The following is a 57,207-nucleotide window of genomic DNA, read 5'->3' as shown; positions in this document are numbered from 1 at the left end:
GCGCAGGCGAGTTCGACGACCTTGACCAGGCCGAGCTCGGTGTCCACCTCCACCACCGCGCGGTGCGCGGCGAAGGAGTACTGGACGTGGCCGTCGCCCTGGCCGGTGCGCGGGTCGAACGCCTCGGTGGGGCGGTGCCGCCACTCGGCCTCGACCTCCACCGTCTCGCCCTCCAGCACCTCCGCCAGGTCGGCGAGGACCTCGCCGCCGTCGGTGACGACCCTGCCGCCCTCCAGCAGCAGCTCCGCGGTGGCCCAGGCGGGGTGGTACGAACCGAACCTGCGGCGGCCGATCTCCAGTACCCGCTCGCGGACCAGCTCGCAGGAGTTCTTCACCGCGCCGCCGGTGACGTACGTCTGGCGGGAGGCGGAGGTGGATCCGGCGGAGCCGACCCGGGTGTCGGCCGGGTGGATGGTCACCTGGTTGACGCCCAGCTCGGTGCGGGCGATCTGGGCGTGCACGGTGATGCCGCCCTGGCCCACCTCGGCCATCGCGGTGTGCACGGTGGCGACCGCCTCACCGCCCACGACCTCCATCCGCACCTTGGCGGTGGAGTAGTCGTCGAAGCCCTCGGAGAAGCCGACGTTCTTGATGCCGACCGCGTAGCCGACCCCGCGGACCACGCCCTCGCCGTGCGTGGTGTTGGACAGGCCGCCGGGCAGCTCACGGAGGTCCGCGGCGCCGTCGGCGGTCTCCCACTGGCGCTCCGGCGGCATCGGGCGCGCCTTGACGCGGCGCAGCAGCTCGGCGACCGGGGCGGGCGAGTCGACCGGCTGGCCGGTCGGCATGATCGTGCCCTGCTCCATGGCGTTGATCCGGCGGAACTCCACCGGGTCCAGGCCGAGCTTCGCGGCGAGCTTGTCCATCTGCGCCTCGTAGGCGAAGCACGCCTGGACCGCGCCGAACCCGCGCATGGCGCCGCAGGGCGGGTTGTTGGTGTAGAGCGCGATCGCCTCGATGTCGACGTCGTCGACCGCGTACGGGCCGACGGACAGCGACGAGGCGTTGCCGACGACGGCCGGGGAGGCGGAGGCGTAGGCGCCGCCGTCCAGCACGATCCGGCACTTCAGGTGCGTCAGCTTGCCGTCCCTGGTGGCCCCGTGCTCGTAGTGGAGCCTGGCCGGGTGCCGGTGGACGTGGCCGAAGAACGACTCGAACCGGTTGTAGACGATCTTGACCGGCTTGCCGGTGCGCAGCGCCAGCAGGCAGGCGTGGATCTGCATCGACAGGTCCTCGCGGCCGCCGAAGGCACCGCCGACGCCGGAGAGCGTCATCCGGACCTTCTCCTCGGGCAGGCCGAGGACCGGGGCGATCTGGCGCAGGTCGGAGTGGAGCCACTGGGTGGCGACGTACAGGTCGACGCCGCCGTCCTCGGCGGGCACCGCGAGGCCGGACTCGGGGCCGAGGAATGCCTGGTCCTGCATGCCGAAGGTGTACTCGCCGGTGACGATCGCATCGGCGCGCTTCGCGGCCTCGGCCGCGTCGCCGCGGACGATCGGCTGGCGGTGCACGATGTTCGGGTGCGGTACGTGCCCGGCGTGGTGGTCGTCGCGGCCGGGGTGGAGGACCGGTGCGTCCGCGGCGGTCGCGGAGGCCTCGTCGGTGACGACCGGCAGTTCCCGGTAGTCCACCCTGATCTTGGCGGCGGCGCGGCGTGCCGTCTCCGGATGGTCGGCGGCGACCAGGGCGACCGGCTCACCGTGGTGGCGTACCACGCCGTCGGCGAGGACCGGGGTGTCCTTGATCTCCAGGCCGTAGTTCTTCACGTCGGTCGGCAGGTCGTCGTGGGTGAGCACGGCGTACACACCGGGCGTCGCGACCGCCTCGGAGATGTCGATGCCCTCGATCGCGGCGTGGGCGACGGTGGAGCGCAGGATCTGGCCCCACAGCATGTCCTCGTGCCACAGGTCCGAGGAGTAGGCGAACTCGCCGGTGACCTTCAGGGTGCCGTCGGGGCGCAGCGTGGACTCGCCGACGCCGCCCCTGGTCAGGCTGGTCTGGGAGATGCCGGTGGGGGTGCGGGTGACTCCGCCCATGGTCAGACCGCCTCTCCGGCGCGGGCGGCCGCCAGGCGGACCGCGTCCAGGATCTTCTCGTAGCCGGTACATCGGCACAGGTTGCCCGAGAGCGCCTCGCGGATGTCGGCGTCGGACGGCTCGCTGTCGCGCTCCAGCAGTTCGTCGGCGGCGACCAGCAGGCCGGGGGTGCAGAAGCCGCACTGGACGGCGCCGGCGTCGATGAACGCCTGCTGGATGGGGGCGAGCGGCGGCCGGCCCCGGGACGGGCGCGCCTGCCGTTCCCGGGCTCCGTCCGGGAGGACCCCCGGCTCGGCCGGGTCCGGCGGGGTGCCGCCGCGGGCCCCGTCCGCGCACGCTTCGGCGCGGCCCCGGGCGAGGTCGGCGAGCCCTTCGACGGTGATCACCTCACGGCCCTCGACCTGTCCGGCGGCCACCAGGCAGGAGCAGACCGGCACACCGTCCAGGCGGACCGTGCAGGATCCGCACTCGCCCTGTTCACAGGCGTTCTTGGAGCCGGGCAGGCCGAGCCGCTCGCGCAGCACGTACAGCAGGCTCTCGCCTTCCCAGACGTCGTCCGCGGTCTGCGGCCGTCCGTTGACGGTGAAGTTCACGCGCACTGTGCTTCTCCCTTACTGCTGCCGCCGGCACGGTAGGCCTCCCAGACCCAGCCGAGGGTGCGGCGGGCCATGATGCCGACCGCGTGGCGGCGGTACCCGGCGCTGCCGCGGACGTCGTCGATCGGGTTGCAGGCGCCGGAGCACAGCTCGGCGAACCGCTTGGCGACGGACGGGGTGATGATCTGGCCGTTGTCCCAGAACCCGCCGTCGGCGAGCGCGGCGTTCAGGAAGTCCTCCGCCTCGCGTGCGCGTACCGGGGTGGGCGCGGCCGAACCGATGCCGGTGCGGACCGTCCGGGTCTCCGGGTGCAGGGCGATGCCGAAGGCGCACACCGCGATCACCATGGCGTTGCGGGTGCCGACCTTGGAGAACTGCTGGGGCCCGTCGGCGGTCCTGATGTGCACGGACCTGATCAGCTCGTCCGGCGCCATCGCGTTGCGCTTCACACCGGTGTAGAAGTCGTCGATCGGGATGAGCCGGCTCCCCCGGACGGACTCCACCTCGACCCGGGCCCCGGCGGACAGCAGCGCCGGATGCGCGTCACCGGCCGGGGAGGCGGTGCCGAGGTTGCCGCCGACGCCACCGCGGTTACGGATCTGCGGGGAGGCGACCGTGTGGGAGGCGAGCGCCAACCCCGGCAGTTCGGTGCGCAGATCCCGCATGATCCGCGTGTACGGGACGGACGGTCCCAGGCGGACGGTACCGCCGTCCGCGCTGACCTCCCACTCGCTCAGCTCGCCGATGCGGTTCAGATCCAGCAGGTGGTCCGGGCGCCGGTGATCGAAGTTGATCTCGACCATGACGTCCGTCCCACCCGCGATGGGCACAGCGGTGGGGTACTCGGCCTTCGCGGCGAGCGCCTCTTCCCAGCTGGCGGGGCGCAGGAAGTCCATGGGCGTTCTCTTCTCGGAATTCGTTCGTGGGGGTGAGGGGTGTTTCGGCGTGGTGTTCCTGTCTGTTTCCCGCCCTGGGAGGTGCCCTCCCGGGTTCGCGGCGATGTTCCCCGGTCGGCACCGCGCACGCGGCCTGGCAGTCAGTACACCGGTGGCCGCCCGGTCGGGTGCAGTGACGGAACGCATGAAGCGGTTGGCAGGCCAGGGGGCCGGTCTTGTAGATTCGAACGAAAGGCGGGGGCCGACAACCTCGCGGTATTCGACCGGTAACACCACGACAGATCGGCTGGCAACGACATGCGGCTGCGCGCACTGCTGGAGACCGAGGCCCTGGGCCTGCGACTGCTCGGCGGTGAGGAGGAGCTGGACCGCACGGTACGGGGCGTGATGACGACCGATCTGCGCGACCCCAGCCGCTACCTCACCGGAGGCGAGCTGGTCCTCACCGGCCTGGCCTGGCGGCGGGACCCCGCCGACTCGGAACGGTTCGTACGGATCCTGGCCGGCGCCGGGGTCGCCGGGCTCGCCGCCGGCGAGGCGGAACTCGGCGACGTCCCGGAGGACCTGGTGACGGCCTGCGTCCGGCACCGGCTGCCGCTGTTCTCGGTGGTCGAGGACGTGTCGTTCGCGTCGATCACCGAACACGTGGTGCGCCAGGTGTCCGGGGAGCGGGCCGGGGACCTCGCCGCGGTCGTCGACCGGCACCGGCGGCTGATGACCTCGGGGCCCGCGGGCGGCGGCCCGGACGTCATCCTCGACCTGCTCGGCTCCGACCTGGACCTGAACGCCTGGGTGCTGTCGCCCACCGGCCGGCAGATCGCCGGGGCCAGCCCGGGAGGCCCGGGCGCGCGGCTGCCCGCCGCGGTGTGCGCCCGGCTGGCCGGCGAGCACCTGGCCGCGGTACGGGCCGGACGGCGCCCCCCGCACCGGGTCGCGGTCCCCGGCAGCGGCACCTACTCGCTCTTCCCGGTGCGGGGCGGCAGCCGTCCGGCGGGCGCGGACGTCCGGGAGACGGTGCTGTCGGAGTGGCTGCTGGCGGTGGAGGCCGACGCCGGGGACTGGCCGGCCGAGCGGCTGGACCTGCTGCACGGCGTCACCCAGCTGATCGCGGTGGAGCGGGACCGGCGGGACGCGGCGCGCACGGTGCGGCGGCGGCTGGCCCAGGAGGTGCTGGAGCTGGTCACGGCGGCGGCCCCGCCGACCGAGATCGCCGCCCGGCTGCGGGTCGCCGCGCCGGTGCTGCTGCCCGGGCTCGGCGGCGCCCCGCACTGGCAGGTGGTGGTGGCCCGGGTGGAGTGGGGGCTGACCGGCGAGGGCTGGGCGCCGGAGGGCGCGGAGCCCGGCCGGGACGCGCAGCTCCCGGCCGGCCCGGTGTCCCAGGCGCTGCTGGAGGAGCTGCTGGTCGACCCGGAGGGCGCCGGACCCGATCCCTCGGACCGGATCGCGGTGGCGCACACCGGTGACGAGGCGGTCGCCCTGGTGGCGCTGCCCGCCGCCACCGACGACGAGCGGGCGGACGCCGCGCTCCACGCCGACCGGCTGCTCGCCGCGGTGCGCGAGCCGCTCGCCCGCGGGCTCGACGGGGACGGCCGGCTGACGCTGGGGGTCAGTGCCACGGTGCACTCCGCGGAGGGGTTGCGCGGCGCCCTGGAGGAGGCCCGGCACGCCCGCCGGGTGGCCGCGGCGCGGCCCGGCCGGGTGTGCGCCGCGGGCCACCAGGAGCTCGCCTCGCACGTGCTGCTGCTGCCGTTCGTGCCGGACGACGTCCGCCGCGCGTTCACCGCCCGGCTGCTGGACCCGCTGCGCGACTACGACCGCCGGCACCGGGCGGAGCTGATCCCCACCCTGGAGGCGTTCCTGGCCTGCGACGGGTCCTGGACCCGGTGCGCCACCCAGCTCCATCTGCACGTCAACACGCTGCGCTACCGGGTGGGCCGGATCGAGCAGCTGACCGGCCGCGACCTAGCCCGGCTGGAGGACAAGCTGGACTTCTTCCTGGCCCTGCGGATGAGCTGACCGGCTCCCCCGGGGCCCGTCCCCGGGTGCCGCCGAGGCCCACGGCCCGCCCCTTGGGTGCCACCGGGCCCGCCGGCACCGGTGGCGTCCCGGGCCCCGGCGCCGTCCGGTGCCGGGGCGGTGCCGGCCGGGGCCCGTCTCTTGCGCCGCCCGTTCGCACACCTGCCGCACGACATCCGACGGGCGTTCGCGCGAGCGGCCACGCCGGGTACCCCCGGAGAAAAGTTTGTGAATTCATTCACACCAACCCCTTGGCCGCCCCCGCGGGTTCGTGCTGAGATGCGGGCACGACTTCCGGCTCGACGGCGCGCTTGGGGAGGGCAATGTGGCGGACACCGCCATGTCACGGTCTGGATCGTCGGACTCATCGGAATCGCGACCGGGCCGAGGGGAGGACCCTCTCGATACGGCGGTGTGGCGGCTCCGGTCCCGCGGCTGCTGGCACGACGCCGCCGAACTGCTCGCCCCGCGTGCCGCCGGGGACCCGGCCATGGCACTGCGGCGCACCGCGCTCCTGACCGAGCAGTGCATGTTCACCGCGAACGGCTGGGAGGCGGCCGAGGACGCGCTGCGCGCCGCTGAGGCGCTGGCCCTGAGCGACGAGCACCGCGGGGCCGCCGCCTGCGAACGCGGCCACCTCGCCTACGCCTCGACCCTGTTCCAGGTCCGCGACCGGGCCGACGAGGCGCGGGCGGCGCTCGGCCGGGCGGTCGCCCTGCTCGCCCCGGACTCCCCGGCCCGTCCCCTGCTGGACTTCCGGCGCGGGCTGTTCGCGCAGCACCTGGCGCAGAACCCGGTGGGTGCCCTGGCCGCGTTCCGGCGGGCGCACGCCGGCGCGGCGACGCACGGCGACGAACTGCTCCGCTCCTTCACCTGGCGGCACCTGGCCGCGCTGGCGGAGGAGAGCGGGGATCTTCCCGAGGCACGCCGGGGCTTCGCCGAATCGCTGCGGATCCGGGAGGAGTTGGGCTACCTGATCGGCATCGCCCCGGCGCTGGCCGCCCTCGCCGAGGTGGCGGACGAGCCGGAGGCGGGGCGGATGCGCGCCGAGGCGGGGCGGCTGGTGCGGCTGCTGGGCGGGGTCCCGGCCTGGCTGGCCGCGCAGCTCGGCCGCGCACCCGGCCCCGCCGGCCCCCCGGACTGACCCGGTGGCGGCCGGCCCGGCGGACCGACCCGCTGGCGGACTGACCCGGTGGCGGCCGGCCCGGCGGACGGTGGCCGGCCGGCTCCGCGGTGCCCGGCGGGCTCAGGCCGCGCCGGCGAAGTGCTCGCGCACCAGCGACTCCACGACCGGGAGGTCGCGGGCGGCCAGCGCGTCGAGCAGCGCCACGTGCTCGGCGGCGTCCGCGACCAGGCCGGCGGTGCGGACCACCTGGCCCTGGGCCAGCGGCCACTGCGCCCGCCGGTGCAGGTCGTCGGCGACGATCACCAGCTGCTCGTTCCCGGCGAGGCTGAGCACCGCCTGGTGGAAGGCGCGGTCCGACTCCAGGTAGGCGGCCCGGTCGCCGCTCGCCGCGGCCAGCGCGGTGGCCTCGGCGAACGGCCGCAGGGCCGCCCACCGCTCGGGGGCCACGGTCTCGGCCAGCATCAGCATCACCGGGACCTCCAGCAGGGCCCGGACCTCGGCCAGCTCGGCCAGCTCGCGGGCGCTGCGCCGGGCCACCCGGAAGCCTCGGTTGGGGACGACCTCGACGGCGCCCTCGCCGGCGAGTTGCTGCATCGCCTCGCGGACCGGGGTGGCGGACACCCCGAAGCGCTCGGCGAGGGCGGGCGCGGAGTAGACCTCGCCGGGGGTGAGTTCGCCACCGACCAGCGCGCCGCGCAGGGCTTCCAGGATCTGGCGGCGCACGGAGTGCCGTTGCAGCGGCACGCGCGGCGGCGCCATCTCGGCGATGGGCTGCTCCACTCGGATCCTCCTGACGTCGCCTTGAACCATAAGCGGGCGTCGCGCGAGGTCAAACCCCGATCTTGTGAGCTAAGGTAAGGCTAACCTCACGTACTCGCGATTCGGTGGTTCCACCATGGCCGTGCCCGCCCGCCCGCTGCCCGACACCCCGGCGCCCTCGCGCGGTCCGGCGGCGGTCACCGCGTCCCCGCTGTCCGAGGCGTACACCCGCCTCTCCGGGGTCTACCCCGGGCTGACGGTGCTGGAGGGGGAACCGCGGTCCGGCGGGGGCTGGGTGACCTCGGCCGAACTCGCGGCCGGCGGCGCGGCGCTGGACGCCTTCCTCGGCTGGGACGAGGACCAGGTGCTGCGGGACTACGGGGAGCCGGGCCGGCCCGACGTGGTGGCCGGATTCGGTCTGCACCGCTATGTGTGGCCGGCCTGTCTGCTGGTGACCGTGCCGTGGTTCCTGCTCCGGCGGGTGCCCCGGCTGCCCGTCGGGCAGGTCTCCCTGGACCGGGCCCGGGGCCGGATGACCGTCCGGGTGACGGAGTTCCGGTGCCTGCCGGACGACCCCGCCGCCGCCCTGCCCGGCGCCCGTGTGGTGCCGGACGAGGAGGGGCTGCGCGACGCGGTGCGGGAGGCGGTCGCCGAACACGTGGGCCCGGTGCTGGACGCGTTCCGCCGCCGGACGCGGCGCGGCACCCGGGCGCTGTGGGGGATGGTGGCCGACGACATCACCGAGGGGCTGTGGCGCATCGGCGCGCTGCTCGGCGAGGAGGACCGGGCGCTGACCGAGCTGGCCGGGCTGCTGCCGTCGGCGGTGACCCCGTATCCGGTCGGTGCCGGGTTCCGCGAGCTGACCGGCCCGGACGGCGACCGGCTGGTCACCCGGGACCGCGCCGCCTGCTGCCTGTTCTACACCCTGCGGCCGCGGGAGACCTGCGCGACCTGCCCCCGCACCTGCGACACAGAGCGCATCCGGCGGCAGATCGCAAGCTGATCGCTTCGATTCCACCGAAACGGATTCCATGAATAGAATGCAAGTCGCTTGCACCAGGCGAGCGTTCGAACCGTAGCGCACCTATCCGCGTGTCCCCACCGTCCGTTGGCGTCCTCTTGCCGGGAAACCCCTTGAGGCAAGGCCCGACTCCGCCAAGATGTCGCGCGAGTAGGCCGTTCCGCGGCCAGAACACCACACGGAAGCGAGGCTAGGGGCCGGATGAGACTGACCGACATATCGCTGGGCTGGGCGCTGCCCCTCACCGTGGCGCTCGTCGGAGTCGGGGTGGCCGGGACGGTGCTCGCTCGCGGTCGTGCCGGAAAGCACAAGAAGGAGGCGGTGGTCACGGACTCCTGGGAGCGCAGCGAGGAGCGACGGCGGCGCAAGGAGGCGATCTACGGCATCGCCTCGTACGTCCTGCTGTTCTGCTGTGCCGCGGTCGCCGCGGCGCTCTCCTTCCACGGGCTGGTCGGCTTCGGCCGGCAGAACCTCAACCTCTCCGGCGGCTGGGAGTACCTGGTCCCGTTCGGCCTGGACGGCGCGGCCATGTTCTGCTCGGTGCTGGCCGTGCGGGAGGCGAGCCACGGTGACGCCGCGCTCGGATCGCGGCTCCTGGTATGGCTGTTCGCCGGTGCCGCCGCCTGGTTCAACTGGGTGCACGCGCCGCGCGGCATGGGCCACGCGGGCGCCCCGCAGTTCTTCGCCGGCATGTCGCTCTCCGCGGCCATCCTCTTCGACCGCGCGCTGAAGCAGACCCGCCGCGCGGCGCTCCGCGAGCAGGGCCTGGTGCCGCGCCCGCTGCCGCAGATCCGCATGGTCCGCTGGCTGCGCGCGCCGCGGGAGACCTTCGCCGCCTGGTCGCTGATGCTGCTGGAGGGTGTGCGGACGCTGGACGAGGCGGTCGAGGAGGTCCGCGAGGACCGGCGGCAGAAGGAGCAGACCCGGACCCGCCGGCGGGACCAGGAGAAGCTGGAGCGCGCCCGGATCAAGGCGTACAACCGCCAGCACCGGATGTGGGGCCGCCGGGGCGGCCGCCAGGTGGACGTCGCGCTGCCCTCGGGGCAGCCGCCGCAGCTCGGCTCGGACCCTGCCATAGCGGAGCCCGGACAGCTGCCCGCGCGCTCCTCCCTGCCGGCCCTGCGGTCCGCGGAGCCGGAGACCGACAGCATCGCCGAGCGGACCTCGGACGTGCTCAGCCCTTTCGACAAGGCTCGGCCGCGAACCGTTGACCTCACGGCCGAGGACGACACCCTGACCATCCCGCGCCTGGACTCCCTGGAGGAGAAACTGGCGCAGATCGAGCGGCAGTTCGGCTGACCGGGCCGCCGCACGGCACCCGCCGGGCGGCACCGGAGCCGGTACCCGCTCAGGCGGCCACGCCGTCGAGTTCGAACCACACCACCTTGCCGACGTCCTGGGCCCGCACCCCCCAGGCGTCGGCAAGTGCGTTGACCAGCAGCAACCCCCGGCCCGACGTACCCTCTTCGGCACCTTCCGGATGGCGCCGGGGGGTCGGCCGCCGGTCGACGAAGTCCCGTACCTCCACCCGTAATCGGCCTCGCCTGCGCTCGGTGGGGTGGCCGCCGTCCAGGGTGACGGTGACCACCGCGCCGTCGTCGGTGTGCACCAGGGCGTTGGTCACCAGTTCGCTGGTGAGGAGTTCCGCGGCGTCGGCCCGGCCGGGGCCGCCCCACTGGCGCAGCAGGGAGCGCAGCTCGCGCCGGACCTCCGCCACCCCCGTCAGTTCGGCGTGACGCAATCGGATCTCCAGGACCTGCCCCCGCTCCCCTTCGGTCGCCGCCGTGCTCTCCGGCCATCTGGTGTCCATGCCGCCTCGCTGTGCAGGCTGACGCTTCATTCCTTCCCCGCCCCGCCGTTCGTCGACTCTCCGGCACCCCATGTCCTCGAACGCGCTCACGGGAATGCATGCCCCGCGGGTCGGTCCCCGTACACCTCGGAAGGTGATCTCCCGGAAGCACGACCGGGCGCACGGATCCTGGCCGGAGCGCCGGCGGGGCATCAGGGGCGCGGGACGTTGCGCAGGTTGGAGCGGGCCATCTGGAGCATCTTGCCGACGCCCCCGTCGAGCACGATCTTGCTGGCGGAGAGCGCGAAACCGGTGACCATCTCCGCCTTGATCCTGGGCGGGATGGACAGCGCGTGGGGGTCGGTGACCACGTCGACCAGGGCCGGGCCCTTGTGCCGGAAGGCGTCGCGCAGCGCCGGGCGCAGCTGCTTGGGCTTCTCCACCCGCACCCCGTAGGCCCCGGCCGCCTCGGCGAGCGCCGCGAAGTCCGGGTTGCGGTTGCCGGTGCCGTACGAGGGCAGGCCGGCCACCAGCATCTCCAGCTCCACCATGCCCAGCGAGGAGTTGTCGAACAGCACGATCTTCACCGGCAGGTCGTACTGCACCAGGGTGAGGAAGTCGCCCATCAGCATGGCGAACCCGCCGTCGCCGGACATCGCCACCACCTGGCGGCGGCGGTCCAGGAACTGCGCCCCGATCGCCTGCGGCAGGGCGTTGGCCATGGACCCGTGGGTGAACGAACCGATCACCCGGCGGCGGCCGTTGGGGGTGAGGTAGCGGGCCGCCCACACGTTGTTCATGCCGGTGTCGACCGTGAAGACCGCGTCCGGGGCGGCCTCCTCGTCCAGCACCGAGGCGACGAACTCCGGGTGGATGGGCACGTGCTTGTCCACCTTGCGGGTGTACGCCTTGACCACCCCCTCCAAGGCGTCCGCGTGCTTCTTCAGCATCCGGTCCAGGAACCGTCGGTCGTTCTTCACCCGCACCCGGGGCGTCAGGCAGCGCAGCGTCTCCCGTACGTCGCCCCACACCGCCAGGTCGAGCTTGGACCGGCGGCCCAGGTGCTCGGGCCGGACGTCGACCTGCACGGTCCGCACGTCGTCCGGGAGGAACGCGTTGTACGGGAAGTCCGTGCCCAGCAGGATCAGCAGGTCGCACTCGTGGGTGGCCTCGTAGGCCGCGCCGTAGCCGAGCAGCCCGCTCATCCCGACGTCGAACGGGTTGTCGTACTGGATGTGCTCCTTGCCCCGCAGCGCGTGCCCGACCGGGGACTTCACCCGCTCGGCGAACGCCATCACCTCCGCGTGCGCCCCGGCGGTCCCGCTGCCGCAGAACAGCGTCACCTTCCGGGCCTCGTCCACCATCCGGGCGAGCGCGTCGATCTCCTCGTCACCGGGGCGCACCGTCGGGCGGGAGGTGACCAGGGCGTGCTCCACGGCCCGCTCCGGGGCCGGGCGGGCGGCGATGTCGCCGGGCAGCGACACCACGCTGACGCCGCCGCGCCCCACCGCGTGCTGGATCGCGGTCTGCAGCACCCGGGGCATCTGCTGCGGGCTGGAGATCAGCTCGCTGTAGTGGCTGCACTCCCGGAACAGCTGGTCGGGGTGGGTCTCCTGGAAGTACCCGGTGCCGATCTCACTGCTCGGGATGTGGGACGCCAGGGCCAGCACCGGAGCCATCGAGCGGTGCGCGTCGTACAGCCCGTTGATCAGGTGCAGGTTGCCGGGGCCGCAGGAGCCCGCGCAGGCGGCGAGGTTGCCGGTGAGCTGCGCCTCGGCGCCGGCCGCGAACGCCGCGGCCTCCTCGTGCCGCACCTGGATCCAGTCCATGCCGCGGTTGCGGCGGATGGCGTCCACGACGGGGTTGAGGCTGTCCCCGACGACTCCGTACAGCCGGCGCACCCCGGCCCGCGCCAGGATGTCCACGAACTGCTCCGCCACCGTCTGCTTGCCCATCGCGCTCGTCCCTTCGGGTGACCTGGGCTGCCCCGTCCCGGGCCTTCCGGTGCCGTCCGGGCCCACCGGGTCCGGCCCGCGCGGGCAGCCGGACGCGCGCCGGGCGGCACCGGGCGCGCCCGCGGCCGCACCGGCCCACGGGACCATCAACCCACGGACCCGGCGCTCACGCCTCCCAGACGGCGGCCGCCGTACGGTCGTCGGCGTAGCCCTTCACCCGGGTCTGCGCGTCGGCGAGGAAACCGGCCAGTCCCGGTGGCTCCGCGCCGGCCCACCGTTCGCCGAGCGCCCTGGCCAGCGCGGGCTCGCCGCGCAGCGGTTCGGCCAGGCCGGGACTGCACAGCAGGAGGGTGTCACCGGGCCGGGCGACCGAGGCCCGGAAGCGGAAGGGGTCGAGGTCCGGCGGTCCGTCACCGGCCGGGCCGCCGGCCGGGTGACCGGCGCCGTCCGGGTCCGCGGGGCGGCCGTCCGCCGCTCCGGCCGCGGGGCCGCCGGAGGTCGCGGCCGCGGCGGCGTCCGGCTCCGCCCGGTCCGCCGTCCCCGGCGTCTTCGGCTCCCAGGTGCCCCGTGGCTCGCCGGGCTCCCGGGGCTCCCGCACCGGGGGTTCCAGGTCCTGCCACGCCCCGTCCCGCAGCCGGAACAGTCCCCCCGCCCCGGCCCCGAAGAACACCCGGGTCCGGCAGGCGGGGTCGGCGGGCAGCAGCAGGCAGCGCAGTGAGGCGGTGTAGGTGTCCGGGTCCAGGCCCAGTTCCGCGGCGCGGGTCCGCAGTCTGCCCAGGCTGCGGGCGGTGAGCCGGTGCAGCCCTGACCTGAGCGCGGCCCGGCTGCCCGCCCGGAGGTCGGCGGCGAGCCGGGCCTGGCTCCGGCCGACCGCGCCGCCGATCCACTCGCACACCTCGTGCGCCGCCCGGTGCGCCCCTTCGGCCGCGCGGAGTCCGGTCGCCACGGCCACCAGCAGCAGTGCGGACTCGCCCGCCCCGAACCGCGCGGTCAGCAGCGCGTCGCGGCGCGGCTCGCCGCGGAAGCGCGCCGAGTCGCCGCGTAACGAGGCGGCGCGCAGGGTCAGCGGGCCGTACCGGGCGCCGTCCAGCACGGTGTCCGGGACCAGGGTCCGAAGGCCCGCCGGGTCGGCGAGGGGCAGCGCGGTCGGTTCGGGCTCGTAGGTGGGGGGCCGGTCCCCCACGTATCCGACCCGCGCCGGGTCGGATACCCGGGACGTCCGGGCTCCCGCCGCCCCGGCCGCTCCGACCGCTCCGGCCGGAGCCGGCGCGCCGGCCGCCGGCCCGTCGTCCGCCCCGCCCGCGCGGCCGTCCCGCGGCGGCGGGACGTCGCGGCGCGGCGGCCGGGCGGCGGGCCCCGGCCCGTCGTCGTGCGTGCGCGGAGGGCCGGAGTCCGGCGGTCCGCCCCGGGATGCCCCGGCCTCCGGCGGTCCGTCCTGCGGCGCTCGGGCATCGGGCGGTCCGTCCTGCGGTGCTCCGGCGTCGCCGCCCGGACCCGCTCCGGGAGCGGACGGGGCGCCGGGGCCCGGCGGGCCGGGCGGTGGCGGACCGCCGGACCGGGCCGAGGGGCCGGGACCGGGCGGCGGAGCACCCGCCGCGCGGAAAGCGGAAGCGACGCGGTCGTCCAGGGAGTCCCCGCCCGGGGCCGGCCCGGCGTCGTCCGAACCCTCTTCGTACAGCTCGCGCCACCAGTCGTGCTGGGTGCCGCGCCTCTCCCCCTGCTGGCTCATGCCCCATATTGTCCACACCGCGGACCGATCCGGAACAGAACTCGGCCGATGCCACCTGGCCGCGTGCCCGCCCACCGGTGCGAGGATGTGGCCCGACCGTGGGAGGGGTGTCACGTGCTGGGTGCCATTGGTCTGGACGACATACAGGAGTCGGCCTACCGCGCGCTGGTCGCGCTCGGTTCCGCCGACGTGACCGATCTCGCGGACCGGCTGACGCTGCCCGCGGAGGACGCCGTGCGCACCCTGCGCGACCTGGAGCGCGAGGGGCTGGCCGCGCGCTCCCCGGTGCGGCCGGGGCACTGGGTCGCGGCTCCGCCCGGGGTGGCGCTGGGCGCCCTGCTGAGCCGGCACCGCCGGCGGCTGGAGCGGGCCGAGCGGGCGGCCGTGCTGCTCGACAAGGAGTACCGCGCGGAGGGGGCCGCCGCGCCCGGGGCGCTGGAGGTGGTCACCGGCGCCGGCCCGGTGGCCCACCGGTTCGCGCAGCTCCGCTGGGGTGCCGTGGACGAGGTGTGCGCCCTGGTCGCGGGGCGCGCGGCGGATCCCTGGCCCGCGGTGGGCGGGGGCGCCGTGCAGCGGGTGGTGATCGAGCGGGACGCGCTGCTCTCCGGCCCGTCCGGCCCCGGTGGCCACGGCCCCGGGCCGGGGCCCGGGCCCCGGCTGCGCGTGGCGGAGCGGGTCCCCGCGGACCTGGTGATAGCCGACCGGACGCTCGCGATCGTGCCGCTGACCGCGCGGGCCGCCGAGCCGGCCGCCCTGGTGGTGCACGCCAGCGGCCTGCTGGAGGTGCTGCTGGCGCTGTTCGAGGCGGTGTGGGCGGAAGCGGTGCCGCTGCGGCTCGGCGGGGACTCCCGCGACTGCCCCGGGGAGGACGTGCCGGACTGTCCGGACTCCCCGCTCGGGCCGGACGGCACGGATCTGGCGATCCTGTCGCTGCTGCTCGCGGGGCTGACCGACGCCAGCACCGCCCGGCAGCTGGACCTGGGGCTGCGGACCGTGCAGCGGCGGGTGAAGCGGCTGATGGAACTGGTCGGGGTGACCACCCGGCTGCAGCTGGGCTGGCACGCCTACGAGCGCGGCTGGGTGTCCCGCCCCGACCGGGCCGGGACCGGGCCGGTGGGCGACGGCCCGCCTACCTCGGACGGACCGGACCGCGGCCCCCGCCGGGACCCGGCGCCGGCCCCGCCGGCGGAGCGCACCCCCGGGGCCGACGACGGTGCCCCCGGGCACCCCGACGACGATCGCGGGCACCGGCAGGACGGGGCTCGGCCCGATGGCGGGCCGGAGGGAGAGCCGGACCACGGGCCGGGACCCGGGCGGGCCTGGCCCGGGGAGCCGGGCCGACCCGCCGCGCCGCAGGAGCACGGCACCGCCGCGCCCGCGGAGCGCATCAGCACCCGGGCCGCCGGTCCGGGGACGGCGCCCGGGTAGCGTCCGGCCCGGCCCGGGCGGACGCTGCCGGGACCGGGGCGGGGCCCGCGGCGGGCGGCGGGCGGCCGCTGTCGGGGACGGGGGCGGGGGCCGGGGCCTCGGCGGGCGGCGGGCGGCGGGCGGCGGGCGGCGGGCGGCGGGCGGCGGGCGGCGGGCGGTCGTACCGCCTACGGCCCGGCCGCGGGCGGGGCGCGAGGAGGTCCGGAGGCGTTCCCGGGCGGCTTCCGTCAGGCTGGGGCCATGGGGACGTGGCAGTTGGTCCTGTGCGGCCTGGTCATGCTGTTCGGGCTGATCGGCGTCGTGGTACCGGGCCTGCCGGGGCCGCCCGTCGTCTGGGCGGGGGTCCTGTGGTGGTCGATGACCGAGAAGACCGTCCTCGCCTGGGGCGTGCTGGCCGGCGCCACCGCCGTGCTGCTGCTGAACCAGGCGGTGAAGTGGCTGCTGCCGGCGCGGCGGATGGGCGGTGCCGCGATCAGCCGGCGCACGTTCCTGCTGGCCGGGGCGGCCGGGATCACGGGCTTCTTCGTGATCCCGGTGCTGGGGGCGCCGCTCGGCTTCGTCGCCGCGATCTACGGCGCGGAACGCCGGCGGCTGGGCGGGCACGGGGAGGCCCGGGCCTCGACCCGGCAGGTGATGCGGACCATCGGGACGAGTGTGCTGGTCGAGTTGTGCGCCTGCCTGCTGGTGGCCGGGGCCTGGCTGGGCGCGGTGGTCGCGGCCTGACCGCGCCGCCCCGCGCCTGCGCCGCCCGGCGCACCCCGGGCGACGCCCGCCCCGACGCACCCCGGACGACTCCCCGTCGGGCCCCGGCGACTCGCGCGCCCGGCGGACCCCGGACGCCCCGCCCGCCCCGGACGCCCCGCCCGCCCGGCGGGCCTCAGGAGTCCGCGCCGTCCCGGTACTTCTCCAGCAGGCGGAGCCACACCTCGCTGATCGTGGGGTAGGCGGGAACTGCGTGCCAGAGCCGCTCCACCGGGATCTCCCCGGCGACCGCCATCGACGCGGAGTGCAGGAGTTCGCCGACCGCCGGCCCCACGAAGGTGGCGCCGAGCAGGTGCCCGCGGTCCTCGTCGACCACGATCCGGGCCTGGCCGCGGTACCCGTCGGCGTACAGTCCGGCCCCGGCCACCTGCGCCAGGTCCTGGTCCACCACCCGGATCCGGTGGCCCTGGTCCCGGGCCTGGGCGGCGGTCAGTCCGACCGAGGCGGCCTCCGGGTCGGTGAACACCACCTGGGGCACGGCGGCGTGGTCGGCGGTCGCCGAGTGCGCGCCCCACCGCCCGGTGTCCGGCGCGGGCGTGCCGCGCACCCGGGCCCCGATCGCCGCGCCCGCGATACGTGCCTGGTACTTGCCCTGGTGGGTGAGGAGCGCCCGGTGGTTGACATCCCCCGCCGCGTACAGCCAGCCGTCCGGCACCTCGGTGACCCGGCAGCTGTCGTCCACCTCCAGCCACTGCCCGGGGGTCAGGCCGACCGTCTCCAAGCCGATGTCGTCGGTGCGCGGCGCACGGCCGGTGGCGAACAGCACCTCGTCCGCCTCCAGCTCGCCGCCGCCGTCCAGGGTGAGGGTGACCGGGCCGCCGTCGGCGCCGGCGCGCCGGACGCCGGTCACCGAGGTCCCGGTACGCACCGCCACCCCGGCCTCGGTCAGGCTCCGGGCGACCAGTTCCCCGGCGAACGGCTCCATCCGGTCGAGCAGGCCCGTGCCCCGGACCAGCAGCGTCACGGCCGAGCCGAGCGCCTGCCAGACGGTGGCCATCTCGACCGCGACCACCCCGCCGCCGATGACGGCCAGCCGCCCCGGCACGGTCGGCGAGCTGGTCGCCTCCCGGCTGGTCCACGGCCGCACGGTGTCCAGGCCGGGCAGTTTCGGCAGGGCGGCCCGGCTGCCGGTGCAGACCGCGACGGCGTGCCGGGCGGTGAGCAGCCGCCGGCCGCCGTCCGGCAGGTCGACGCGGACCCGGCGCGGCCCGTCGAGCCGGCCCCGGCCGCGGACCAGTTCGATCCCGGCCGACTCCAGCCAGCTCACCTGGCCGTCGTCGTTCCAGTGGGACGCGTACGCGTCGCGGTGCGCCAGCACGTCCGGAACGTCCAGCGGGCCGTCCGCCCGTTGCCGCAGTCCGGGGACCCGGCGGGCGTCGGCCCGCGTGATGACCGGGCGGAGCAGCGCCTTGCTGGGCATGCAGGCCCAGTAGGAGCATTCACCGCCGACCAGTTCGTGCTCGACGATGACGGTGGACAGGCCGGCGGCGCGGGTGCGGTCGGCGAGGTTCTCCCCGACCGGTCCGGCGCCCAGGACGATGACGTCGCAGTCGACAGCGCTCATGCGGGCCATCCTTTCGTGGACCGGCGGACCCGGCCACAGCAGGGCGCTCCGGGTACCGCGGCCGCCGGCGGGCTCCCGTTCCCCGGTGCGGCCGCCCGTCCGCGGCGCTCAGTCGAACCGGATGTGGCGGACGCTCACCCACTGGCGGCGCAGGAACTGGGTGAGCCGCCCGTCCGAGGCGGGGACCGGGCGCAGTCCCGCGCGGCGCGCGACGTCGTCGGCGATGTCCGGCACGGTACGTCCGTCGGTCGGCACCTGGACACCGAACTCCGGTTGCCGCAGCGCCTCCAGACAGCGGTCGACCTGGGCGACGGCCCAGCTGTCACCGCCGCGCAGCAGCGGCACCACCCGGCCGCGCAGCCGCCGCAGCACCGTCTCGCGGGAGGCCAGCAGCGCGAAGTGGTGCACCGGATGCCCGGCCTCGCGCAGTGCGCCGACGGTCTCCCGGTGGTACACCGGGTCGACCACCGTCATCGGCACGATGACCGGTCCGCGCGCCTCGCGCAGCACCAGATCGATCATCTCGAAGGCACCCCGCCGCCACAGCGGCAGGTCCTGGAAGTCGCCGCGCAGCCGTCCCGGCAGCATCCGGTGGAGACCGAAGCCCAGGTGCTCGGGGTCGCACACGAAGCTGCCCGGCAGCCGCCGGTGCAGTTCGTGGGCGACCTGGGTCTTGCCCACTCCGAAGGGGCCGTTGAGCCATATCAGCATGGCCCCAGCCTAGGACCGGCGGCAGGCGTCGGCTCCGCGGTCCGGAACATCCGGAGGGCCCCGCGGATGCGGCCGGCCGCGGCGGACGCGTCCGGCGCGGCGGATGCGGCCGGCGCGGCGGATGCGGCCGGCGCGGCGGATGCGGCCGGCGCGGCGGATGCGGCCGCCGGGTGCGCGAGGGCGGGCGGCCGCCGGACCAGCGTCCGGCGGCCGTCCCCGGGCGGGGTGCTCACGGCCGCCGCACGGTCCGCCCCTTGCGCTCCATCATGTGCCGGCCCAGGGCCTGCCGTTGCTTCCACTCGCGGCGCATCTCGGCCCGGAGCCGGGCGTCGGTACGGGCGGCGAGCCGCTCGTTCTCGCGCGCCAGTTTGCGGTAACTGTCCAGCCGGCGCTCGGGCAGGGTGCCGTCGTCGACGGCGGCGAGGACCGCGCAGCCGGGCTCCTGGAGGTGGGCGCAGTCCTGGAAGCGGCACTCCCCGGCCAGCGTCTCGATCTCGGCGAACGCCTGGGCGAGCCCGCTGCCGGCGTCCCAGAGCCCGACCCCGCGCAGCCCGGGCGTGTCGATAAGGACCCCGCCCGACGGCAGGCGCAGCAGGTTCCGGGTGGTGGTGGTGTGCCGCCCCTTGCCGTCCACGTCGCGGGCTGCCTGCACGGTCTGCGCCTCCTCCCCCAGGAGCACGTTGGCCAGGGTGGACTTGCCCGCGCCCGACTGGCCGAGGAGGACCGCGGTACCGGCGGCGAGGAGGGCGGCGAGCACGTCGACGCCCTCACCGGTCGCCGCGCTGACCGCCAGCACCTCGACCCCGGGGGCCGCCGTCCGGGTGTCCGCCACCAAGTGGGCGAGGGTGACCGGGTCGGTGACCAGGTCGGACTTGGTGAGCACCACCAGCGGCTGGGCCCCGCTCTCCCAGGCCAGGGCGAGGAACCGCTCCACGCGCCCGAGGTCGAGCTCGACGGCGAGGGACAGGGCGATGACGGCGTGGTCGACGTTGGCGGCGAGGATCTGCCCCTCGGACCGCTTGGACGAGGTGGAGCGGACGAACGCGGTACGGCGCGGCAGCAGGGCCCGCACGTACCCCTGGTCGAGGTCGACGGCGGCCCAGTCGCCGGTGCACATGATGTTCAGCGGGTCACCGGTGGTGACCAGCGCGGTGTCCGCCTGTACGGTGCGCACCCCGGCGCCGGGGTGGTCGGCGCCGTCGGCGGGCCGGGGGCCCGGGCGGGCGTCGGCGACGACGAGGTCGCAGCGTCCGCGGTCGACCCGGACGATCCGGCCGGGCGCCAGCCCCGCTTCGGCGTACGGGGCGAAGGCCGCGGCGAAACCGGCGTCCCAGCCGTAACCGGAGAGCGGGTGGTGCGGAAGTGACGTGGTGGAGAGAGACAAGGGGGACCCTTCTCAGGGTGGGCCCCGGGTGCCGCGCGCGGGCGCGGCGATATGACGGAGTGTCAGCCGGGGGCCACAGGGGTGGGGTGGACGAGCTGTCGGGTCCGGGCGGTGCCCGGCGCGGTAACGGCCGTCATCGTCCTCACCTCCTGTTTCCTGTATCGGGCCCGTGCGGTGCCGCACGGTTCGGCGTGTCCGTCGGTCCGGCCGCGGGCGGCCGGTCGCGGTCCGCGGGGCGCGGACCGGAACGCGGCTCAACCTAGCCCGGTAGGCAGGGCCGCGCCACCGGTTTTGGGAGCGGGCCGGGCGCCGGCCCGCCGGGCCCGGCCCCGGGGCCGGCGGTTCCGCGCGGGCCCTGCTCCAGCCGGGCCGCCGCGGCGTGCAGCAGCACGACGGCCATTCCCCGGACGACCGGGTGCGCCGCGGCCCGCCGGACCGCTTGCCAGGTGCGGTTCACTCCGCCCTCCTTCGCCTCGTCCATCTCATCTGTCTCGGCTGTCTCGGCTGTCTCGCCCGCCTCGTCCGTCTGTCCATCTCATCCGTCTCGGCTGTCTCGCCTCTGTCACGTCTGTCTTGTCTGCCTCATCCGCCTCGGCCGTCCTGCCCGTCTCGGTCGCCTCGGGTGCCCGCGCCGCCCGCCGCCCGCCGGGGCCGGCGGCGCGCGGGGTCAGTGCCGGTGACCGCCGTCGGAGTGCTCCGGGGCCGCCGGCTTCCCGCCGGTCGCGGGCTTGGCGTCGTCCGCCGATCCGCCCACCCGCACCGTGAAGGCGGCGGTGCGCACCGTGCCCTCGTGCTGGAAGTCGAGGAACAGCCGGTAGGTGCCGGCGCTGGGGGCGGTGGCGGTGAAGGAGATGTCCGGCCCGGGGCGGGTCGAGCCGTCGCCGGGCTCGCCGTGCGGGTGCACGTGCAGGTACCCGAGGTCGCCGCCGCGCAGCGCCACCAGGTGGCCGTACGCCTCCAGGTACGGGTCGAGGTCGGTGACCGGGCGGCCGTCCTTGGCCACCTTCAGGGTCAGCTCGGATTCGGCTCCGGGGCGCAGGATGCCGTCGAGGGTGACGGTGTAGCCGTCGACGGTGGCGGTCCGGCCGGGCGCGGGCAGTTCCGCGGGCCGGTAGGCGCCGCCGACCGCCAGGTCGGCACCGAGGGTGAGGTTCTCGCCGCCCTTGACGTCGGGGGTGAAGTCGGCGAAGAGCCGGTAGTCACCCGCCCTGGGCAGTTTCACCCCGGTGCGCCAGGTGCCGTCGGCGGCGCGCGTGGGGTGCAGGTGGCGGTAGGTGGTCAGGTCCCGCGAGGAGAGGATGAGGTGCAGTTCCTTGCCGTGCTCCGTCCGGAAGGCGGTCACCGGCCGGCCCTTGCGGTCCAGGACGGTGAAGCGCAGGTCGGTGTCCTCGCCCGCGTCGATCCGGGGGGTCCGCAAGGCGAGCCGGTAGCCGTTCTCGGCGATCTGGAGGCCGCCCGGCGCGTGGGCGGCCTCGGCGGCCGCGCCGCTCCGGGAATCGGCGCCGCCCTGGTGGCCCTCGGCGCCGCCGGCCCGGTGGGCGGTGTGCGCGGCGGGCTCGCCCGAGGTCACCGGGTCGATGGCGTATCCCACGCCGTACGCGGCTCCGAACGAGACGGCGAGTCCGGCGGCGAAGGCGGTGATCTTCCCTGCGGTGTTCATGGTGCTCCCCTCCTGCAACGGCCGCCCGATGCGGCGACACCCCTTGAGTGAATACCCCCCATGGGTATCAGTCAAGTCCGGATCACCCCTTGCTTCGGATACCCGAGGGGGGTATACATGGAGAGGCAGCGGAGATACCCCCGCCAGGTATAGAATCGCTCACGAGCGGACCCCATCACGAGGAGAGGCAATGACCACCACGGTTACCGGGACGGCAGAGGTCGAGCTCGCCATCGGCGGGATGACCTGCGCCTCGTGCGCCGCTCGTATCGAGAAGAAGCTCAACCGGATGGACGGGGTCGAGGCCACCGTCAACTACGCCACCGAGAAGGCGAAGGTCACCTACCGGGACGACATCGCGGTGGACGAGCTGATCGCCACCGTGGAAGCCACCGGCTACACCGCGGCCCCGCCCGCCCCGGCGCGCTCCGCATCCTCCACCGACGGCCAGGAGCCCCCACCGGAAGCCGACGAGCTGCGGCCGCTGCGGCAACGGCTGATCACCGCGGTGGTCCTGTCCGTCCCCGTGATCGTCCTGGCGATGGTCCCGGCCTGGCAGTTCGACTACTGGCAGTGGCTCTCCCTCACCCTGGCCGCACCCGTGGTCACCTACGCCGCCTGGCCCTTCCACCGCGCCGCCTTCACCAACGCCCGGCACGGCGCGGCCACCATGGACACCCTGATCTCCGTCGGCACCGGCGCGGCGTTCCTGTGGTCGCTGTGGGCGCTGTTCTTCGGCACCGCGGGCACCCCCGGCATGACCCACGGTTTCGACCTCACGATCACCCGCACCGACGGCTCCGGCAACATCTACCTGGAAGCCGCCGCCGGCGTCACCGCCTTCATCCTCGCCGGCCGCTACTTCGAGGCCCGCTCCAAGCGACGGGCCGGAGCCGCGCTGAAGGCCCTGCTGGAACTGGGCGCCAAGGAGGTCACCGTACTGCGGGCAGGCCACGAGGTCCGTATCCCCACCGAGGAGCTGGCGGTCGGTGACCGGTTCGTGGTCCGCCCCGGCGAGAAGATCGCCACCGACGGCACGGTGGTGGAGGGCAGCTCCGCCGTCGACGCCTCCATGCTCACCGGCGAGTCCGTGCCCGTGGAGGTCACCGCCGGGGACACCGTCACCGGCGCCACCCTGAACGCCGGCGGCCGCCTGGTCGTCCAGGCCACCCGGGTCGGAGCCGACACCCAGCTCGCCCGCATGGCCAAACTGGTGGAAGACGCCCAGAACGGCAAGGCCGCCGCCCAGCGCCTGGCCGACAGGATCTCCGCCGTCTTCGTCCCCGTGGTGATCACCCTCGCCCTGGCCACCCTGGGCTTCTGGCTCGGCAACGGCGCCGGAATCGCCGCCGCCTTCACCGCCGCGGTCGCCGTCCTGATCATCGCCTGCCCGTGCGCCCTGGGCCTGGCCACCCCCACCGCCCTGATGGTCGGCACCGGCCGCGGCGCCCAGCTCGGCATCCTGATCAAGGGCCCGGAGGTCCTGGAGACCACCCGCACCGTCGACACCATCGTGCTGGACAAGACCGGCACCGTCACCACCGGCAAGATGACCCTGCTCGCCGTCCACACCGCCGAAGGCGAGGACGAGGACGAGGTACTGCGCCTGGCCGGAGCCCTGGAACACGCCTCCGAGCACCCCATCGCCCAGGCCGTCGCCACCGGCGCCGCCGCCCGGACCGGCACCCTGCCCACCCCCGAGGACTTCACCAACGTCCCCGGCCTCGGCGTCCAGGGCGTGGTGGACGGGCACGCGGTCCTCGTCGGCCGGGAGAAGCTGCTCGCCGAATGGGTGATCGAACTGCCCCCGGCACTGCGCCGCGCCGAGGAGGACGCGGAAGCCCAGGGCCGTACCGCCATCGCGGTCGCCTGGGACGGACAGGCCCGCGCCGTGCTGGAGGTCGCCGACGCCGTCAAGGACACCAGCGCCGAGGCCATCACCCGGCTGCGCGCCCTGGGCCTGACCCCCATCCTGCTCACCGGCGACAACCGGGCGGTGGCCGAAGCCGTGGCCCGCGAGGTCGGCATCGACCAGGTCATCGCCGAGGTCATGCCCCAGGACAAGGTCGACGTGGTCAAGCGGCTCCAGGCCGAGGGACGCTCGGTCGCCATGGTCGGCGACGGGGTCAACGACGCCGCCGCCCTCGCCCAGGCCGACCTCGGACTCGCCATGGGCACCGGCACCGACGCCGCCATCGAGGCCGGCGACCTCACCCTGGTCCGCGGCGACCTCCGCGCCGCCGCCGACGCCATCCGGCTGGCCCGCCGCACCCTGGCCACCATCAAGTCCAACCTCTTCTGGGCCTTCGCCTACAACGTCGCCGCCCTCCCCCTGGCCGCCAGTGGCCTGCTCAACCCCATGATCGCCGGAGCCGCGATGGCCTTCTCCTCGGTCTTCGTCGTCGGCAACAGCCTCCGGCTCCGCACCTTCCAGCCGGCGAGCTGACCGGCCGGCCGCCACGACACGAGCGGGCGGGCGGGACGGGAGTGATCCCGTCCCGCCCGCTCGTGTCGTCCGCGCTCCCCTTCTTCCGGTGCCCCGGTTCTCCCGGTGCCCCGGGGTCCCGGGCCCCGCATCCGGTACACCCGGCACCCACCGGCATCCCGGTACCCCCCGGCATATCGGTAGGTCGGTACACCGGGTAACCGGGTCCGCCGGGCGGGGCCGGGTCAGCCGCCGTCCGGGCCCTGGTCCGGGGCGCGCCGGGCGTGCAGGCGCGAGCGGACGTCCTCCGGTGGCAGGAACTGGGCCCAGCGCTCGGGGTACTCCGACGGCGGCGGGTCCGCGTCCGACCCGGCCAGGGCCCCGTCCGGGTCGTCCGGGTCCGGGAAGTCGTCCGGATCGTCGACGTAGCCGCCCCGCTCCGCCTCGCGCGCCCACGCGGCGGCCTCCGCGGCCCGGGCCTCGGCCTTCAGCCGGGCCGCGAGCTCGGCCCGGGCGGCGGCGATCGCCACCGACGGCCAGACCCGGTCGATGGCGGCGTTGACGGCGGCGCCGACCAGCACCGCGAAGGCGGAGATGCCGATCCACAGCAGCACCGCGACCGGGGCGGCCAGCGAACCGTAGATGGTGGGCCCCTCCACGGTGTGCACCAGGTAGATGCGGAGCAGGAAGCTGCCGAGCACCCACATCGTCAGGGCGATCAGCGCGCCCGGGATGTCGTCCAGCCAGGCGGAGCGCACCGGGACCGAGACGTGGTACAGGGTGGTGAGGAAGGCGATGGACAGCAGCATCACGACCGGCCAGTACAGGACCCGTACCAGCGTCCCGCTCCACGGGATGATGTCCACCATCGTCTCCGGGCCGACCACCATCAGCGGCAGCGCCATCGCCCCGATGACCAGCGCGACCAGGTAGAGCAGGAAGGCCAGCAGCCGGGTCCGGACGATGCCCCGCTGCCCTTCCAGCCCGTACATCACGGTGATGGTGTCGACGAAGACGTTGACGGCGCGTGATCCGGACCACAGGGCGATGGCGAAGCCCAGCGAGATCACATCGGGCCGGCCGCCCTCCATCACGTCGTTCAGCAGCGGCCGGGCGATCTCGTTGACGCCCCGCTCGGACAGCACGGTGCCGGACGCGTCGAGGATGTTGTCCCGGATGGTGAGCACCGTGTGGGTGTCGGTCCAGGCGTCGACGTAGCCCAGCAGCCCGATCAGGCCGAGCAGCAGCGGCGGCAGCGACAGCAGGGTGAAGAAGGCCGCCTCCGCGGCCAGCCCGGTGACCCGGTACTCCATGCAGGAGTTGACGGTGTCCTTCAGGAGCAGCCAGGCGGTCTTGCGCTTGGACGTCTTGCGGGAGAGCGCACGGGCCTTGCGGAGCCGGCCGGAGGGCCGCTCCGCTGGTTCCGCCGGAGTTTCTGCAGGCTGCACGGGATTACGTTAGCCCGGCTGCCGTAGCGGACCGGCGGCTGCTCCCGCCGCGCCGGGCCCCGGACGCCGCTTCGCCCCCGGTGCCGGGCCCGCGCGGGGTACCGCCCGGCGCCCCGCCCTCGCGCGGGTCCGGACGCGGAAGGAGCCGGCCCGCACGTCGCAGCAAGGACGCGTGGAGACCGGCTCGCATCGCGTGGCGAAGGGTGGTGCCGCGCCGACTCGGCGCCACCCCCCGCTCGCGGCCTCCACTGTCCGGCGCGGGCCGGTCTTGCCGCAAACGTTGCGCCGCGTTGCAACCGATGTCGCGGATGGCGCGCCGGAAGCGTCCGGGCGGCGGCACCATGTGTGCGTGAACCTCAGATCCAAGGAGCGGGCCATACCGCCCGTCCCGCCGGCGCGGCCGGTCATCGCCGAGTCCTGGCTGCGTGCGCTGGAGAACGGCGTCGACCCCGAGAGGGGACGGCCGGCCCGTCCGCTGACCGCGGAACAGATCGCCCGCCGGCGGCTCGGCTCGCCGCTCACCGAGCTCGTGCCCCGGCTCCGTGACGGGCTGCGGCCGGTCATCGAGGACGAGCGGCACGTCCTGGTGGTCACCGACGCCGAGGGCTGGGTGCTGTGGCAGGACGGCAGCCGGGCGGTGCGGCGCAGCGCGGAGCGGCTGGACCTGTTCGAGGGGGCGTACTGGGGTGAGGAGGCGGTGGGCACCAACGGGATCGGCACCGCGCTGGTGACCCGCCGGCCGGTGCAGGTGCACGCCGAGGAGCACTACGCGCACTCGCTGCGGGCCCTGGTGTGTGCGGCGGCGCCGCTGCACGACCCGCGGGACGGCCGGCTGCTGGGCGCGGTGAACCTGACCGGCCCGGTGGCCAGCACGCACCCCTCGACGCTGCCGCTGGTGACCGCCGTGGCGCAGGTCGCGGAGGGCGAGCTGCGGGCCCGGCACTGGTCGGCGCTGGAGCGGCTGCGCGCGGTCGCGGCGCCGGTGCTCGCCCGGCTGACCGGCACCGCGCTGGCGGTGGACGAGTCCGGCTGGCCGGTGGCCGCGACCGGGACGGCGCCGCCGGGCCGGGTGGCGCTGCCCAGGTCGCCGCGGCCCGGGCCGGTGTGGCTGCCGTCGCTCGGCCGGTGCACGCTGGAGCCGCTGCCGGGCGGCTGGCTGGTGCGGGTGGGGCCCCGGGAGCCGGCCGAGCCGAGTCGGGTGGTGCTGGACGTGAGCGGGTCCCGGTCGTGGAGCGTGAGCGTGGCGGGGCCGGCGGGCAGCTGGACCCGGGAGCTCAGCCCGCGCCACACCGAGCTGCTGCTGGTGCTGGCGCTGCACCGGGAGGGGCTGGGCGCGGCGCAGCTGGCCGGGGGGCTGTTCGGTGATCCGGCGCGCGCCGTGACGGTGCGGGCGGAGATGTCCCGGCTGCGGCGGACGCTCGGCGGGGTGCTCGCCCACCGGCCGTACCGCTATGCGGACGGTGTCGTGGTCGAGGTGGTGCGGCCGGAGCGGGCGGGCGACCTGCTGCCGTTCTCCACGGCGCCCGCCGTCCTGGCGGCGCGGCGGGCGTGATTGGCTGGGGCCCATGAGCACCACCGTGACCACCTGGTACCTGGAACAGACCGCCCCCGATGATCTCCGGCCGGCGGCGGTGCCGCCGCTGTCGGCGCGGGTGCGGATCGACCGGGCGGAGGTGCCGAGCCCGGAGTTCAGCCGTTATCTGTACGGCTCGGTCGGGGCGGACATCGCCTGGACCGACCGGCTCTCGTGGCCGGCCGAGCGCTGGCGGGAGACGGTGGAGCGGCCGGGCACCGAGACCTGGGTGGCGTACGAGCGGGGCACTCCGGCCGGCTACCTCGAACTGCAGGGGCAGCAGGACGGCGTCGTGGAGATCACCTACTTCGGGCTGCTGCCGGACTTCCGGGGCCGCCGGATCGGCGGGCACCTGCTGACCGTCGGCACGGCACGGGCCTGGGACCTGGCCGAGCGCTGGCCGGAGCGGAAGCCGACCCGCCGGGTGTGGCTGCACACGTGCAGCCTGGACGGTCCGCACGCGATGGCCAACTACGAGCGCCGCGGGTTCCGGCGGTACGACACCCGGACCGAGCCGGCGGCGACGGCGGGCTAGCTGTTCTGTCCGGGGACGCCCGGCGCTCGTCCCGCGGATGCGGTGCGGCGGCGGCCGGCGCTCGGCCCGCGGATACGGTGCGGCGGCGGCCGGCCCGCGAGCAGCGCAGGACGAAAGCCGCACGGGTGGCGGAAGCGGTCCCCGGCGCGGCGGTCGGTGACGGCCCGCCCGACCGGATCCGCCCGGTGGGCAAGACCCGTGCGGCAGTCGTGAGCAACGCCACATCATCTCGCGATGCGATACATAGGCGTCCATATTCTGGAAGACGGTGGACTGTCCCGAGACGGCCGTGCCACGCTTCCGTCATGTCCAGAGCTGGAATCTCCTTGGTGAGTCGACGTCACGTCGACCTCGGCCGTATGTCCAGCGCCATGTGTCCGGCCGGCTGATCCGTTCCAGCCACCGCACAGCCCGCCGTCCCCGCCGCCGTGGACGAGCACCCCTCCCGCTGTTCACCCCCGCTGCCCGCGACCCCCGCCACCACCCCCTGCCCGGCTACGTCTGCGCAGGTCATCAGGGATGTCGCCGGTCTCGACCTGCCGCACCGCAAGCCGCACCCGAAGGACACACACCGCCATGGCCGCCACTCCGGAACTCCCCCAGTCCTCGGCCTCGGGCGCCCGCGCCGCCGCAGCCGCGCCCCGCCGCAAGACGGGACGCCACCGCGGTGAAGGCCAGTGGGCCGTGGGCCACTTCACGCCGCTCAACGGGAACGAGCAGTTCAAGAAGGACGACGACGGTCTCAATGTGCGGACACGCATTGAGACGATCTACGCGCACCGGGGCTTCGGCTCCATCGACCCGGCCGACCTGCGGGGCCGGATGCGCTGGTGGGGCCTGTACACCCAGCGCAAGCCCGGGATCGACGGCGGCAAGACCGCGATCCTGGAGCCGGAGGAGCTGGACGACGAGTTCTTCATGCTCCGGGTCCGCGTCGACGGCGGCCGGCTGACCACCGAACAGCTGCGGGTGATCGGTGAGATCTCCCAGGAGTTCGCGCGCGGCACCGCCGACATCACCGACCGGCAGAACATCCAGTACCACTGGATCCGGATCGAGGACGTGCCGGAGATCTGGCGCCGCCTGGAGGCGGTGGGCCTGTCCACCACCGAGGCGTGCGGTGACACCCCGCGCGTCATCCTGGGCTCCCCGGTCGCCGGGATCGCCGAGGACGAGATCGTCGACGGCACCCCGGCCATCGACGAGATCCAGCGCCGGATCGTGGGCAATCCCGCCTTCTCCAACCTGCCGCGCAAGTTCAAGTCGGCGGTCTCCGGGTCCCCGCTGCTGGACGTGGCGCACGAGATCAACGACGTCGCGTTCGTCGGTGTCGAACACCCCGAGCTGGGGCCGGGCTTCGACGTGTGGGTCGGCGGCGGGCTCTCCACCAACCCCAAGATCGGTGTCCGGCTGGGCGCCTGGGTGCCGCTGGCGGACGTGCCCGACGTCTTCGAGGGCGTCATCTCCATCTTCCGCGACTACGGGTACCGGCGGCTGCGCAACCGCGCCCGGCTGAAGTTCCTGGTCGCCGACTGGGGTCCGGAGAAGTTCCGCCGGGTCCTCCAGGACGAGTACCTGAAGCGCGACCTGGCCGACGGCCCGGCCCCCGCGCAGCCGGTGGAGCGCTGGCGGGACCACGTCGGCGTGCACCGCCAGCGCGACGGCCGGTTCTACGTCGGCTTCGCCCCGCGGGTCGGCCGGGTGGACGGCGCGACCCTCACCAAGATCGCCGAGCTGGCCGAGGAGCACGGCTCGGGCCGGCTGCGCACCACGGCCGAGCAGAAGATGATCGTGCTCGACGTGGCCGAGGACCGGGTCGAATCGCTGGTCTCCGCGCTGGAGGCGATGGACCTGCGGGTCACCCCCTCGCCGTTCCGGCGCGGCACCATGGCCTGCACCGGCATCGAGTTCTGCAAGCTGGCGATCGTGGAGACCAAGGGGCGCGGCTCCTCGCTCATCGACGAACTGGAGCGCCGCCTGCCCGACTTCGACGAGCCGGTCACCATCAACATCAACGGCTGCCCCAACGCCTGCGCCCGCATCCAGGTCGCGGACATCGGCCTCAAGGGCCAGCTGGTGCTGGACGACGACGGCAACCAGGTCGAGGGCTACCAGGTGCACCTGGGCGGCGCGCTGGGCCTGGAGGCCGGGTTCGGCCGCAAGGTCCGCGGTCTGAAGGTGACCGCCGACGAACTGCCGGACTACGTCGAGCGGGTGCTCACCCGCTTCCGGGAGCAGCGCGCCGAGGGCGAGCGCTTCGCCGCCTGGGCGACCCGCGCCCCCGAGGAGGCGCTGTCATGACCGCCCACGGCGCCGGCCGCGCCCGGCGGAGCCGGACGGAGGCCGCCTCATGAGTGAGCGAGCCGCCCCCTTCTTCTGCCCGTACTGCGGCGACGAGGACCTGCGCCCGAGCGAGCAGGGCCACGGCGCCTGGGAGTGCGCGGCGTGCAATCGAGCCTTCCAGCTGAAGTTCCTGGGCCTGCTGGCCCGGGGGCTGCGGCGCGACGACGAAGCGGGAGACAGCAGATGACGACCGTTCGGGAACGCACCGGAGACGAGCTGAAGTCCCTGGCGGAGCAGGCCGGCCGGGACCTCGAGGACGCCCCGGCGCTGGAGATCGTGCGCTGGGCCGCCGACACCTTCGGCGACCGCTTCTGCGTGACCTCCTCGATGGAGGACGCCGTCGTCGCCCACCTGGCCTCGCGCGCCAGGCCCGGGGTGGACGTCGTCTTCCTCGACACCGGCTACCACTTCCCGGAGACCATCGGCACCCGGGACGCGGTCGCGGCCGTGATGGACGTCAACGTGATCACCCTCATGCCGCGGCTGACCGTCGCGGAGCAGGACGCCGAGTTCGGGCCGCGGCTGCACGACCGGGACCCGGACCGGTGCTGCGCGATGCGGAAGGTCGAGCCGCTGCGGGAGGGGCTGGCCGGGTACGACGCCTGGGCCACCGGACTGCGCCGCGACGAGTCCGCCACCCGCGCCGGCACCCCGGTGGTCGGCTGGGACGCCCGCCGCGGCAAGGTGAAGGTCTCCCCCATCGCCCGCTGGACGCAGGCCGACGTGGACGCCTACGTCGCCGAGCACGGCGTGCTGACCAACCCGCTGCTGACGGACGGCTACGCCTCGGTGGGGTGCGCCCCGTGCACCCGCCGGGTGCTGGCGGGCGAGGACGCGCGGGCCGGCCGCTGGGCGGGCCGGGCGAAGACGGAGTGCGGGCTGCACGGATGACCACGGACACACGACCGCGGACCGGCGGCGAAGGAAACGACCGGGCCACCGGCACGGCGAGGACGGGAAGCGACAGATGACAGGCGCCACGGTATGGCTCACCGGTCTGCCGAGTGCGGGCAAGACCACCATCGCCCGCGCGCTGGCGGAGCGGCTGCGCGGCGAGGGGCACCGGGTGGAGGTGCTGGACGGTGACGAGATCCGCACCTTCCTCTCCGCCGGGCTCGGTTTCAGCCGCGAGGACCGGCACACCAACGTGCAGCGGATCGGCTTCGTCGCCGAACTGCTGTCCCGCAACGGGGTGGTGACCCTGGTCCCGGTGATCGCGCCGTACGCGGACAGCCGCGAGGCGGTGCGCACGCGCCACCAGGCCGCGGGCACCGGGTACCTGGAGGTGCACGTGGCCACCCCGGTGGAGGTGTGCTCGGTCCGCGACGTGAAGGGCCTGTACGCCAAGCAGGCGGCCGGTGAGATCTCCGGACTGACCGGGGTCGACGACCCCTACGAGGCGCCCCAGGCGCCCGACCTGCGCATCGAGTCGCACCAGCAGACCGTGCAGGAGTCCGCGGCGGCGCTGCACGCGCTGCTCGCCGAGCGGGGCCTGGCCGCCGCCGGCCCGCGGGCGACCGCCGTGCCGCCGAGCCGCGCGGCCGAGGACGCAACCGAAGGGGACGCAGCATGAGGACCGCGGTCACCGTCGACGGCGACGTCGACAACCCGTACGCGCTGTCGCACCTGGACGCCCTGGAGTCGGAGGCGGTCCACATCTTCCGCGAGGTCGCGGGGGAGTTCGAGCGGCCGGTGCTGCTGTTCTCCGGCGGCAAGGACTCCATCGTCATGCTGCACCTGGCGCTGAAGGCGTTCGCCCCGGCGGCGGTGCCGTTCGCCCTGCTGCACGTGGACACCGGGCACAACTTCCCCGAGGTCATCGAGTACCGCGACCGCACCGTGGCCCGGCACGGGCTGCGGCTGCACGTGGCCTCGGTGCAGGAGTACATCGACGCGGGCACGCTGCGGGAGCGGCCGGACGGCACCCGCAACCCGCTGCAGACCGTGCCGCTGACCGAGGCCATCCAGCGGCACCGGTTCGACGCGGTCTTCGGCGGCGGCCGCCGCGACGAGGAGAAGGCGCGGGCCAAGGAGCGGGTGTTCTCGCTGCGTGACGAGTTCTCCCAGTGGGACCCGCGCCGGCAGCGCCCGGAGCTGTGGCAGCTGTACAACGGCCGGCACGCGCCCGGCGAGCACGTCCGGGTCTTCCCGCTGTCCAACTGGACCGAGCTGGACGTGTGGCAGTACATCGAGCGGGAGAAAATCGAACTGCCCGAGATCTACTTCGCTCACGAGCGCGAGGTGTTCCGGCGCAACGGCATGTGGCTGACCGCGGGCGACTGGGGCGGTCCCAAGGACGGCGAGACGGTCGAGAAGCGGCTCATCCGCTACCGCACGGTCGGCGACATGTCCTGCACCGGTGCCGTCGACTCCGACGCCACCACGCTGCCGGACGTGATCGCCGAGATCGCCGCCTCCCGGCTCACCGAGCGCGGGGCGACCCGCGCCGACGACAAGCTCTCCGAGGCAGCGATGGAAGACCGCAAGCGCGAGGGGTACTTCTAGACATGACCAGCACCACCGAGCAGCTCGCCGGGCAGCTGTCCGCCACCACCCTGCTGCGCTTCGCCACCGCCGGGTCCGTCGACGACGGCAAGTCCACCCTGGTGGGCCGGCTGCTGCACGACTCCAAGTCGGTCCTCGCCGACCAGCTGGAGGCCGTGGAGCACGCCTCCCGCAACCGGGGTCAGGAGGCGCCGGACCTGGCGCTGCTGACCGACGGGCTGCGCGCCGAGCGCGAGCAGGGCATCACCATCGACGTCGCCTACCGCTACTTCGCCACGCCCCGCCGACGGTTCATCCTCGCCGACACCCCGGGGCACGTGCAGTACACCCGCAACATGGTCACCGGCGCCTCGACGGCCGAACTGGCCGTGGTCCTGGTGGACGCGCGCAACGGCGTCGTGGAGCAGACCCGCCGGCACGCCGCGGTGGCCGCGCTGCTGCGGGTGCCGCACGTGGTGCTGGCCGTGAACAAGATGGACCTGGTGGAGTACGCCGAGCCGGTCTTCGCCGCCATCGCCGAGGAGTTCACCCGGTACGCCTCCGCGCTCGGAGTCCCGGAGATCACCGCGATCCCGATATCGGCGCTCGCCGGGGACAACGTGGTGGAGCCCAGCGCCCACATGGACTGGTACGGCGGGCCGACCGTGCTGGAGCACCTGGAGACCGTCCCGGTCAGCCATGACCTGGCCGGCTGCCCGGCCCGGTTCCCGGTGCAGTACGTGATCCGCCCGCAGACCGCCGAGCACCCCGACTACCGGGGCTACGCCGGACAGATCGCCTCCGGGGTGCTGCGCGTCGGCGAGGCCGTGACCGTGCTGCCGTCCGGGCGCACCAGCGTCATCGAGGGCATCGACGCGCTCGGCTCCAGCGTGGACATCGCCTGGGCGCCGCAGTCGGTGACCCTCCGGCTCGCCGACGACCTGGACATCTCACGCGGCGACCTGATCGCCCCGACCGCCGCCGCGCCGGCCACCACGCAGGACGTGGAGGCGACCGTCTGCCATGTGGCGGACCAGCCGCTGGAGGTGGGGCAGCGGGTGCTGCTGAAGCACACCACGCGCACCGTCAAGGCCATCGTCAAGGAGATCCCGTCCCGGTTGACGCTGGACGACCTCTCCCAGCACCCGGCGCCGGGCCGGCTGGTGGCCAACGACATCGGCCGGGTGCGGGTCCGCACCGCCGAGCCGCTGGCACTGGACGCGTACGCGGACTCCCGCCGTACCGGGTCCTTCCTGCTGATCGACCCGTCGGACGGCACCACGCTGGCGGCCGGCATGGCGGGCGACTCGTTCGCCGCCCCCGCCGCCGCGCCGGCGGAGGACGACGAGGGATGGGACTTCTGATGCACCGGGACGTGTACTCGACCTTCGCGAAGGAGGGCGGCCGGGTCGGCAGCGGCGCCCTCGGCAGCGGACACGGAGGGGTCGCGCGATGTGCGTGCTGACGCCGTGCTCCCTCCGTGTGCCGTACCGCTCGAGAGAACCTGACCGACCGCCGGGCGTTCCCTGAACCCGCCCGGCCCCCTGAGAGGAACCCCTCCGTGTCTGCCGATCGCACCCCGTCCGCCCGCCCGTCCTCCCTCCGCAGACTGGTGGCGGCCGCCGCCGCGCTGCCCCTGCTGATCGGCGCGCTCGGCGCCTGCGGCTACGGTTCCGAGAAGGACGACGACAAGGGCAGGTCCAAGGTCACCGGCGAGAAGATCGACGGTCTGGACCAGGTGAAGATCGGTTACTTCGCCAATCTCACCCACGCCACCGCGCTGGTCGGCCTGAAGGACGGCGGGATCATCCAGAAGGAGCTGGGCGGGACCGAGATCAAGCCCTACACCTTCAACGCCGGGCCGTCCGAGATCGAGGCGCTCAACGCCGGTTCCATCGACATCGGCTGGATCGGCCCCTCCCCGGCCGTCAACGGCTATGTGAAGTCCCACGGCAAGAACCTCCGGATCATCTCCGGTTCGGCGTCCGGCGGCGTGAAGCTCGTCGTCGACCCCGAGAAGATCAAGTCCCTGGACGACGTCAAGGGCAAGAAGATCGCCACCCCGCAGCTGGGCAACACCCAGGACGTCGCCTTCCTCAACTGGATCGCGGAGCGCGGCTGGACGGTCGACGCGCAGAGCGGCAAGGGCGACGTGTCGGTGGTGCGCACCGACAACAAGGTGACCCCCGACGCCTACAAGTCCGGCTCCATCGACGGCGCCTGGGTCCCGGAGCCGACCGCCTCCAAGCTGGTCGCCGAGGGCGCGAAGGTGCTGCTGGACGAGAGCTCGCTGTGGCCGGACGGGAAGTTCGTGATCACGAACGTGATCGTCAAGCAGTCCTTCCTGGAGGAGCACCCCGACGTGGTCGAGGCGGTGCTGCGCGGGTCGGTGAAGACCAACCAGTGGATCAAGGACAACCCGGACCGGGCCAAGGCCCAGGCCAACGCCGCGCTGGCCGACCTGACCGGCAAGCCGCTGCCGACCGAGGTCGTCGACCCGGCGTGGAAGGGCATCCAGGTCATCGACGACCCGCTGGCCGCCACGCTGGACACCGAGGCGGAGCACGCGGTGCAGGCCGGGCTGCTGGAGGAGCCCGACCTCGACGGCATCTACGACCTGCGGCTGCTGAACAAGGTGCTCCGGGCCGAAGGCAGGCCGACCGTCTCGGCCGCCGGCCTCGGCGCCCAGTAACACCCGTCCGACCGCCCCGTTACGTACCAGGAGGTGACCGGATGTCTCCGGCACTGACCACTGCGAAGGCCGATGCCGGTGGTGCCCCCGGACGGAGTCCGGAGCACGGAACCGGCCCGGCCGCGGCGCCCGCCGCCGTCCGGATCGGCCATGTCCACAAGACCTTCGGCCGGCCCGGCTCCACCGCCCAGCCGGTCCTGGAGGACATCACCCTCGATGTGCGGCCAGGTGAGTTCGTCTGCCTGCTGGGCGCGTCCGGGTGCGGCAAGTCGACCCTGCTCAACCTGGTCGCGGGGCTGGACCGGCCGACCGCCGGGGAGATCGAGGTCCCCGGCGGCCGCCCGGCGCTGATGTTCCAGGAGCACGCCCTGTTCCCCTGGCTGACCGCCGGGAAGAACATCGAACTGGCGCTGCGGCTGCGGAAGGTGCCCCGGGCCGAGCGCCGTCCGGAGGCCGAGCGGCTGCTGGAGCTGGTACGGCTGGGCGGCGCGTACGGCAAGCGGGTGCACGAGCTGTCCGGCGGCATGCGGCAGCGGGTCGCACTGGCCCGGGCGCTGGCGCAGGCTTCCGACGTGCTGCTGATGGACGAGCCGTTCGCGGCGCTGGACGCCATCACCCGCGACGTGTTGCACGGCGAACTCACCCGGATCTGGAGCGAGACGGGGGTGTCCATCGTGTTCGTCACGCACAACGTCCGCGAGGCCGTCCGGCTCGCCGAGCGGGTGGTGCTGCTCTCCTCCCGGCCCGGCCGGGTGGTCCGGGAGTGGACGGTGGGCATCCCGCAGCCGCGCCGCATCGAGGACGCGGCGGTCGCCGACCTGTCCATCGAGATCACCGAGGAACTGCGTAAGGAGATCCGCCGTCATGGCCAGCACTGAGACCGGCGGCGAGCAGCCGCTCGGCGCCACCGGTCCGGGAGCCGCGTCCGCGGCGACCGGCACGGCGGACCGGGCCGCGGCGGGCGAGGCCGGCGCCCCGGCCACCGCGGCCGGACCGGCCCCGGGTGACGGCGCGGCCCAGCCGTCCGCCGCCACCGGCAAGGCCGCCAAGGGCGGCCAGGACCTGGCCGGGCTGGAGGCCGGGCTCGACGCGCTGGACGCCGTCCAGCTCCGCCGCACCCCGGTGACCGAGGTACTGGTGCAGAAGGTGCTGCCGCCGGTGGTGGCGATCCTGCTGGTGCTGGCGGTCTGGAAGGGCCTGGTCCTCGCCGAGGTCACCGAGGACTACAAGCTGCCGGACCCGTCGCTGGTCTGGGAGGCGCTGCGCCGGCTGTGGCTCGAGGGCGAGCTGCTGGACATCGTGTGGACCAGCGTCTCGCGGGGCCTGTTCGGGTTCCTCATGGCGCTGGCCATCGCCACCCCGCTGGGGCTGATCGTGGCCCGGGTGAAGTTCGTCCGGGCGGCCATCGGGCCGATCCTGTCGGGTCTGCAGTCCCTGCCCTCGGTGGCCTGGGTGCCGCCCGCAGTGATCTGGCTGGGCCTCAACGACAAGATGATGTACGCCGTCATCCTGCTCGGCGCGGTGCCCTCCATCACCAACGGCCTGGTCTCCGGCGTCGACCAGGTACCGCCGCTGTTCCTGCGCGCGGGCCGGACGCTGGGCGCCAGCGGGCTCAGCAACGCCCGGCACGTGCTGCTGCCGGCGGCACTGCCCGGGTACGTCGCCGGGCTCAAGCAGGGCTGGGCGTTCGCCTGGCGTTCGCTGATGGCGGCGGAGATCATCGTCAAGTCGCCCGATCTGGGGCTGGGGCTGGGGCAGTACCTGGAGAACCAGCGGAACAACTCCGACATGGCCGGTGTGCTCCTCGGCATCCTGCTCATCCTGTTCGTCGGCATCGCCATCGAACTGCTGGTGTTCGCCCCGATCGAGCGACGGGTGCTGCGCAGCCGCGGCCTGCTCGCCGCGGCCCGCTGACGGCGCGTGGAACGAAGGCGGTCCCAGGTCATGAACGCTCCGGCCCTCCTCGTCGTCGCCCACGGCAGCCGCGATCCGCGGCACGCGGCGACCGTCACCGCGCTCACCGAGCGGGTGCGGTCGCTGCGGCCGGGGCTGCGCGTGGAGACGGCGTTCCTGGACTTCAACGCACCGTCCGTACCGCAGGTGCTGTCCCGGCTGGCGGCCGAGGCCGCGGGGCGGCCCGGCGCCCGCCCCGCGGCGGCCGGCGGGCCGCGGGAGGTGGTGGCGCTGCCGCTGCTGCTCACCCGCGCCTTCCACGCCAAGGCGGACATCCCGGCGGTGCTGCGGGAGGCCACCGCGCGCCACCCGTGGCTGTCGGTGCGCCAGGCCGCGGTGCTGGGCCCGTCACCGCTGCTGACCGCCGCCCTGGAGCGGCGGCTGCACGAGGCCGGGGTGCGCCCCGGCGACCGTGCCCGTACCGGGGTCGTGCTGGCCTCGGCGGGCTCCTCCGACCCGGAGGCGAACGCAGTGATCGCTGAAATCGCGCGGGAGTGGCGGCACACCGGTTGGTGCGCCGTGCGGCCTGCGTTCGCCTCCGCTGTATCCGCCACGGGCCCCTCGCGCACCGAGGACGCGGTCCGCGCGCTGCGGGCCGCGGGCTGCGCCCGGGTGGCCGTGGCCCCCTACGTCATCGCGCCCGGGCGGCTGCCGGACCGGATCGCCGCGGGCGCGGTCGCGGCGGGCGCCGATGTGCTCGCCGGGGTACTGGGCCCGGCCCCGGAGCTGGCCCGGCTGCTGGTGCGGCGCTATGACGAGGCCGTCGCCGGGCGGCGGCCGGCGCTGGTCGCCTGACCCGCGGTCGGCCCCCGCCGGTGGCGTCAGCCGAAGTCCAGGTCGCCGGTGCGGGTCCGCTTCAGCTCGAAGAACTTCGGGTGGCCGGCCAGCAGCCGGACCCCTTCGAAGACCCGGAGCGCGTCCTCGCCTCGGGGTATCGCGGTGAGCACCGGTCCGAAGAAGGCCACCCCGTCGATGTGGATGGTGGGGGTGCCGACCTCTTCGCCGACCGGCGCCATGCCCTCGTGGTGACTCTGGCGCAGCGCCTCGTCGTGGTCGGTGCTCGTGGCGGCCGCGGCGAGCTCGGCGGGCAGGCCGGCCGCCGCGAGCGCCTCCTTGATCACCGCCTCGGTGTCCTCGTTCCCCTCGACGTGGATACGGGTGCCCAGCGCGGTGTAGAGGTCGCCGAGGACCTCCTCGCCGTGCTGCCGGGCGGCCGCGGTGCACACCCGCACCGGGCCCCAGCCGCGTTCCAGCAGGTCCTGGTAGCGCTGCGGCAGGCCCTCGCGGCCCTCGTTGAGCACCGACAGGCTCATCACCCGGAACCGCAGGTCGAGTTCGCGCAGCCGGGCCACCTCCAGGATCCAGCGGGAGGTGATCCAGGCGAACGGGCAGACGGGGTCGAAGTAGAAGTCGACCCTGGGCGCGGGGCCGGCGGACGGGGCGGTCGGGGCGGGGGCGGTCGCGGTGGCGGCGGTGTCGTGCGGTGTCATGTCCCGGAGCCTACCGAGCCATTGGCCCTGACGGCCGGTCCAATGGCGGCCGGACTCACTGGGCCACTTGTCGTCCCGTCGGCCCCGTCCACCCCATCGACTCCGTCGGCCCCGTCGGCCCCGTCGGCCCCGTCGACCCCATCGATCCCGTCGATCCCGTCGATCCCGTCGACTGTGCAGGAGAACCGCCGGCCCGGCCCGCGCCCGGCCCGGCGGCGCCCGCCGCGCCAGGGGGACGCTCCGGCCCCCGGGCCGTCCGCCTCCTCGGCCCCGTCCGTCCCGCCGCCGGGGTCAGCCCTCGGGGTAGAAGACGAACAGGGTGCAGCCGGTGGTGGTCTGCGGTACGTGTGAGGAGCCGGCCGGGGCATGGAGGAAGGTTCCGGCCGGGTAGTCCCGGTCGCCGTCGTTGAAGGTCCCGGAGACCACGAAGACCTCCTCCGGGCCGGGGTCGTGGACGTCCAGTCCTTCCCAGCGGCTGCCCGGGTCCATCTCCAGCACGTGTGCCGTGGCGCCGTTCTCGCCGGTCCACAGCGGGCGCAGCCGGATGCCGGGGAAGAGTTCCTTCACGGGTGCGTCGGCGACCGCCGTCCAGGTGTATGCGCTCATGCCGCCGAGCCTGGCACCGGCCACGGGCCGGGCCAAGGGCGCAGCCGGGCGGTGCCGCCACCAGGCAGACGCCGGAGGCCGGCCGCCGTGCCCCGTGGGGGGAGGACACGACGGCCGGCCTCGGCGTGACGGCGGACCGGTGACTACTCGACGATCTTGAGCAGCTTGTTCGGCGTGCCCTCGCTCGGGTTGGTGATCTTGTCCGGGGTGGCGCCCTCGGTCAGCGCGGTGGCGACCTGCTCGGGGGTGGCGTCCTGGTGGCCGCTGAGGTAGACGGCGGCGGCACCCACCACGTGCGGGGTGGCCATCGAGGTACCGGAGATGGTCTTGGTGCCCTCGTCGCTGTCGTTCCAGGCGGACGTGATGTCCGAGCCCGGGGCGTAGATGTCGACGACCTCGCCGTAGTTGGAGAAGTCCGACTGCGCGTCGTCCTTGGTGCTGGAGGCGACGGTGATCGCTTCCTTCACCCGGGCCGGCGAGCCCTGGCCGGCGTCACTGGACTCGTTGCCGGCCGCGACACCGAAGGTGACACCGGAGGCGATGGCCTTCTGCACGGCCGCGTCCAGAGCCTCGTCGGCGCCGCCGCCCAGGCTCATGTTGGCCACCGAGGGGCCCTGGTGGTTCTGGGTCACCCAGTCGATGCCCGCGACGACCTGCTCGGTGGTGCCGGAGCCCTGGTCGTCCAGGACGCGGACCGCGACGATCTTCGCCTTCTTGGCGATGCCGTGCTGGGCGCCGGCGATGGTGCCCGCCACGTGCGTGCCGTGGCCGTTGCCGTCGTCGGCGTCGTCGTCGTTGTCGATGGCGTCGAAGCCGGAGGTGGCGCGGCCCTCGAAGTCCTTGTGCGTCACCCGGACGCCGGTGTCGATGACGTAGGCGGTGACACCCTCGCCGGCGGTGTCCGGGTAGGTGTACTTGCTGTCGCCCTGGGTGTCGGCCTGGTCGACCCGGTCCAGGCCCCAGGACGGCGGGTTCTCCTGGGTGGCGTCGATGGTGAACCGGTGGTTCTGGACGACCTTCTCCACCGCCGGGTCGGCGGCGAGGCGCTTGGCCTCGGTGTCGCTCAGGCCGCTGGCCGAGAAGCCGTTGACGGCCGAGTCGTAGCTGCGCTTGAGCTTGCCGCCGTACTCCTTGGCGAGGTCCTTGCCCTCGGAGTTGGCCTTGACGCTCTTCCCGCCCTTGAGCAGCACGATGTAGCTGCCATCGATGGCGTCCTTGGACTGCGTGCCGTAGACGGTGCCCTCGGCGGGGGTCGAGGCACCGGCGGGAAGGGCCACGAAGGCGCCCGCGGTCACCGCCGCGGCGGCAGCGACCGCCAGGGCTATGTTCCGCTTGCCGGCACGCTTGTGAGTTGCCATGACGAGGGTCCTCCTCGTGAGGTTGTGGGGGGTTGTGGAGGCTGCAAGAACTGGTGGGGCAGCCCCCGTAGACCGGAAAAACCGCTCCGGGTTGACTCGAAACCCTGACCGATTGACGGGCTCAATTCAAGAAACGAGCCGGGTTGTGACATACGCAACTTCCTTTCGTAAATACAAATGACGCTGAACGCCGGTAAAACGGAAAAGTGCCCAGTACCCCCTGAACCGGTCGATGTCCCTCTACGTGTAAGGGGCCTTGAGTCGCGGAGGTAGGGGTAGCCCCCCTCCCTGGGGTGGAGCTGCCTTCCTTCCTCGGGTGGAGCTGCCCCTCCCCCGATTCACCGGCCAGCCGGATGGGTGGCGGCCCGGCGGACCCCTAGCGTCAGGGGGGTTGGCGGCACGGGGTCGCCGCGCAGGGAAAAGGGGACGGCGCCGTGGCGCAGACAGGCCGCATGGACAGACCGAAGGGACTCGCCGCCAGAGCGGGCAGCTGGAGCGCCCGGCACCGCTGGGCGGCGGTCGGGGGCTGGGTGCTGTTCGTCATCCTCTCGGTGGCCATCGGGTCGATGACCGGCCGGGTGGACGTGACGGGCAGTGAGGAGGCGCCCGGCGAGTCCGGCCAGGTGGCGCGAATCCTCGACGACGCGGGGATCACCAGCCCCGCCTCGGAGACCGTCCTCGTCCAGACCAGGGAGCGGGGCGGCCCGACCGCCGACGACCGGGCCTTCCGCGCCGCGGTGGCGGAGGTGACCCGGGCCGTGGAGGCCACCGGCAAGGTGACCGCGGTGACCTCCCCGTACGACTCCGACGCCATATCGAAGGACCGCCGCTCGGCGCTGGTGCGCTTCGAGATGCGCGGCGACCCGGACACGGCCACCGAACGCATCGAGCCGGTACTGGACGCGGTAGCGAAGGTTCAGGACGGCCATGAGGCGCTGCGCGTCGAGCAGTTCGGCGACGCCAGTGGCGACAAGGCGTTCGAGGACGCGTTCGGCGACGACTTCCAGCAGGCCGAGTTCTCCGCCCTGCCGGTCGCCCTCGGCATCCTGCTGATCGCGTTCGGCGCCCTGGTCGCCGCGCTGCTGCCGGTGGTGCTCGCCATGACCGCGTTCATCGCCACCACCGGCCTGGTCGCGGTGGTCAGCCACGTGGTGCACATGAGCGACACCGCCAACTCCGTGATGCTGCTGGTCGGTCTGGCCGTCGGTGTCGACTACTGCCTGTTCTACCTGCGCCGGGAGCGCGAGGAGCGGGCGGCCGGACGGGACGCGCAGACGGCGCTGCGGATCGCCGCGGCCACCTCCGGCCACGCCATCCTGGTCTCCGGCTTCACCGTCATCGTCGCCATGGCCGGCCTGCTGTTCACCGGGGTCGCCGACTTCAAGGCGATGGGCCTGGCGACCCTGATGGTGGTGGCGGTCGCGGTGGTCGGCTCGGTCACCGTGCTCCCCGCGCTGCTGTCGCTGCTCGGCGAGCGGGTGGAGAAGGGCAGGCTGCCGTTCCTGGGCCGGCTCAAGCGGGGCCGCGGCGGGTCCGGCGGCAGCGGTGAGAGCCGCTTCTGGCGCGCGGTGCTCGGCCGGGTGCTGCGCCGGCCCAAGGTCTCCCTGGCGGTCGCCGGCGGCGCGCTGGTCCTGCTGGCCGCCCCGGCCGTCGGGATGAACACCGCCAACCTCACGCTGGACCAGGAGTTCGACAGCTCGATGCCGATCGTGGCGGCCTACGAGCGGATGAACGAGGCGTTCCCCGGCGGGCCCGACCCGGCCCGGGTGGTCGTCAAGGCGGACGACATCGACGCCGCTCCGGTGCGCGCCGCGATCGCGGAGTTCCGCGCCCAGGCCGTCGCCAAGGGCGCCTCCACCGGCCCGGTCGAGGTGACGGTGCACGACCGGCAGAACGTCGCGGAGATCGAGGTGCCGCTGGTCGGCGGCTCGGACGAGGCGAAGAGCGAGAAGAGCCTGAACATCCTGCGGGACGAGGTGCGGCCGGCCACCCTCGGCGCGGTCGACGGGGTGGAGGCCCCGATCGGCGGCTCCACCGCCTCCTCCAAGGACTTCACCGACAAGATCGGGTCGGCGATCGTGCCGGTCTTCGCCTTCGTGGTGGTCTTCGCCTTCCTGCTGATGCTGATGTCGTTCCGGTCGCTGACCATCGCGGTGACCGCGATCGTGCTCAACCTGCTGTCGGTGGGCGCCGCGTACGGCATCCTGACCGCCGTCTTCCAGCACGGCTGGGGCGCCGGGCTGGTGGGTGCCGAGGGAGTGGGCGCGGTGGTGGCCTGGCTGCCGCTGTTCCTCTTCGTGATCCTCTTCGGCCTCAGCATGGACTACCACGTCTTCGTGGTCTCCCGGATCCGCGAGGCCAAGGTGGCCGGCCGCGACACCCGGGACGCCGTGGTGCACGGAGTGGTCACCACCGCGGGTGTGGTCACCAGCGCCGCCGTCATCATGGTCGCGGTGTTCGCCATCTTCGGGACGCTGTCCATGCAGAGCATGAAGCAGATGGGCGTCGGGCTGGCGGCCGCGGTGCTGATCGACGCGACGGTGATCCGCGGGGTGCTGCTCCCGGCGGTGATGACGCTGCTCGGCGACCGGAACTGGTACCTGCCCCGGTGGCTGCGGTGGCTGCCGGACCTGACGCACGACGAGCCCGCGACGGCGGGTCGGCCGGAGGTGCCGGCCGGTGCGCCGGGGGCGTACGGCCCCGCCGACCACGAGCCGCGGCACGCGCGGGTCTGACCTCCGCGCCCCCGGCGGGCGAAGGCCGCGCGGGTCCCGGGACGTGAGCTCCCGGACCCGCGCGGCCCGGCGCCGGCGGAGAAAACCCGTTGCGGCCCGGCCTGCCGGATCCGTAACGTCGAACCGGTCGCGTGACCTGACGTCACGCGGCCGGTTCGCGTTGTCCGTTCCGCGCGGACGGCCCGCGCCCCGCGCGCCGCCGGTCCGCGCCCGCTTGTGAGGAGCCCGACGGTGGGCGGTTCCTTCAACGGCGTGTTCACCCGCGTCAACACCCGTGGCTGTGCCCGGGTGGCGAGTGTCCCCGCCTCCGCGCTCACCCGTCGCCCGTGGCACGGCCCAGGTGCCCTGGCCGGCCCGGACGCGCCCGCCGTCTGACGGACCACCCCACGCTCCACCCGCCACGCGAGGCGCCCAGTCGCCCTCGCGTCGCCGCTCCGTGCCCGTGCCAGGGCCCCCGCCAGTCCAGGATCATCCGTTCCGGACGGACGGCAGGGCCCCTCTCCTCCATGCTCTGACGCGTGGGGATCCCGCGCTGCCGCCCGACCGGCCTTCCGAGAAGGACCGCCGGCTGTGGCCCGTCACCGACACCCCGCCCACGACCCCCGCACCACCGACCGCGACCGTGCGCGTCGCACCCTGTCCCAGAACTTCCTGACCGATCCCGCCGCCGTGGACCGACTGGTGCGGGCGGCCCGTCCACACCCCGACGGCCTGCTGCTGGAGGTCGGCGCGGGCAAGGGCGCGCTCACCGAGGCGCTCGCCCCGCACTGCCGGGAACTCATCGCCTACGAGATCGACCGCCATCTGCTGCCGGGCCTGCGCGACCGGCTGTCCCACCGGCCCCATGTGCGCATCGTGCACCAGGACTTCCTCGCCGCGCGCCCGCCGCGGGTACCGTTCGCGGTGGCCGCCAACGTGCCCTACGCCCGCACCTCGGACGTGGTCACCTGGTGCCTGCGCGCCCCCCGGCTGACCTCCGCCACCCTGCTCACCCAGCTGGAGTACGCCCGCAAGCGCACCGGTGGCTTCGGGCGCTGGAGTCTGCTGACGGTGCGCACCTGGCCGGAGTTCGACTGGCGGATGTGCGGGCGGGTCGGCCGCCGCTCCTTCCGCCCGGTGCCCCGGGTCGACTCCGGCATCCTGCGGCTGGAGCGGCGTCCGCGGCCGCTGATCACCACGGCCCCGGACCTCGCGGCCTACCGTGACCTGGTGGAACTCGGCTTCTCCGGCACCGGGGGCACGCTGTTCGCGTCACTGCGCCGGGTCTGCCCCGCCCGCCGGCTCGCCGAGGCGTTCCGGCAGGCGGAGCTGGCCCAGGACACCGTGGTGGCCTTCGTGAGCCCGGACCAGTGGCTCACCCTCTTCCGGGTGGCGGTGGAGCGGAGCCGCTGACCGGCGGCCCCGGCGCCCCGGGGGGCGTGGTCCGCCGCCTCCCCGGGGCGCCGGACCGCGCCCCCGGCCCGCCGCCCGGTGGCGGCCGGGCATCATGGGCGCCATGGCCGTCCCCCAGGATCCGTCCACGCTGCCCGCCGGCGCGACCGGCTTCCTCCGGCCCGGGTCCGGTACGCCGCCGGAAACCGACCCGCGGGCGTTCCGCGGCGCGCTGTACGCCGCCGCGCGGGCCGCCGGCGGCCGGGTGGGGGAGGTGGTGGAACGGGAGTATCCGCGGACCTTCCACCTGGCCACCGTCGTCCACGGCGGGGCGGAGAGCGTGGTCCTGTGCCATGCCCACCACCCCTGGGTGGCCTTCGCCGCGGAACGGCGGGAGTGGTACCGGGACGAGTTCCTCCCGGCGCCGCCGTGGTCCGGGCCGTTCGCCGCCGCCGGGTTCGCGGTGCTGGGCGCCGAGCGGCTGACCGTGGACCTCGCCGGGCTGGACACCTCCGTGCTCTCGCCGCAGGAGCGGCGGCAGATCCGCCTGTACCGGACCGACACGCTGGGCGGGGCGCTGTTCAACTGCTGGGACTGACCCGGGCCGCCGACCCGGGCCGCGCCGGTCCGCGGCGCCGCCGGCACCCGGGCGTCAGGCGGGCAGCTCCGCCTCGATCAGGTCGGCCGCGCGCTTGGTCCCGCCCTCGCCGGCCATCCGGACCCGGATCTCCGCCGCGCGTTCCGCGACCGCCGGGTCGGCCACCAGCTCCAGGACGGCGGCGCGCAGCGCCTCCGCGGTGGCCTCCTCCTTGGGGAGGTGCCGCGCGACGCCCAGCGACTGGAGCATGTCGGCGTTGCCGAACTGGTCGACGGCCTGCGGTACCGCCACCATCGGCACCCCGCAGGCGAGTCCTTCCTGACTGCCGCCCGCCCCGGCGTGGGTGATGAAGGCGTCCGCCTGCTTGAGGATGCTCAGCTGCGGCACCCAGCCGTGCACCTCGATGTTCCCCGGGACCGGGCCGAGTTCGGCCGGGTCCACGTGGCGGCCGATCTGGAGCACCACATGCCAGCCGGGCAGGTCGCCGAAGGCCGCGACACACGCCCGGTAGAAGTCCGGCTCCTTGGTCCAGGTGGAGCCGAGCGAGATCAGCAGGACCTTGTCGGAGGCGGTGGTGCCCGGCGGGCGCTGCCACGCGCCCTCGGTGCCGCGGTCGCCCTGGCAGGCGCCGACGAAAGTGTAGACGTCGCGGTCGACGCGGTCGGCGTGCGGCTGGAGGACCTCGGGGATGAGTACGACGCAGCGGCGCGGCCGGCCCATGAACCGGTCCGGGTCGGTGCCGGGCATGCCGTGCCCGGTGAGCCAGTCGCGGAACCTGGCGTAGTACGCCCGGCCCCGCTCGGACGCCTTGAGTTCGGCGAAGGCCTGCTCGGCCACCTCCTCCTCGTACCCGTCCCAGGCGACGAGGTTCGGCGAGAGCTGCACCGCGGGCACGCCCCAGCGGTGGGCGAGCACCGGCGCGGGGTAGGCGGTGATGTCGTACAGGACCAGGTCCGGTTCGTCGCCCTGGTAGGCCCGCAGCTGCTGCGGCAGCGCCTGCATCGCGTCGTCGAGGAACGGCTCCACGTGGTCGATGAGTTCGGTGCCCCAGGCCTCGGGCTCGTCGTCGGTCGGCAGGGTCGAGCGGTAGACGCGGGGCTCGGCGCCGGCCTCGGCGACCTTGCCGGCGAAGGACTCGGGGATGGCGTAGGTGACGCGGTGGCCCCGGGCGACGAGTTCCCGGATCACCTCGATGCTCGGGTTGACGTGCCCGTGGGCGGCGATGCTGAACATGGCGATGTGGGAAGGCTTCGGCGAGGTCATGCGCTCACCATAACGAGACGAGACGTCTCGTGCAAGCGCTCGACGGCCCGCCGTCGCCCCCGAATACCTTCGCGCCAATGTGGACGCCATCCACTTAACTCGACTAGGCTCACCCATGATCAACCGGGGCGCGAACGTGCGCCCTCCGTATGTGGACACCGCACACATCGGTCCGGCCGGCGCGCCGCCCGGGCCCGCACCACCAGGAGAAACCCATGGGCCGGATCACCCACTTCGTGCACCAGTCGCTGGACGGCTGCATCGAGGGACCCCGCGGCGAGTTCGACTGGCCCGTCATGGGCCCGGAACTGTCCGCCTACTCCCGGGCCCTCACCGAGGGCGCCGACATGTTCCTCTACGGCCGCGTGGTGTGGGAGATGATGTCCGGCTACTGGCCGCGCGCCGAGGAGATCTCCACCGACGAGCACGACCTCGCCTTCGCCCCGCTCTGGCGCCGGACGCCCAAGGTCGTGGTCTCCTCCACACTGACCGAGGCCGACTGGAACACCCGCGTCATCGGCCGGGACGTGGTCCGGGAACTCACCGCCCTCAAGGACGGCGGCGCGCACCTGGTGCTGTTCGGCGGCTCCGCGCTCGCCGGGTTCCTCACCGAGCACGGACTGATCGACGAGTACCAGGTCTTCGTCCACCCGGTCGTGCTGGGCGGCGGCAAGCCCGCCTTCCGCGCCCCCCAGCCGCGGCTCGGCCTCACCCTCGTCGAGACCCGGACCTTCGACTCCCAGGTCGTGCTGCTCCGCCACCGGCCCGCCGCCCGGCCCTCCTGAACCCGCCTCACCGGCCGGGACGCGCTGCCGGTCGCCCGGCCGGCCGCCACCGCCCGCCGGGACCGCGGACCCCGCGCCGCCCGCCACCCCACCCCGCCGACCGGGAACGGACACCTGACACATGACCGACGCCGTGAAGGGCCCCGCCGCCTACTTCCCGTCCATCGAGAAGAAGTACGGCCGTCCCATCACCGAGTGGCAGGAGCTCATCCGCTCCTCCCCGCTGACCAGGCACATGGAACTCGTCACCTGGCTGAAGACCGAGCACGGGCTCGGGCACGGCCACGCCAACGCCCTGGTGGCGCACACCCGCGCCGAGGACGCCGGGAAGTGACCCCCGGCGCACCGCCGTCACCGCGGCCGGATCTCCAGCCGGGTCACCGGCCCCGGAGCCGGTGACGTTCGCGGCAGACCGTCCCGGCCCGGTGTGACCGAGCCCAGCAGCACGGGGCGCCGGGCCCCGGTGCACGACGGCACGTTCCCGGCCAGGCCGTGCGCGGTCAGATACCCGAGCACGGCGAACGCGTACGCCTCCTTCGCCCGCGGCGCCATCCCGAGCGCGGCGGAGGTCAGCAGTGGCAGCCCGTCACCCAGCTCCGCGCGGAGCATCGCCATCAGGACCGGGTTGCGGGTGCCGCCCCCGGACGCCACGACCTCGGTACCGCCGACCGCGCGCACCGCGTCCGCGACGGTCCGGGCGGTCAGCCGGGTGACCGTGGCCACCACGTCCTCGGCGGACACCGGGCCCGCACCGGTGCCCGCGGACCGGTCCGGGCCGAGCGCCGCCCGGAGGTGGCCGGAGTGGAACAGCTCCTTGCCGGTGGTCTTCGGCGCGGGCCGGGCGTAGTACGGCTCGGCCAGCAGCCGTGCCAGCAGGGCGGGATGGACGGTGCCGCGGGCGGCGAGGGCACCACCGGCGTCGAAGTCCCGCCGTCCGCCGGTGCAGTCCCGCACCGCGGCGTCGATCAGGGCGTTGCCGGGCCCGGTGTCGAAGGCCAGCGGTCCGGCCCCGCGCGCACCGGTCACCGTGAGGTTGGCGATCCCGCCGAGGTTCAACGCCACCGGGGTCCCCGGGCGGCCGCGCAGCCACAGCACGTCGAAGGCGCTCACCAGCGGCGCGCCCTGACCGCCCGCGGCGACGTCGGCGGCCCGCAGGTCGGAGACGACGGGACGGCCGGTGGCCTCGGCGATCCAGGCGGGCCGGCCGAGTTGCAGGGTGCCGCGCACCCGCCCGTGCTCGGCCCAGTGGAACAGGGTCTGCCCGTGCGAGACGACCAACTCGCAGTCTCCCGAGCACAGTTCCCGATCGGCGCGGGTGGCGGCGGCCGCGAAGCACTGCCCGAGCAGCGTGTCGAGCCGGCACACCTCGGCCATCGTGGTGGCCGCGGGCGGCAGCGCGGCGGCGAGCGCCGCGCGCACCTCCGCCGGGAACGGGTCGCTGATCCAGCCGAGCGGGGAGAGCACCAGGGTCTCCCCCGCCCGGCTCAGATCCGCCGCGGCGGCGTCGATCGCGTCGTACGAGGTGCCCGACATCAGCCCGACGACCCGCATGCGCATCCTCCCGTCGATCCCGCCGGCCCCGCCGGTCCCACCGGCCCCGCCGGTCCTACCGGCCCCACCAGCCCCGCGGCCGGAAGGTCCCCACATGCCCGCCTCGCGCCCCTTCCCGTCACACCGGTCACTCCCGCAGCGCGCGCCGGTGGTCGTCACCGCGCAGCGTGAGCAGCGCGAACACGCTCACCCCGCAGGTCACCGCCGTGTAGTAGGCGGGAATGTCGGCGTTGTGGGTGTGCTCGATCAGCTCGGTGATGATCAGCCCCGCGCATCCGGAGAACACCGCGTTGGAGAGCGAGTACGCCAGCCCCAGACCGGTGTAGCGGACGGCGGTGGGGAACATCTCGGCGAGCATCGCCGGGCCCGGGCCCGCCATCAGCCCGACCGTGGCCCCCGCGACGAACACCGCCGCGCACTGGACCGCCGTCGGGGTGTCCGGGTCCTGCAACAGGTTCATCAGCGGGAACGTCGAAACGACCACCAGCAGCGCCCCGGCCAGCATCACCGGCCGCCGGCCGATCCGGTCGCTCAGCGCGCCGGCCGGCAGGATCGAGCACGCGAAGCCGAGGTTCGCCAGCACGGCGGCGGCCAGCGCCCGGGTGAAGGAGACGTCCAGGGTGGCCTGGAGGTAGGACGGCATGACCACCAGGAACGTGTACCCGGCCGCCGACCAGCCCATCAGCCGCCCACTGCCGAGGGCGATGGCCCGGGCGGTCTCACGGCGGCCCGGTCGGCGCGGCACACCGGAAGCGCCGGTGCCGGCCGATCCGGTGCCTGGGGCGGCGGTGCCCGGCGGGGCGACGCCGGGCGGGGTGGTGCCGGGCGGGGTGATGCCGGGCGGGGTGATGCCGGGCGGGGTGATGCCAGCGAGGCCAGGCGCGGCGGTGCCCGGCGGGGTGGTACCGGGAGCGGCGGTGCCGGGCGAGGGGATGCCGGCGGTGCCAGGCGCGGCGGTGCCCGGCGGGGGCCCCGGGGCCGGCCCGCCGCCTTCGGCCGCCGCGCGCGCCCGGCCGAAGGCGGGCGTCTCGGCCAGCCGGAGCCGCAGCCACAGCGCCGCCAGTCCGAGCGGCAGGGTGAGCAGGAACGGGAGCCTCCAGCCCCAGTCGTACAGGGCCTCCTCACTGAGCAGCACCCCGAGCAGTGCGGCCAGACCCGCTCCCGCGAGCAGCCCGAGCGCCACGGTGAAGGACTGCCAGGCCCCGTACAGCCCGCGCCGCCCCGGCGGTGCGAACTCCGTCATGACGGACACCGCGCCGCCGAACTCCCCGCCCGCGGAGAGCCCCTGTACCGCCCGCACCAGGGTGAGCAGCCAGGGGGCCGCCGCACCGGCCGTCGCCCGAGTGGGGAGCACGCCGATCAGGGTGGTGGCACCGGTCATCAGCAGCAGCACCGCGATCAGGGTGGGGCGGCGGCCGATCCGGTCCCCCAGCCGCCCGAAGAGGGCCGCCCCCAACGGGCGGAAGAAGAACGCCACCGCGAACGACGCGTACGTCTTGATCAGACCCTCGGCCTCGCTGCCGCCCTCGGGGGTGAAGAAGTTGGCGGCGATGATCGTCGCGAAGTACCCGTAGACGCCGAACTCGAACCACTCGATGAAGTTCCCCACCGACCCGGCCACCAGCGCCCGGCGCCGCCCGGCGGAGTGCTCCGTCTCGATGGCGACCGAAGCACTGGCGGAGCCACGTGGCGGCGGGGTCACTCAGTGGACGATCGTCGGAGGATCGAGCGGCGCAATCTCCCGATCGAAGAATTCCATGAAACTCTCCCCTCGGCGATAAAGCACGTCGAAGCCGTCCGAGGTCTCCTCGATCGCCGTCCGGTCCAGGATGCGATTGGCTCCCGCGGCGTTCCCGTCATCGTCGTAGACCACCTCGTACATGACCTCGTCACCGACGATCACCACCTCCGGCACAAGGCACTCCGATTCGATGTCGGAGATTTTCCGGGCGTCCATCACCCTGATATGGTCGCCCAGTTCCACTCGCAGACGAAGGACGAACAATTCCCACTGAACATACGGCGTGACGGGGAATTCCACTACACGAAGCCGACGTTCCAGAATGCCGAGTTCAGCAGCCTTGCGGAACTGTGCGGCATAGATGTCCCGTTTCTCGTCGACCAGTGTGAGTGCCCTGCTCCACTCGCCGGCGGCAAACGCTTCCCAACTGGGGAACCCGCGCTCCTTGAAACTCTGGCCGCGCTCCAGCTTGTTCAGGAAGCGGATGCCGCTCTCGTAATGACGACGGAAGTCCGCGTGGTACGCGGGCCGTTCCAGGTACTCCGACGCGCTGCGCCGAAACGACTCAAACACTGGGGATGTCCGGCTTCGCCGCGACGAGCATGCTCCGCGGGATGACCACGAGGCGCTCGTCCCGCCCGACCGACACGCCGGCCGGCAGTAACTTTCCGAGCGAGTCCGTCAGATCTCTGCCGATGATGGCGATGTCTCCGTTCTCGAGTTCCCAGATGTCGGGGCAGTCGGGGGTGTCAGTCGTGGTCCCCAACTCTTGGGCCGATTTTCCCAGCCGCCTTTTGAAACCGGTTGTCGCGTCAGCTTCCCAGGGCCTGGCCACAGTCGTCTCCCCTTCGATCAATCGTCAACTTTGCAGCATAGCCGAGGCGACTCGCGGTCGACCAGAGAAGTCACCAGGAGTCCCCGGCGCGACATGAATATGCCGCCGGAATACCCTGCCCCGAGAGTGCGCTTGCCCGTTCGGTTCGACGGTGCGACCATGCTGCCCCGGCGGCCGCGTGAACCACCGCGACGACGACCGTTCCGTCCTCGGAAATACGACCGGAATCCGAGCGTGAGGATGCAGCCGAGAAAGCGATGGATTCGCCATTGACACTGTTCGCACCGGCCAGTGGAGTCACTTCGGCCACGGTGGTGGCATCTGACGTCCGGCGCTCCTTCCGCGCGGCGACCCGCCCGTCGCGGCCGCGGCGGCACGACCGGGCCGGTCGGCCCCCGTGCGTCCACGAGCGGTGACCGGCGCCATGGAGGGCGATGCCGGCGGCGTCGGCCGCGTCTACCAGTCGGCACGTGACCAGCACATCAGCGAGTACCACTACCATGGCGACACCCCGGGCCCACCCGGCCCGGACTCGGTACGACGCCCCGCGGTGGGCCGGACACCAATGCCCGCGTCCGGCATCGGCTCGGGGACCTCGCAGCGGCGGTCGAACTCATGAGTGACGTGGTGGAGAGGCGGACGAGGAGCCTCGGCGCCGAGCACCCTTTCACCCTGGCAAGCAGGAAGGTGCTGGCCGAGCTCGAGGAGGAGCGTCGACCGGCACCCTGACGCGGCGCTCCGGCGGCCTGGCGCGCGGTGCCGGATCGGGCGGGCGGCGGGCGCCGCTCAGTGCTACCCCGCGCCCGGCGCCGTCACCCCCACCGGCTCGGCTCATCGTCGTAGTGCCCCCACAGCAGGAAGGCGTCCTCTTCTCCCGGGCGCTGGTAACCGTCCAGGTCGCCACCGTTCTCCAGCGCCTCGGCGGTGTGCCGCATCAGTGAGGTGAGCGACCCCCACATGGGGTGTGAGGTGGTCAGGTCCGAGCCTCCCTCCCGGTCGTGGCCGCGGACGCGCCGGTCGCCGTGCGGGCCGGCGTCGAGGTACAGCACCCCACCGGCGCGATCGGAGGCGAAGGGCACCCAGCGGGGGTCGTAGGGGCGGTAGCGGTCCTGGGACCAGACCCTGGTCTTGGTCTCCCAGGCGGTCACCAGCTCGGTGGTGCCGAGTATCTCGTAGTACGGGGGGAGCGTGAAGGAGCCGCCGCCGTTGTGGCACCGCAGGAGTTCGGCGTGTTCCGCGGGAAGCGCGCTTCCCAGCCGCTCCTCTGCCCCGGCGATGTCCTCGCGGGTGGCCGGGGCGGCCAGTTCCCGAATCCGCCCCCTGGCGCCCAGCCAGTTCTCGATGCGCTGCCAGGACCGCGTGATGGGCGAGTGCACAGGACCTCCGAAGTCGGGCTGCCGGGTGCCGGGGGCTGGGGGCGGTCAGCGCTGGTACCGCCTGAGCACCAGGTTGCCGTCCTTCACCAGTTTGCGGCGGAGCGTGTCGCCGTCGATGGCGCCGCTGTAGTACTCCTGGAACGCCGGGGTGGCGATCTTGTCCTTCCACTCGGGGTAGCCGCGTACCGACTGGGCGGGTGCGGAGCGCAGATGGCGGGCGAGCGCGGTGCCGGTGGCCCAGCCGTGGCGGCCGGTGTGCAGGGCGGGGTCGGTGAGCGCCTGCCGCCCGGTGGGCAGCATCCAGTCGCCGAGCGCGAGGCGCACCATGTTGCGGGGGCGCAGCAGGAAGTCGATGAAGGCGACGGCCTCCTTCTTGTACGGGCTGTCCTCGGCGACCGAGAGGGTCTGCGGGCTGACGCCCTGCCGCTGGTCGCCGCCGGGGCCGGCGGGCGCCGGCAGTACGGTCCAGGGGAAGCCCTCGGGGGCCTGCTGCGCTATCTGCTGGCGGTAGGAGAAGCCGAGCGGCACCATCGCGTACTTCCCCCCGAAGAAGCCGGGCAGGGTGTCGGATCCGCCCATGCCGAGGGTGGCGCGGGCCGCCGTCCGGTCGGTGTTGACCTGGTCGTGGACGACCCGCGGCACCTGCTGGTCGGGCGCGTCGAACCGTACCGTGACCTTGCCGTCGGCGCCCCGGTGGAAGACCTGGCCGCCGGTGGACAGCGAGAGGTTGAGGGTGGCGGAGACCGGTTCCTTCAGCGGCCACGCCACCCCGTACCGGCCCTTGCCGGTCAGCTCCCGCGCGGCCTGCCGGAACTCCTGCCAGCTCCAGGGGTGCCCGGCGGTGGGGATGCGGACGCCGGACTCGGTGAGCAGGGTCCGGTTGGCCATGAGGACGCGGGGTTCCTGGAGGAACGGCACCCCGTGGATCCCGCCGCCGAAGGTGGTGGTCCGCCAGCTGTGGCCGGGGATGTCGTCGAGCAGCCGGCGCGGCAGCAGCCCGGTCAGGTCGGCGAGGTAGCCGCCGTAGGCGAAGTCGGCGAGGTCGTCGGAGGCGTCGTGGATGACGTCCGGTGCCTCGCCGCCCTCGAAGGAGGTCAGCAACTGGTCGTGGATGCCGTCCCAGCTGCCCTGGACGTAGTCGACCCGGATCCGCGGGTGGGCGGCGTTCCACTCCTCCACCAGCTGTTTGTTGGCCTCGATGGACTCCTGCTGCCAGGCCAGGGACTGGAAGCGCAGGGTGACCGAGCCGTCGGCGGCCCGGCGTCGGCCGGAGGCGCAGCCGGGCAGCGCCGCGGCGGCGGGGGCGGCGGCGGCGGCGAGCAGGGCGCGGCGGCGCATCAGTGCTTCACCGCCCCGGCCAGCATGCCTCCGGTGATCCGGCGCTGGATGACGGCGAACAGCACCAGGGAGGGGATGGTGGCCAGCAAAGAGGCGGCGGCGAGCGGTCCGAGGTCGGCCACCCCTTCGTCGCCGAGGAAATGGGTGAGGACGACCGGCATCGTCTGCTTCTCCGGGGACTTGAGGAGGACCAGGGCGAAGAAGAACTCGTTCCAGGCCGTGATGAAGGCGAACAGGGCGGTGGCCACGATGCCGGGCGCGAGCAGCGGGGCGGTGACCGACACCAGGGTGCGCAGCCGGCCCGCGCCGTCCACCGCGGCCGCCTCCTCCAGTTCCGGTGGCAGGGCGCGGAGGTATCCGGTGAGCATCCACAGCGCGAACGGCAGCGACCAGGTGACGTAGACCAGGACCAGTCCGGCCATGGAGTTGATCAGGTGCAGGTTCTTCAGGACCAGGAAGAGCGGGATGATCAGCAGCACCAGCGGGAACGCCTGGCTGACCACCACCCATCCGGTGGCCGCCCGGGTCAGCCAGGAGCGGCGGCGGGCCATCACGTACGCCATCGGTACCGCGAGCACGACGGCGATCAGGGCGGCGCTGCCGGCGGCCAGCAGGCTGTTGCCCGCGGCCCGCAGCAGCGGCTGTTCGTCGAACGCCTGCCGGAAGTTGTCCCAGGTGGGCTGGTCGGGGATCCATTCGGGGTGCAGGGTGGCCAGCTCGCGGGGCGGCTTGAAGGCGGTGGAGACCAGCCACAGCAGCGGGAAGGCGAGGAAGACCAGGTAGCCCAGGAGGGCGAGGTACTGGCCGGTGCGGCCGGCCCGCCGCCGCACGGTGACGCGGGTGGGGCGCGGCGCGGCGGGCCGGTGGGAGGTGGTCCGGGTCATGCGTCGTCGCCTTTCAGCCGGCCGACGAGGAAGACGGCGAGGAGGACGGAGACGACGGCGACCATCACGCAGCCCATCGCCGCGGCGTAACCGAACTGGCCGTAGCGGAAGGCCTCCTCGTACGCGAAGAGCATCGGCAGCCTGGTGCGGCCGCCGGGCCCGCCGTTGGTGAGGACGTACACCAGGGCGAAGGAGTTGAGGTTCCAGATGAAGGCGAGTGCGCTGATCGCCAGGGCCACCGGGCGGATGGCGGGCCAGGTGACGGTGCGGAAGCGTCGCCAGGCACCGGCGCCGTCGATGGCGGCGGCCTCGTGCAGTTCCTTGGGGACGTTCTGCAGTCCGGCCAGCAGCGCCACCGTGGTCTGCGGCATCCCGGCCCAGATGCCGACGAGGATGACGGCGGGCAGGGCGCTGCCCAGGCTGCCCAGCCAGTCGTGTTCGGTGCCGAGGGTCTCGTTGAGGATGCCGGCGTCCGGGTGGTAGACGAGCCGCCACATGATGCCGACGACCACCTCCGGCATCGCCCAGGGCACGATCGCCAGTGCCCGGGCCAGCCAGCGGAACCGCAGGTTCTGGCTGAGCAGCAGGGCCAGGCCGAGGGAGAGCAGGAACTGCGGGACGGTCACCCCGACGGCCCACAGCAGGCCGGTGCGGAACGACTCCCAGAACAGGGTGTCGTGCCGCAGGTCCTGGAAGTTGAGCAGGCCGATCCACTCGGTGGGGTCGGTACGGCCGGACTGCGAGTCGGTGAACGCCAGCGCGATGCCGTACAGCAGCGGGCCGACGCTGAGGACCAGGATCGGGATCAGCGCGGGCAGCACCAGGAACCAGGCCCCGAAGTCACGCCGTCCGGGCTGTCCGCCGGCCCGGCGGCCGCGGCGCCCGACGGTCTCCGGTAAATCGTTTCTCCGGTCCGGCTTTCGCCCGGTCGGCCGCCGCCCGTCCGGGGCGGTGGTGGTGGCCGGCGCGGGGCCCTCGGCCCCGGCGTCGGGGGGCGGGTCCCCGGAAGAACGCAGCACGACAGAGCACTCCTCACGGGCGCGCGGACACTGACGGGCGGTGCGGGCGCCCCGTGCGGAGGCCCCCGTCATCGTGCTGACGGCCCGTGGCACAGTCAAGCGTCCTGCGTGTTCCGCGAGGTGCGAGACTGGCCGTGATCGACCAGCGAGGCGGGAGAGACAGGGACGTGACGGACGCGACCGGGGCGGCATTCACCGAGGAGAGGGCACGCCGGGTGCTCGCGGCGGCGGTGCCGCACCTGAGCGAGGAGGGGGCCGGGGCGCGGCTGCTGGCGCTGGGCGAGAACGCCGTCTTCGCCGTCGACCGGCCCGGCAGGCCGGGCCTGGTGGTCCGGATCAGCCGGGACGACGACGAGGCGGTGTGGGACCGGGCGGTGCGGGAGCTCCAGGTCGCCGAGTGGCTGGCCGCCCAGGGACTGCCCTCGGTACGGCCCGCCTCCTACAGTGCCGAGCAGCCGCTGCCGTTCGGCGGGCATCTGGTCACCTACTGGGAGCAGCTGCCGGCGGCGGTCCGGCCCGCCGGGCCGCGCGACCTCGCCGAGCTGCTGCTGCTGGTGCACGCGCTGCCCCCGGCCCCGGTCGAACTGCCCGGCCGCGACCTGCTGGGCGGGGTGGAGCGCTGGCTGCGGCTGGCCGGGGACGCCATCGACCCGGCGGACGCCGCCTTCCTCCGGGCCCGCCGGGACGACTTCGCCGCCGCCGCCCGCGAGCTGACCCCGCACCTGCCCCGGGGCGTCATCCACGGCGACGCGCTGCCGCGCAATGTGCACGTGGGCCCGGACGGCCCGGTCCTGGTGGACCTGGAGACCTTCTCCACCGACCTGCGGGAGCACGACCTGGTGGTGATGGCGCTCTCCCGGGACCGGTACGGGCTGGACCCGGCCGGCTACGACGAGTTCGTCGCGGTGTACGGCTGGGACGTACGGGACTGGGAGGGCTGCGCGGTGCTGCGCGGCGCCCGCGAGACGGCGAGCTGCGCCTGGGTCGCCCAGCACGCCCCGGGCAACCCGGCGGCGCTGGCCGAGTTCCGCCGCCGGGTCGGCTCGCTGCGGGACGGCGACCCGGCCGTGCGCTGGTACCCCTTCTGACCCCGGCCGGAGCCGGGCCGGACGACGGTGGGCTCCCCCACCGCCCTCCGGCCGTCCGCTCCGGCGATGTCGTGGGTCGTGCCGTCGCCGTCGCCGTCGCCGTCGCCGTCGGGGGCGGCGTGCCGGGGCAGGGGCTGTCACGGACCCGGGGCCCACTCCGGCCCAGGCCCGGCGGGGCCCGGGGCAGAGCGGACGACGGTGGGCTCCCCCACCGCCCTCCGGCCGTCCGCTCCGGCGATGTCGTGGGTCGTGCCGTCGCCGTCGCCGTCGCCGTCGCCGTCGGG

The 57,207-nt window shown here is 74.2% G+C and carries 47 protein-coding genes and 3 pseudogenes (1 of these 50 only partly in view); 26 read left to right on the top strand and 24 right to left on the bottom strand.

What is annotated here, in order from left to right; genetic code table 11:
• The 3 genes in view from ACH4B3_RS07775 to ACH4B3_RS07765 are tightly spaced (at most 2 nt apart) and all read right to left on the bottom strand, a layout consistent with a single transcriptional unit that may run on beyond the window.
• A protein-coding gene (locus tag ACH4B3_RS07775) for a xanthine dehydrogenase family protein molybdopterin-binding subunit (protein ID WP_398461855.1) crosses the window boundary here: on the bottom strand, positions 1–2,036 show its 5' portion. 352 nt of this gene lie to the left of the window's left edge; 2,036 of the gene's 2,388 nt are visible here — the first part of the coding sequence; its start codon is at positions 2,034–2,036; its stop codon lies beyond the left edge, outside the window.
• 2 nt (positions 2,037–2,038) lie between these two features.
• Positions 2,039–2,635, bottom strand: a complete 597-nt coding sequence (locus ACH4B3_RS07770) for a (2Fe-2S)-binding protein (RefSeq protein ID WP_398461854.1) — start codon at positions 2,633–2,635, stop codon at positions 2,039–2,041.
• Positions 2,626–3,528, bottom strand: a complete 903-nt coding sequence (locus ACH4B3_RS07765) for an FAD binding domain-containing protein (protein ID WP_398461853.1) — start codon at positions 3,526–3,528, stop codon at positions 2,626–2,628. The genes ACH4B3_RS07770 and ACH4B3_RS07765 overlap by 10 nt, the downstream gene beginning before the upstream one ends.
• Before the next feature lie 297 nt (positions 3,529–3,825).
• Here ACH4B3_RS07765 and ACH4B3_RS07760 point away from each other — a divergent pair, with 297 nt between their 5' ends.
• Both ACH4B3_RS07760 and ACH4B3_RS07755 read left to right on the top strand, forming a co-directional pair.
• Positions 3,826–5,544 (top strand): PucR family transcriptional regulator, encoded by a 1,719-nt coding sequence (locus ACH4B3_RS07760; RefSeq protein ID WP_398461852.1) that lies wholly within the window; start codon positions 3,826–3,828, stop codon positions 5,542–5,544.
• Between the two features lie 340 nt (positions 5,545–5,884).
• Entirely contained in the window at positions 5,885–6,688 is an 804-nt protein-coding gene (locus ACH4B3_RS07755) for a hypothetical protein (RefSeq protein WP_398461851.1), read from the top strand.
• Positions 6,689–6,790: 102 nt separating this feature from the next.
• Here ACH4B3_RS07755 and ACH4B3_RS07750 read toward each other — a convergent pair whose 3' ends face one another.
• Positions 6,791–7,429: a GntR family transcriptional regulator gene (locus ACH4B3_RS07750; protein WP_398462315.1), complete on the bottom strand. Its 639-nt coding sequence runs from the start codon at positions 7,427–7,429 to the stop codon at positions 6,791–6,793.
• 136 nt (positions 7,430–7,565) lie between these two features.
• Between ACH4B3_RS07750 and ACH4B3_RS07745 the strand changes: the two genes are divergently transcribed.
• Positions 7,566–8,432 carry a (2Fe-2S)-binding protein gene (locus ACH4B3_RS07745; protein WP_398461850.1) on the top strand — a complete coding sequence of 289 codons (867 nt, stop codon included), beginning with the start codon at positions 7,566–7,568 and terminating at the stop codon, positions 8,430–8,432.
• 219 nt (positions 8,433–8,651) lie between these two features.
• Positions 8,652–9,749, top strand: a complete 1,098-nt coding sequence (locus ACH4B3_RS07740) for a DUF2637 domain-containing protein (RefSeq protein WP_398461849.1) — start codon at positions 8,652–8,654, stop codon at positions 9,747–9,749.
• Positions 9,750–9,798: 49 nt separating this feature from the next.
• Here ACH4B3_RS07740 and ACH4B3_RS07735 read toward each other — a convergent pair whose 3' ends face one another.
• The 3 genes from ACH4B3_RS07735 to ACH4B3_RS07725 form a co-directional block, all read right to left on the bottom strand.
• Positions 9,799–10,260: an ATP-binding protein gene (locus ACH4B3_RS07735; protein ID WP_398461848.1), complete on the bottom strand. Its 462-nt coding sequence runs from the start codon at positions 10,258–10,260 to the stop codon at positions 9,799–9,801.
• Between the two features lie 191 nt (positions 10,261–10,451).
• Entirely contained in the window at positions 10,452–12,194 is a 1,743-nt protein-coding gene (locus tag ACH4B3_RS07730; RefSeq protein WP_398461847.1) for a pyruvate dehydrogenase, read from the bottom strand.
• A gap of 166 nt (positions 12,195–12,360) precedes the next feature.
• Positions 12,361–13,377: a protein phosphatase 2C domain-containing protein gene (locus ACH4B3_RS07725; RefSeq protein ID WP_398461846.1), complete on the bottom strand. Its 1,017-nt coding sequence runs from the start codon at positions 13,375–13,377 to the stop codon at positions 12,361–12,363.
• Between the two features lie 660 nt (positions 13,378–14,037).
• Between ACH4B3_RS07725 and ACH4B3_RS07720 the strand changes: the two are divergent.
• Positions 14,038–15,012 (top strand): annotated as a pseudogene (locus tag ACH4B3_RS07720) (helix-turn-helix domain-containing protein); the annotation flags it as partial.
• Between the two features lie 579 nt (positions 15,013–15,591).
• Positions 15,592–16,074: a DUF456 domain-containing protein gene (locus tag ACH4B3_RS07715; protein ID WP_398461845.1), complete on the top strand. Its 483-nt coding sequence runs from the start codon at positions 15,592–15,594 to the stop codon at positions 16,072–16,074.
• A 154-nt stretch (positions 16,075–16,228) separates the two neighbouring features.
• On the opposite strand, the gene ACH4B3_RS07710 is transcribed toward ACH4B3_RS07715, so the two are convergent.
• From ACH4B3_RS07710 to ACH4B3_RS07695, 4 genes are all read right to left on the bottom strand, one after another.
• Entirely contained in the window at positions 16,229–17,677 is a 1,449-nt protein-coding gene (locus tag ACH4B3_RS07710) for a dihydrolipoyl dehydrogenase family protein (protein WP_398461844.1), read from the bottom strand.
• 108 nt (positions 17,678–17,785) lie between these two features.
• Positions 17,786–18,388 (bottom strand): AAA family ATPase, encoded by a 603-nt coding sequence (locus ACH4B3_RS07705; RefSeq protein ID WP_398461843.1) that lies wholly within the window; start codon positions 18,386–18,388, stop codon positions 17,786–17,788.
• Between the two features lie 229 nt (positions 18,389–18,617).
• A complete protein-coding gene (rsgA, locus tag ACH4B3_RS07700; protein ID WP_398461842.1) occupies positions 18,618–19,772 on the bottom strand; it encodes a ribosome small subunit-dependent GTPase A in 1,155 nt (384 codons plus the stop codon).
• A gap of 667 nt (positions 19,773–20,439) precedes the next feature.
• Positions 20,440–21,432, bottom strand: coding sequence for a hypothetical protein (locus tag ACH4B3_RS07695; RefSeq protein WP_398461841.1), 993 nt, complete (start codon positions 21,430–21,432; stop codon positions 20,440–20,442).
• A 190-nt stretch (positions 21,433–21,622) separates the two neighbouring features.
• Between ACH4B3_RS07695 and ACH4B3_RS07690 the strand changes: the two genes are divergently transcribed.
• The gene (locus ACH4B3_RS07690; RefSeq protein WP_398461840.1) at positions 21,623–23,878 is read left to right on the top strand and encodes a heavy metal translocating P-type ATPase; all 2,256 of its coding nucleotides are present in this window, start codon (positions 21,623–21,625) and stop codon (positions 23,876–23,878) included.
• A gap of 224 nt (positions 23,879–24,102) precedes the next feature.
• Here the strand turns inward: ACH4B3_RS07690 and ACH4B3_RS07685 are convergent, their stop codons facing one another.
• Positions 24,103–25,305 (bottom strand): YihY/virulence factor BrkB family protein, encoded by a 1,203-nt coding sequence (locus ACH4B3_RS07685; RefSeq protein ID WP_398461839.1) that lies wholly within the window; start codon positions 25,303–25,305, stop codon positions 24,103–24,105.
• Between the two features lie 343 nt (positions 25,306–25,648).
• On the opposite strand from ACH4B3_RS07685, the gene ACH4B3_RS07680 reads away from it, so the two are divergent.
• From ACH4B3_RS07680 to ACH4B3_RS07625, 12 genes and pseudogenes are all read left to right on the top strand, one after another.
• Positions 25,649–26,857: a GAF domain-containing protein gene (locus tag ACH4B3_RS07680; RefSeq protein WP_398461838.1), complete on the top strand. Its 1,209-nt coding sequence runs from the start codon at positions 25,649–25,651 to the stop codon at positions 26,855–26,857.
• A 13-nt stretch (positions 26,858–26,870) separates the two neighbouring features.
• Positions 26,871–27,413 carry a GNAT family N-acetyltransferase gene (locus ACH4B3_RS07675; protein ID WP_398461837.1) on the top strand — a complete coding sequence of 181 codons (543 nt, stop codon included), beginning with the start codon at positions 26,871–26,873 and terminating at the stop codon, positions 27,411–27,413.
• Positions 27,414–27,989: 576 nt separating this feature from the next.
• Positions 27,990–29,714 (top strand): nitrite/sulfite reductase, encoded by a 1,725-nt coding sequence (locus ACH4B3_RS07670; protein WP_398461836.1) that lies wholly within the window; start codon positions 27,990–27,992, stop codon positions 29,712–29,714.
• A 49-nt stretch (positions 29,715–29,763) separates the two neighbouring features.
• On the top strand, positions 29,764–29,943 hold the full coding sequence (locus ACH4B3_RS07665) for a hypothetical protein (protein WP_398461835.1): 180 nt from the start codon (positions 29,764–29,766) through the stop codon (positions 29,941–29,943).
• A complete protein-coding gene (locus ACH4B3_RS07660; RefSeq protein ID WP_398461834.1) occupies positions 29,940–30,647 on the top strand; it encodes a phosphoadenylyl-sulfate reductase in 708 nt (235 codons plus the stop codon). Before ACH4B3_RS07665 ends, ACH4B3_RS07660 begins: the two co-directional genes overlap by 4 nt.
• A gap of 76 nt (positions 30,648–30,723) precedes the next feature.
• Positions 30,724–31,254 (top strand): annotated as a pseudogene (gene cysC / locus ACH4B3_RS07655) (adenylyl-sulfate kinase); the annotation flags it as partial.
• 71 nt (positions 31,255–31,325) lie between these two features.
• Entirely contained in the window at positions 31,326–32,261 is a 936-nt protein-coding gene (cysD, locus tag ACH4B3_RS07650) for a sulfate adenylyltransferase subunit CysD (protein WP_398461833.1), read from the top strand.
• A 2-nt stretch (positions 32,262–32,263) separates the two neighbouring features.
• On the top strand, positions 32,264–33,604 hold the full coding sequence (locus tag ACH4B3_RS07645; protein ID WP_398461832.1) for a sulfate adenylyltransferase subunit 1: 1,341 nt from the start codon (positions 32,264–32,266) through the stop codon (positions 33,602–33,604).
• Positions 33,605–33,801: 197 nt separating this feature from the next.
• Positions 33,802–34,932 carry an ABC transporter substrate-binding protein gene (locus ACH4B3_RS07640; protein ID WP_398461831.1) on the top strand — a complete coding sequence of 377 codons (1,131 nt, stop codon included), beginning with the start codon at positions 33,802–33,804 and terminating at the stop codon, positions 34,930–34,932.
• A 41-nt stretch (positions 34,933–34,973) separates the two neighbouring features.
• Positions 34,974–35,810, top strand: a complete 837-nt coding sequence (locus ACH4B3_RS07635; RefSeq protein WP_398461830.1) for an ABC transporter ATP-binding protein — start codon at positions 34,974–34,976, stop codon at positions 35,808–35,810.
• Positions 35,797–36,846 carry an ABC transporter permease gene (locus ACH4B3_RS07630; protein ID WP_398461829.1) on the top strand — a complete coding sequence of 350 codons (1,050 nt, stop codon included), beginning with the start codon at positions 35,797–35,799 and terminating at the stop codon, positions 36,844–36,846. Before ACH4B3_RS07635 ends, ACH4B3_RS07630 begins: the two co-directional genes overlap by 14 nt.
• A gap of 30 nt (positions 36,847–36,876) precedes the next feature.
• Complete coding sequence (locus ACH4B3_RS07625; protein ID WP_398461828.1) at positions 36,877–37,680, top strand: sirohydrochlorin chelatase; 804 nt, start codon at positions 36,877–36,879, stop codon at positions 37,678–37,680.
• Between the two features lie 26 nt (positions 37,681–37,706).
• Here the strand turns inward: ACH4B3_RS07625 and ACH4B3_RS07620 are convergent, their stop codons facing one another.
• From ACH4B3_RS07620 to ACH4B3_RS07610, 3 genes are all read right to left on the bottom strand, one after another.
• A complete protein-coding gene (locus ACH4B3_RS07620; protein WP_398461827.1) occupies positions 37,707–38,375 on the bottom strand; it encodes a DsbA family protein in 669 nt (222 codons plus the stop codon).
• Between the two features lie 291 nt (positions 38,376–38,666).
• Positions 38,667–38,981 carry a cupin domain-containing protein gene (locus ACH4B3_RS07615; RefSeq protein ID WP_398461826.1) on the bottom strand — a complete coding sequence of 105 codons (315 nt, stop codon included), beginning with the start codon at positions 38,979–38,981 and terminating at the stop codon, positions 38,667–38,669.
• A gap of 143 nt (positions 38,982–39,124) precedes the next feature.
• Positions 39,125–40,339, bottom strand: coding sequence for a S8 family peptidase (locus ACH4B3_RS07610; protein ID WP_398461825.1), 1,215 nt, complete (start codon positions 40,337–40,339; stop codon positions 39,125–39,127).
• Positions 40,340–40,791: 452 nt separating this feature from the next.
• Here ACH4B3_RS07610 and ACH4B3_RS07605 point away from each other — a divergent pair, with 452 nt between their 5' ends.
• From ACH4B3_RS07605 to ACH4B3_RS07590, 4 genes are all read left to right on the top strand, one after another.
• Complete coding sequence (locus tag ACH4B3_RS07605; RefSeq protein WP_398461824.1) at positions 40,792–43,074, top strand: MMPL family transporter; 2,283 nt, start codon at positions 40,792–40,794, stop codon at positions 43,072–43,074.
• A gap of 231 nt (positions 43,075–43,305) precedes the next feature.
• Positions 43,306–43,449: a hypothetical protein gene (locus ACH4B3_RS07600; RefSeq protein WP_398461823.1), complete on the top strand. Its 144-nt coding sequence runs from the start codon at positions 43,306–43,308 to the stop codon at positions 43,447–43,449.
• Positions 43,450–43,644: 195 nt separating this feature from the next.
• Positions 43,645–44,466: an ErmE/ErmH/ErmO/ErmR family 23S rRNA (adenine(2058)-N(6))-methyltransferase gene (erm, locus tag ACH4B3_RS07595; RefSeq protein WP_398461822.1), complete on the top strand. Its 822-nt coding sequence runs from the start codon at positions 43,645–43,647 to the stop codon at positions 44,464–44,466.
• Positions 44,467–44,569: 103 nt separating this feature from the next.
• Positions 44,570–45,043, top strand: coding sequence for a hypothetical protein (locus tag ACH4B3_RS07590; protein ID WP_398461821.1), 474 nt, complete (start codon positions 44,570–44,572; stop codon positions 45,041–45,043).
• Positions 45,044–45,097: 54 nt separating this feature from the next.
• Here ACH4B3_RS07590 and mgt read toward each other — a convergent pair.
• A pseudogene (gene mgt / locus ACH4B3_RS07585) lies at positions 45,098–46,371 on the bottom strand (macrolide-inactivating glycosyltransferase).
• Positions 46,372–46,521: 150 nt separating this feature from the next.
• Here mgt and ACH4B3_RS07580 point away from each other — a divergent pair.
• A complete protein-coding gene (locus tag ACH4B3_RS07580; RefSeq protein WP_398461820.1) occupies positions 46,522–47,091 on the top strand; it encodes a dihydrofolate reductase family protein in 570 nt (189 codons plus the stop codon).
• Positions 47,092–47,212: 121 nt separating this feature from the next.
• Positions 47,213–47,425, top strand: coding sequence for a DUF4287 domain-containing protein (locus tag ACH4B3_RS07575; RefSeq protein ID WP_398461819.1), 213 nt, complete (start codon positions 47,213–47,215; stop codon positions 47,423–47,425).
• Positions 47,426–47,442: 17 nt separating this feature from the next.
• Here the strand turns inward: ACH4B3_RS07575 and ACH4B3_RS07570 are convergent, their stop codons facing one another.
• The 8 genes from ACH4B3_RS07570 to ACH4B3_RS07535 form a co-directional block, all read right to left on the bottom strand.
• The gene (locus ACH4B3_RS07570; protein WP_398461818.1) at positions 47,443–48,642 is read right to left on the bottom strand and encodes an anhydro-N-acetylmuramic acid kinase; all 1,200 of its coding nucleotides are present in this window, start codon (positions 48,640–48,642) and stop codon (positions 47,443–47,445) included.
• Between the two features lie 127 nt (positions 48,643–48,769).
• On the bottom strand, positions 48,770–50,302 hold the full coding sequence (locus tag ACH4B3_RS07565) for an MFS transporter (protein ID WP_398462314.1): 1,533 nt from the start codon (positions 50,300–50,302) through the stop codon (positions 48,770–48,772).
• A 42-nt stretch (positions 50,303–50,344) separates the two neighbouring features.
• Entirely contained in the window at positions 50,345–50,956 is a 612-nt protein-coding gene (locus tag ACH4B3_RS07560; RefSeq protein WP_398461817.1) for a DUF6879 family protein, read from the bottom strand.
• Complete coding sequence (locus ACH4B3_RS07555; protein WP_398462313.1) at positions 50,949–51,218, bottom strand: hypothetical protein; 270 nt, start codon at positions 51,216–51,218, stop codon at positions 50,949–50,951. The genes ACH4B3_RS07560 and ACH4B3_RS07555 overlap by 8 nt, the downstream gene beginning before the upstream one ends.
• Positions 51,219–52,030: 812 nt before the next feature.
• Entirely contained in the window at positions 52,031–52,594 is a 564-nt protein-coding gene (locus tag ACH4B3_RS07550; RefSeq protein WP_398461816.1) for an SMI1/KNR4 family protein, read from the bottom strand.
• 45 nt (positions 52,595–52,639) lie between these two features.
• Complete coding sequence (locus ACH4B3_RS07545) at positions 52,640–53,932, bottom strand: ABC transporter substrate-binding protein (RefSeq protein ID WP_398461815.1); 1,293 nt, start codon at positions 53,930–53,932, stop codon at positions 52,640–52,642.
• Positions 53,932–54,816: a carbohydrate ABC transporter permease gene (locus ACH4B3_RS07540; RefSeq protein ID WP_398461814.1), complete on the bottom strand. Its 885-nt coding sequence runs from the start codon at positions 54,814–54,816 to the stop codon at positions 53,932–53,934. Before ACH4B3_RS07540 ends, ACH4B3_RS07545 begins: the two co-directional genes overlap by 1 nt.
• Positions 54,813–55,640: a carbohydrate ABC transporter permease gene (locus tag ACH4B3_RS07535; protein WP_398462312.1), complete on the bottom strand. Its 828-nt coding sequence runs from the start codon at positions 55,638–55,640 to the stop codon at positions 54,813–54,815. The genes ACH4B3_RS07540 and ACH4B3_RS07535 overlap by 4 nt, the downstream gene beginning before the upstream one ends.
• A gap of 362 nt (positions 55,641–56,002) precedes the next feature.
• On the opposite strand from ACH4B3_RS07535, the gene ACH4B3_RS07530 reads away from it, so the two are divergent.
• Positions 56,003–56,923, top strand: coding sequence for a phosphotransferase enzyme family protein (locus ACH4B3_RS07530; protein WP_398461813.1), 921 nt, complete (start codon positions 56,003–56,005; stop codon positions 56,921–56,923).
• Positions 56,924–57,207 lie beyond the last annotated feature (284 nt).

It is taken from the genome of Streptomyces sp. NPDC018031, assembly GCF_044327625.1.
In the GTDB taxonomy this organism is placed as follows: Bacteria; Actinomycetota; Actinomycetes; order Streptomycetales; family Streptomycetaceae; genus Streptomyces.
This window is presented reverse-complemented; position numbering and strand designations above follow the sequence as displayed.

Bases quoted from the DNA above. Each gene is read 5' to 3' on its own strand.
- ACH4B3_RS07765 (WP_398461853.1), bottom strand. From the start codon at position 3,528: ATGGACTTCCTGCGCCCCGCCAGCTGGGAAGAGGCGCTCGCCGCGAAG.
- ACH4B3_RS07760 (WP_398461852.1), top strand. From the start codon at position 3,826: ATGCGGCTGCGCGCACTGCTGGAGACCGAGGCCCTGGGCCTGCGACTG.
- ACH4B3_RS07755 (WP_398461851.1), top strand. From the start codon at position 5,885: ATGTCACGGTCTGGATCGTCGGACTCATCGGAATCGCGACCGGGCCGA.
- ACH4B3_RS07750 (WP_398462315.1), bottom strand. From the start codon at position 7,429: ATGGCGCCGCCGCGCGTGCCGCTGCAACGGCACTCCGTGCGCCGCCAG.
- ACH4B3_RS07745 (WP_398461850.1), top strand. From the start codon at position 7,566: ATGGCCGTGCCCGCCCGCCCGCTGCCCGACACCCCGGCGCCCTCGCGC.
- ACH4B3_RS07740 (WP_398461849.1), top strand. From the start codon at position 8,652: ATGAGACTGACCGACATATCGCTGGGCTGGGCGCTGCCCCTCACCGTG.
- ACH4B3_RS07735 (WP_398461848.1), bottom strand. From the start codon at position 10,260: ATGGACACCAGATGGCCGGAGAGCACGGCGGCGACCGAAGGGGAGCGG.
- ACH4B3_RS07730 (WP_398461847.1), bottom strand. From the start codon at position 12,194: ATGGGCAAGCAGACGGTGGCGGAGCAGTTCGTGGACATCCTGGCGCGG.
- ACH4B3_RS07715 (WP_398461845.1), top strand. From the start codon at position 15,592: ATGGGGACGTGGCAGTTGGTCCTGTGCGGCCTGGTCATGCTGTTCGGG.
- ACH4B3_RS07710 (WP_398461844.1), bottom strand. From the start codon at position 17,677: ATGAGCGCTGTCGACTGCGACGTCATCGTCCTGGGCGCCGGACCGGTC.
- ACH4B3_RS07705 (WP_398461843.1), bottom strand. From the start codon at position 18,388: ATGCTGATATGGCTCAACGGCCCCTTCGGAGTGGGCAAGACCCAGGTC.
- ACH4B3_RS07695 (WP_398461841.1), bottom strand. From the start codon at position 21,432: ATGAACACCGCAGGGAAGATCACCGCCTTCGCCGCCGGACTCGCCGTC.
- ACH4B3_RS07690 (WP_398461840.1), top strand. From the start codon at position 21,623: ATGACCACCACGGTTACCGGGACGGCAGAGGTCGAGCTCGCCATCGGC.
- ACH4B3_RS07675 (WP_398461837.1), top strand. From the start codon at position 26,871: ATGAGCACCACCGTGACCACCTGGTACCTGGAACAGACCGCCCCCGAT.
- ACH4B3_RS07670 (WP_398461836.1), top strand. From the start codon at position 27,990: ATGGCCGCCACTCCGGAACTCCCCCAGTCCTCGGCCTCGGGCGCCCGC.
- ACH4B3_RS07665 (WP_398461835.1), top strand. From the start codon at position 29,764: ATGAGTGAGCGAGCCGCCCCCTTCTTCTGCCCGTACTGCGGCGACGAG.
- ACH4B3_RS07660 (WP_398461834.1), top strand. From the start codon at position 29,940: ATGACGACCGTTCGGGAACGCACCGGAGACGAGCTGAAGTCCCTGGCG.
- cysD (WP_398461833.1), top strand. From the start codon at position 31,326: ATGAGGACCGCGGTCACCGTCGACGGCGACGTCGACAACCCGTACGCG.
- ACH4B3_RS07645 (WP_398461832.1), top strand. From the start codon at position 32,264: ATGACCAGCACCACCGAGCAGCTCGCCGGGCAGCTGTCCGCCACCACC.
- ACH4B3_RS07635 (WP_398461830.1), top strand. From the start codon at position 34,974: ATGTCTCCGGCACTGACCACTGCGAAGGCCGATGCCGGTGGTGCCCCC.
- ACH4B3_RS07630 (WP_398461829.1), top strand. From the start codon at position 35,797: ATGGCCAGCACTGAGACCGGCGGCGAGCAGCCGCTCGGCGCCACCGGT.
- ACH4B3_RS07625 (WP_398461828.1), top strand. From the start codon at position 36,877: ATGAACGCTCCGGCCCTCCTCGTCGTCGCCCACGGCAGCCGCGATCCG.
- ACH4B3_RS07620 (WP_398461827.1), bottom strand. From the start codon at position 38,375: ATGACACCGCACGACACCGCCGCCACCGCGACCGCCCCCGCCCCGACC.
- ACH4B3_RS07615 (WP_398461826.1), bottom strand. From the start codon at position 38,981: ATGAGCGCATACACCTGGACGGCGGTCGCCGACGCACCCGTGAAGGAA.
- ACH4B3_RS07610 (WP_398461825.1), bottom strand. From the start codon at position 40,339: ATGGCAACTCACAAGCGTGCCGGCAAGCGGAACATAGCCCTGGCGGTC.
- ACH4B3_RS07605 (WP_398461824.1), top strand. From the start codon at position 40,792: ATGGACAGACCGAAGGGACTCGCCGCCAGAGCGGGCAGCTGGAGCGCC.
- ACH4B3_RS07590 (WP_398461821.1), top strand. From the start codon at position 44,570: ATGGCCGTCCCCCAGGATCCGTCCACGCTGCCCGCCGGCGCGACCGGC.
- ACH4B3_RS07580 (WP_398461820.1), top strand. From the start codon at position 46,522: ATGGGCCGGATCACCCACTTCGTGCACCAGTCGCTGGACGGCTGCATC.
- ACH4B3_RS07575 (WP_398461819.1), top strand. From the start codon at position 47,213: ATGACCGACGCCGTGAAGGGCCCCGCCGCCTACTTCCCGTCCATCGAG.
- ACH4B3_RS07570 (WP_398461818.1), bottom strand. From the start codon at position 48,642: ATGCGGGTCGTCGGGCTGATGTCGGGCACCTCGTACGACGCGATCGAC.
- ACH4B3_RS07545 (WP_398461815.1), bottom strand. From the start codon at position 53,932: ATGCGCCGCCGCGCCCTGCTCGCCGCCGCCGCCGCCCCCGCCGCCGCG.
- ACH4B3_RS07540 (WP_398461814.1), bottom strand. From the start codon at position 54,816: ATGACCCGGACCACCTCCCACCGGCCCGCCGCGCCGCGCCCCACCCGC.